This window comes from Candidatus Methylomirabilota bacterium (assembly GCA_036005065.1).
Lineage (GTDB): Bacteria > Methylomirabilota > Methylomirabilia > Rokubacteriales > DASRDR01 > DASYQW01.
In genome coordinates this window covers 1-55697 of sequence record DASYQW010000222.1, presented here as the reverse complement: position 1 = coordinate 55697, position 55697 = coordinate 1, and the positions used below count along the sequence as shown (strand labels likewise).

Annotated in this window: 59 protein-coding genes and 2 pseudogenes (1 of these 61 running past the window's edge); 16 read left to right on the top strand and 45 right to left on the bottom strand. The window is 71.3% G+C overall.

Annotated features, from left to right (window positions below; genetic code table 11):
- The 4 genes in view from VGW35_16630 to VGW35_16615 are tightly spaced (at most 46 nt apart) and all read right to left on the bottom strand, a layout consistent with a single transcriptional unit that may run on beyond the window.
- On the bottom strand, positions 1-566 hold the 5' portion of the coding sequence (locus VGW35_16630) for a xanthine dehydrogenase family protein subunit M (GenBank protein ID HEV8309286.1). It extends 307 nt beyond the left edge of the window; only the first 566 of its 873 coding nucleotides appear in the window; it begins with the start codon at positions 564-566; the stop codon falls past the left edge of the window.
- A gap of 10 nt (positions 567-576) precedes the next feature.
- Positions 577-2934, bottom strand: coding sequence for a molybdopterin cofactor-binding domain-containing protein (locus VGW35_16625; GenBank protein HEV8309285.1), 2358 nt, complete (start codon positions 2932-2934; stop codon positions 577-579).
- Between the two features lie 10 nt (positions 2935-2944).
- Entirely contained in the window at positions 2945-3406 is a 462-nt protein-coding gene (locus VGW35_16620; protein HEV8309284.1) for a (2Fe-2S)-binding protein, read from the bottom strand.
- Positions 3407-3452: 46 nt separating this feature from the next.
- On the bottom strand, positions 3453-3902 hold the full coding sequence (locus VGW35_16615) for a carbon monoxide dehydrogenase subunit G (GenBank protein ID HEV8309283.1): 450 nt from the start codon (positions 3900-3902) through the stop codon (positions 3453-3455).
- A 182-nt stretch (positions 3903-4084) separates the two neighbouring features.
- Here VGW35_16615 and VGW35_16610 point away from each other — a divergent pair, with 182 nt between their 5' ends.
- Positions 4085-4861: an LLM class flavin-dependent oxidoreductase gene (locus VGW35_16610; GenBank protein ID HEV8309282.1), complete on the top strand. Its 777-nt coding sequence runs from the start codon at positions 4085-4087 to the stop codon at positions 4859-4861.
- 293 nt (positions 4862-5154) lie between these two features.
- On the opposite strand, the gene VGW35_16605 is transcribed toward VGW35_16610, so the two are convergent.
- Positions 5155-5562, bottom strand: a complete 408-nt coding sequence (locus tag VGW35_16605) for a hypothetical protein (protein HEV8309281.1) — start codon at positions 5560-5562, stop codon at positions 5155-5157.
- A gap of 183 nt (positions 5563-5745) precedes the next feature.
- Between VGW35_16605 and VGW35_16600 the strand changes: the two genes are divergently transcribed.
- Both VGW35_16600 and VGW35_16595 read left to right on the top strand, forming a co-directional pair.
- Positions 5746-5982, top strand: coding sequence for a hypothetical protein (locus VGW35_16600; GenBank protein HEV8309280.1), 237 nt, complete (start codon positions 5746-5748; stop codon positions 5980-5982).
- A complete protein-coding gene (locus VGW35_16595) occupies positions 5976-6320 on the top strand; it encodes a type II toxin-antitoxin system PemK/MazF family toxin (protein HEV8309279.1) in 345 nt (114 codons plus the stop codon). The genes VGW35_16600 and VGW35_16595 overlap by 7 nt, the downstream gene beginning before the upstream one ends.
- 73 nt (positions 6321-6393) lie before the next feature.
- On the opposite strand, the gene VGW35_16590 is transcribed toward VGW35_16595, so the two are convergent.
- The 15 genes and pseudogenes from VGW35_16590 to thrC form a co-directional block, all read right to left on the bottom strand.
- On the bottom strand, positions 6394-6651 hold the full coding sequence (locus tag VGW35_16590; protein ID HEV8309278.1) for a hypothetical protein: 258 nt from the start codon (positions 6649-6651) through the stop codon (positions 6394-6396).
- Between the two features lie 18 nt (positions 6652-6669).
- The gene (larC, locus tag VGW35_16585) at positions 6670-7854 is read right to left on the bottom strand and encodes a nickel pincer cofactor biosynthesis protein LarC (GenBank protein HEV8309277.1); all 1185 of its coding nucleotides are present in this window, start codon (positions 7852-7854) and stop codon (positions 6670-6672) included.
- A 3-nt stretch (positions 7855-7857) separates the two neighbouring features.
- Positions 7858-8676 (bottom strand): methyltransferase domain-containing protein, encoded by an 819-nt coding sequence (locus VGW35_16580; protein ID HEV8309276.1) that lies wholly within the window; start codon positions 8674-8676, stop codon positions 7858-7860.
- A 23-nt stretch (positions 8677-8699) separates the two neighbouring features.
- On the bottom strand, positions 8700-10376 hold the full coding sequence (locus VGW35_16575) for a thiamine pyrophosphate-binding protein (GenBank protein ID HEV8309275.1): 1677 nt from the start codon (positions 10374-10376) through the stop codon (positions 8700-8702).
- A gap of 50 nt (positions 10377-10426) precedes the next feature.
- Complete coding sequence (larB, locus tag VGW35_16570; protein ID HEV8309274.1) at positions 10427-11185, bottom strand: nickel pincer cofactor biosynthesis protein LarB; 759 nt, start codon at positions 11183-11185, stop codon at positions 10427-10429.
- A gap of 5 nt (positions 11186-11190) precedes the next feature.
- Positions 11191-12063, bottom strand: a complete 873-nt coding sequence (larE, locus tag VGW35_16565; GenBank protein ID HEV8309273.1) for an ATP-dependent sacrificial sulfur transferase LarE — start codon at positions 12061-12063, stop codon at positions 11191-11193.
- Positions 12053-12961: a PfkB family carbohydrate kinase gene (locus VGW35_16560; GenBank protein ID HEV8309272.1), complete on the bottom strand. Its 909-nt coding sequence runs from the start codon at positions 12959-12961 to the stop codon at positions 12053-12055. Before VGW35_16560 ends, larE begins: the two co-directional genes overlap by 11 nt.
- Before the next feature lie 91 nt (positions 12962-13052).
- Positions 13053-13907 (bottom strand): annotated as a pseudogene (gene mtnP, locus VGW35_16555) (S-methyl-5'-thioadenosine phosphorylase).
- On the bottom strand, positions 13900-15276 hold the full coding sequence (mtaB, locus tag VGW35_16550; protein HEV8309271.1) for a tRNA (N(6)-L-threonylcarbamoyladenosine(37)-C(2))-methylthiotransferase MtaB: 1377 nt from the start codon (positions 15274-15276) through the stop codon (positions 13900-13902). Before mtaB ends, mtnP begins: the two are co-directional and overlap by 8 nt.
- A complete protein-coding gene (rlmN, locus tag VGW35_16545) occupies positions 15266-16339 on the bottom strand; it encodes a 23S rRNA (adenine(2503)-C(2))-methyltransferase RlmN (protein HEV8309270.1) in 1074 nt (357 codons plus the stop codon). The genes mtaB and rlmN overlap by 11 nt, the downstream gene beginning before the upstream one ends.
- 202 nt (positions 16340-16541) lie before the next feature.
- The gene (locus tag VGW35_16540) at positions 16542-17909 is read right to left on the bottom strand and encodes a glycerate kinase (GenBank protein ID HEV8309269.1); all 1368 of its coding nucleotides are present in this window, start codon (positions 17907-17909) and stop codon (positions 16542-16544) included.
- Positions 17910-17920: 11 nt separating this feature from the next.
- Entirely contained in the window at positions 17921-19096 is a 1176-nt protein-coding gene (locus VGW35_16535; protein ID HEV8309268.1) for an aminotransferase class I/II-fold pyridoxal phosphate-dependent enzyme, read from the bottom strand.
- Positions 19093-19857 (bottom strand): HesA/MoeB/ThiF family protein, encoded by a 765-nt coding sequence (locus tag VGW35_16530; GenBank protein ID HEV8309267.1) that lies wholly within the window; start codon positions 19855-19857, stop codon positions 19093-19095. Before VGW35_16530 ends, VGW35_16535 begins: the two co-directional genes overlap by 4 nt.
- 41 nt (positions 19858-19898) lie before the next feature.
- Positions 19899-20177 (bottom strand): MoaD/ThiS family protein, encoded by a 279-nt coding sequence (locus VGW35_16525; protein ID HEV8309266.1) that lies wholly within the window; start codon positions 20175-20177, stop codon positions 19899-19901.
- 49 nt (positions 20178-20226) lie between these two features.
- Entirely contained in the window at positions 20227-21474 is a 1248-nt protein-coding gene (gene thrC, locus VGW35_16520; protein HEV8309265.1) for a threonine synthase, read from the bottom strand.
- A 190-nt stretch (positions 21475-21664) separates the two neighbouring features.
- Here thrC and VGW35_16515 point away from each other — a divergent pair, with 190 nt between their 5' ends.
- Genes VGW35_16515 through VGW35_16505 form a run of 3 tightly spaced genes read left to right on the top strand, consistent with a single transcriptional unit; the run spans position 21665 to position 25327 of the window.
- Complete coding sequence (locus tag VGW35_16515; protein HEV8309264.1) at positions 21665-22576, top strand: radical SAM protein; 912 nt, start codon at positions 21665-21667, stop codon at positions 22574-22576.
- Positions 22577-22626: 50 nt separating this feature from the next.
- The gene (locus tag VGW35_16510; GenBank protein ID HEV8309263.1) at positions 22627-23316 is read left to right on the top strand and encodes a DUF2071 domain-containing protein; all 690 of its coding nucleotides are present in this window, start codon (positions 22627-22629) and stop codon (positions 23314-23316) included.
- A 4-nt stretch (positions 23317-23320) separates the two neighbouring features.
- On the top strand, positions 23321-25327 hold the full coding sequence (locus tag VGW35_16505; protein HEV8309262.1) for a hypothetical protein: 2007 nt from the start codon (positions 23321-23323) through the stop codon (positions 25325-25327).
- 135 nt (positions 25328-25462) lie between these two features.
- On the opposite strand, the gene VGW35_16500 is transcribed toward VGW35_16505, so the two are convergent.
- From VGW35_16500 to VGW35_16450, 11 genes are all read right to left on the bottom strand, one after another.
- The gene (locus tag VGW35_16500; protein HEV8309261.1) at positions 25463-26734 is read right to left on the bottom strand and encodes an alkaline phosphatase D family protein; all 1272 of its coding nucleotides are present in this window, start codon (positions 26732-26734) and stop codon (positions 25463-25465) included.
- Between the two features lie 184 nt (positions 26735-26918).
- Positions 26919-27830, bottom strand: coding sequence for an SDR family NAD(P)-dependent oxidoreductase (locus VGW35_16495; protein ID HEV8309260.1), 912 nt, complete (start codon positions 27828-27830; stop codon positions 26919-26921).
- A 46-nt stretch (positions 27831-27876) separates the two neighbouring features.
- On the bottom strand, positions 27877-28929 hold the full coding sequence (selD, locus tag VGW35_16490) for a selenide, water dikinase SelD (protein HEV8309259.1): 1053 nt from the start codon (positions 28927-28929) through the stop codon (positions 27877-27879).
- Between the two features lie 72 nt (positions 28930-29001).
- Positions 29002-29820: a YihY/virulence factor BrkB family protein gene (locus VGW35_16485; protein HEV8309258.1), complete on the bottom strand. Its 819-nt coding sequence runs from the start codon at positions 29818-29820 to the stop codon at positions 29002-29004.
- A 58-nt stretch (positions 29821-29878) separates the two neighbouring features.
- Positions 29879-30667 carry a TIM barrel protein gene (locus tag VGW35_16480; GenBank protein HEV8309257.1) on the bottom strand — a complete coding sequence of 263 codons (789 nt, stop codon included), beginning with the start codon at positions 30665-30667 and terminating at the stop codon, positions 29879-29881.
- A gap of 32 nt (positions 30668-30699) precedes the next feature.
- Positions 30700-31521: an amidohydrolase gene (locus VGW35_16475; GenBank protein HEV8309256.1), complete on the bottom strand. Its 822-nt coding sequence runs from the start codon at positions 31519-31521 to the stop codon at positions 30700-30702.
- 96 nt (positions 31522-31617) lie between these two features.
- Positions 31618-31902 carry an Hsp20/alpha crystallin family protein gene (locus tag VGW35_16470; GenBank protein HEV8309255.1) on the bottom strand — a complete coding sequence of 95 codons (285 nt, stop codon included), beginning with the start codon at positions 31900-31902 and terminating at the stop codon, positions 31618-31620.
- A gap of 84 nt (positions 31903-31986) precedes the next feature.
- Positions 31987-32880, bottom strand: a complete 894-nt coding sequence (locus tag VGW35_16465; GenBank protein HEV8309254.1) for a kelch repeat-containing protein — start codon at positions 32878-32880, stop codon at positions 31987-31989.
- Between the two features lie 49 nt (positions 32881-32929).
- Positions 32930-33721: an SDR family oxidoreductase gene (locus tag VGW35_16460; GenBank protein HEV8309253.1), complete on the bottom strand. Its 792-nt coding sequence runs from the start codon at positions 33719-33721 to the stop codon at positions 32930-32932.
- 16 nt (positions 33722-33737) lie between these two features.
- The gene (locus VGW35_16455) at positions 33738-34466 is read right to left on the bottom strand and encodes a 5-formyltetrahydrofolate cyclo-ligase (GenBank protein ID HEV8309252.1); all 729 of its coding nucleotides are present in this window, start codon (positions 34464-34466) and stop codon (positions 33738-33740) included.
- Between the two features lie 10 nt (positions 34467-34476).
- Positions 34477-34731 (bottom strand): hypothetical protein, encoded by a 255-nt coding sequence (locus tag VGW35_16450; protein ID HEV8309251.1) that lies wholly within the window; start codon positions 34729-34731, stop codon positions 34477-34479.
- Between the two features lie 140 nt (positions 34732-34871).
- On the opposite strand from VGW35_16450, the pseudogene VGW35_16445 reads away from it, so the two are divergent.
- Both VGW35_16445 and VGW35_16440 read left to right on the top strand, forming a co-directional pair.
- A pseudogene (locus VGW35_16445) lies at positions 34872-35423 on the top strand (DsbA family protein).
- A 9-nt stretch (positions 35424-35432) separates the two neighbouring features.
- A complete protein-coding gene (locus tag VGW35_16440; protein HEV8309250.1) occupies positions 35433-36155 on the top strand; it encodes a TIGR00730 family Rossman fold protein in 723 nt (240 codons plus the stop codon).
- A 44-nt stretch (positions 36156-36199) separates the two neighbouring features.
- Here VGW35_16440 and VGW35_16435 read toward each other — a convergent pair whose 3' ends face one another.
- From VGW35_16435 to VGW35_16415, 5 genes are all read right to left on the bottom strand, one after another.
- Positions 36200-36529, bottom strand: a complete 330-nt coding sequence (locus VGW35_16435) for an RNA-binding protein (protein HEV8309249.1) — start codon at positions 36527-36529, stop codon at positions 36200-36202.
- A gap of 152 nt (positions 36530-36681) precedes the next feature.
- Positions 36682-37473: an SDR family oxidoreductase gene (locus tag VGW35_16430; protein HEV8309248.1), complete on the bottom strand. Its 792-nt coding sequence runs from the start codon at positions 37471-37473 to the stop codon at positions 36682-36684.
- A 55-nt stretch (positions 37474-37528) separates the two neighbouring features.
- Positions 37529-38200 (bottom strand): DUF309 domain-containing protein, encoded by a 672-nt coding sequence (locus VGW35_16425; GenBank protein HEV8309247.1) that lies wholly within the window; start codon positions 38198-38200, stop codon positions 37529-37531.
- Positions 38201-38227: 27 nt separating this feature from the next.
- Complete coding sequence (locus VGW35_16420) at positions 38228-39352, bottom strand: XdhC family protein (protein HEV8309246.1); 1125 nt, start codon at positions 39350-39352, stop codon at positions 38228-38230.
- A complete protein-coding gene (locus tag VGW35_16415; GenBank protein HEV8309245.1) occupies positions 39349-39927 on the bottom strand; it encodes an RDD family protein in 579 nt (192 codons plus the stop codon). Before VGW35_16415 ends, VGW35_16420 begins: the two co-directional genes overlap by 4 nt.
- A gap of 73 nt (positions 39928-40000) precedes the next feature.
- Here VGW35_16415 and glp point away from each other — a divergent pair, with 73 nt between their 5' ends.
- On the top strand, positions 40001-41194 hold the full coding sequence (glp, locus tag VGW35_16410; GenBank protein HEV8309244.1) for a gephyrin-like molybdotransferase Glp: 1194 nt from the start codon (positions 40001-40003) through the stop codon (positions 41192-41194).
- A 42-nt stretch (positions 41195-41236) separates the two neighbouring features.
- Here the strand turns inward: glp and VGW35_16405 are convergent, their stop codons facing one another.
- The 4 genes from VGW35_16405 to VGW35_16390 form a co-directional block, all read right to left on the bottom strand.
- Entirely contained in the window at positions 41237-41668 is a 432-nt protein-coding gene (locus VGW35_16405; protein HEV8309243.1) for a hypothetical protein, read from the bottom strand.
- Positions 41656-42717, bottom strand: a complete 1062-nt coding sequence (locus tag VGW35_16400; GenBank protein ID HEV8309242.1) for a hypothetical protein — start codon at positions 42715-42717, stop codon at positions 41656-41658. The genes VGW35_16405 and VGW35_16400 overlap by 13 nt, the downstream gene beginning before the upstream one ends.
- A gap of 180 nt (positions 42718-42897) precedes the next feature.
- On the bottom strand, positions 42898-43707 hold the full coding sequence (locus tag VGW35_16395) for an ABC transporter permease (protein HEV8309241.1): 810 nt from the start codon (positions 43705-43707) through the stop codon (positions 42898-42900).
- Positions 43704-44651 (bottom strand): ABC transporter ATP-binding protein, encoded by a 948-nt coding sequence (locus VGW35_16390; GenBank protein HEV8309240.1) that lies wholly within the window; start codon positions 44649-44651, stop codon positions 43704-43706. The genes VGW35_16395 and VGW35_16390 overlap by 4 nt, the downstream gene beginning before the upstream one ends.
- A gap of 150 nt (positions 44652-44801) precedes the next feature.
- On the opposite strand from VGW35_16390, the gene VGW35_16385 reads away from it, so the two are divergent.
- From VGW35_16385 to VGW35_16375, 3 genes are all read left to right on the top strand, one after another.
- Positions 44802-45125 carry a hypothetical protein gene (locus tag VGW35_16385; protein ID HEV8309239.1) on the top strand — a complete coding sequence of 108 codons (324 nt, stop codon included), beginning with the start codon at positions 44802-44804 and terminating at the stop codon, positions 45123-45125.
- Positions 45126-45294: 169 nt separating this feature from the next.
- Positions 45295-45654 (top strand): Rieske (2Fe-2S) protein, encoded by a 360-nt coding sequence (locus VGW35_16380; protein ID HEV8309238.1) that lies wholly within the window; start codon positions 45295-45297, stop codon positions 45652-45654.
- On the top strand, positions 45647-46072 hold the full coding sequence (locus VGW35_16375; protein ID HEV8309237.1) for a nuclear transport factor 2 family protein: 426 nt from the start codon (positions 45647-45649) through the stop codon (positions 46070-46072). Before VGW35_16380 ends, VGW35_16375 begins: the two co-directional genes overlap by 8 nt.
- A 20-nt stretch (positions 46073-46092) precedes the next feature.
- Here the strand turns inward: VGW35_16375 and VGW35_16370 are convergent, their stop codons facing one another.
- The 4 genes from VGW35_16370 to VGW35_16355 form a co-directional block, all read right to left on the bottom strand.
- On the bottom strand, positions 46093-48024 hold the full coding sequence (locus VGW35_16370; GenBank protein ID HEV8309236.1) for a protein kinase: 1932 nt from the start codon (positions 48022-48024) through the stop codon (positions 46093-46095).
- A 47-nt stretch (positions 48025-48071) separates the two neighbouring features.
- A complete protein-coding gene (locus VGW35_16365; GenBank protein ID HEV8309235.1) occupies positions 48072-50024 on the bottom strand; it encodes a CsgG/HfaB family protein in 1953 nt (650 codons plus the stop codon).
- A gap of 38 nt (positions 50025-50062) precedes the next feature.
- A complete protein-coding gene (locus VGW35_16360) occupies positions 50063-51268 on the bottom strand; it encodes a tetratricopeptide repeat protein (protein ID HEV8309234.1) in 1206 nt (401 codons plus the stop codon).
- Positions 51269-51457: 189 nt separating this feature from the next.
- Positions 51458-51850, bottom strand: coding sequence for a hypothetical protein (locus VGW35_16355; GenBank protein HEV8309233.1), 393 nt, complete (start codon positions 51848-51850; stop codon positions 51458-51460).
- A 92-nt stretch (positions 51851-51942) separates the two neighbouring features.
- Between VGW35_16355 and VGW35_16350 the strand changes: the two genes are divergently transcribed.
- Positions 51943-52752, top strand: a complete 810-nt coding sequence (locus VGW35_16350; GenBank protein HEV8309232.1) for an alpha/beta hydrolase — start codon at positions 51943-51945, stop codon at positions 52750-52752.
- 142 nt (positions 52753-52894) lie between these two features.
- Here VGW35_16350 and VGW35_16345 read toward each other — a convergent pair whose 3' ends face one another.
- Positions 52895-53623 carry a molybdopterin-binding protein gene (locus tag VGW35_16345; GenBank protein HEV8309231.1) on the bottom strand — a complete coding sequence of 243 codons (729 nt, stop codon included), beginning with the start codon at positions 53621-53623 and terminating at the stop codon, positions 52895-52897.
- A 109-nt stretch (positions 53624-53732) separates the two neighbouring features.
- Between VGW35_16345 and VGW35_16340 the strand changes: the two genes are divergently transcribed.
- From VGW35_16340 to VGW35_16330, 3 genes are all read left to right on the top strand, one after another.
- Positions 53733-54431 (top strand): tetratricopeptide repeat protein, encoded by a 699-nt coding sequence (locus tag VGW35_16340; protein HEV8309230.1) that lies wholly within the window; start codon positions 53733-53735, stop codon positions 54429-54431.
- Positions 54428-54802 carry a hypothetical protein gene (locus VGW35_16335; GenBank protein ID HEV8309229.1) on the top strand — a complete coding sequence of 125 codons (375 nt, stop codon included), beginning with the start codon at positions 54428-54430 and terminating at the stop codon, positions 54800-54802. The genes VGW35_16340 and VGW35_16335 overlap by 4 nt, the downstream gene beginning before the upstream one ends.
- A gap of 76 nt (positions 54803-54878) precedes the next feature.
- On the top strand, positions 54879-55694 hold the full coding sequence (locus tag VGW35_16330) for an SDR family oxidoreductase (GenBank protein HEV8309228.1): 816 nt from the start codon (positions 54879-54881) through the stop codon (positions 55692-55694).
- Positions 55695-55697 lie beyond the last annotated feature (3 nt).

The following is a 55697-nucleotide window of genomic DNA, read 5'->3' as shown; positions in this document are numbered from 1 at the left end:
GGATGTGGATGCTTCACGTAGGCCATGCCGGTGCCGGCCGCGGGCGCCGCGATCCGAATCTCGGTCAGGATCTCGTCGGGACCGAGCGCCGTGGTCATCAGGTCCTTGAAGAAGTCGTCGGCCTTGATCGTCCGCGCCCCCTTGGGACCCGTGGCCCTGAGCTCGGCCCCCAGCGCCAGGATGACCGCCGGCCAGTCGGCAGCCGGGTCGGCGTGGGCGACGCTCCCGCCGATGGTACCCAGGTTGCGCACCTGGGGGTCGCCGATCATGGCGGCGGCCTGCGGGAGGATCGGGCACTTGGCCTTCAGCGTGGCGTTGGACTCTATCGCGTAGTGGGTGGTGAGCGCGCCGATGACGAGCGTGCCCCCCTCCTCGCGGACGCCCGAGAGCCCGCCGATCCGCCGGAGATCCACGACGTGCTTGGGGGTCGCGAGCCTCAGCTTCATCAGCGGGATCAAGCTGTGCCCGCCGGCCAGGAGCTTGGCGTCATCCTTGTGGGTGGCGAGGAGCTTGACCGCTTCGTCGACCGTGGTCGGACGGTGATATTCGAAGGTCGCTGGATACATGAGCCTCCCCCTACTTCTTCCGCGCGGCCTGGACGGCCGCCCAGATCCGGGCGGGCGTCAGAGGCAGGTCGATGTGCGTGATCCCCAGCGGAGCGAGCGCGTCGAGCACGGCATTCGCGATCGCTGCGGTGGAGGCGATGGTCCCCGTCTCGCCCGCCCCCTTGATCCCCATCGGATTCACCGGGGACGGCGTGACGGTCCGGTCGGTCTCGAACGATGGCAGGTCGCCGGCCTTCGGCAGGGCGTAGTCCATCATGCTCCCGGTCACGAGCTGGCCGTTGGCGTCGTAAGCGGCGTACTCCCAGAGGGCCTGAGCCACCCCCTGGGCGATCCCGCCGTGGACCATGCCGTCCACGATCATCGGGTTGATGACCCGCCCGACATCGTCGACGGCCACGTAGCGGAGCACCTTGACCTTGCCCGTCTCGGGATCGACCTCCACCTCCGCGATGTGTGAGCCGAACGGGAATACGAAGTTGGGCGGATCCCAGAACGAGGTCGCCTCCAGCCCGGGCTCCAGCCCCTTCGGGAGGTTGTGCGCGAGGTAGGCCATGAGCGCCACCTCCGCGAAGGTCTTGGCGCGTCCCGGCGAGCCCTTGACGAAGTACTTCCCCTCGCCGTAGTCGAGGTCGGCCTCGCTGGCCTCCAGGAGGTGGGCGGCGATCTTCTTCCCCTTTTCCTTGATCTTCTGGATCGACGTGTGGATGGCGGCGCCCCCGACGGCCGCCGAGCGGCTTCCATACGTGCCCATCCCGAACGGAACCGCCGCGGTGTCGCCGTGGACGATCTCGACGTCCTCGAAGGGCAGCCCGAGCTCGTCGGCGGCCAGCTGGGCGAAGGTCGTCTCGTGCCCCTGCCCGTGGGAGTGCGAGCCCGTGTAGACGGTGATCTTGCCGGTCGGGTGCACCCGCACGTGGGCGCTTTCCCACAAGCCGGCCTGGGCGCCCAGCGCCCCGGCCACCTGGGAGGGCGCCGGGCCGCACGCCTCGATGTAGGTGGCGAAGCCGATCCCGAGGTAGCGCCCTTGCTTGCGGGCCGCTTCCTGCTCGGCCCGGAGCTTTTTGTAGTCGACCATCTGGAGGGCTCGATCGAGCGCGGGGCCGTAGTTACCGCTGTCGTACTGGAACGCGACCGGCGTCTGGTACGGGAACTTCGACGCCGGAATGAAGTTCTTCCGACGGAACTCGGCGGGATCCGCACCCAGCGCCCGCGCCGCCAGGTCGCACACCCGCTCGAGCAGGTAGGTCGCCTCCGGGCGTCCGGCCCCCCGATAGGCGTCGACCGGCGTCGTGTTCGTGAAGGCCCCGACCACCTCGCAGTAGATGTTGGGGATCTCGTAAACCCCCGACAGGAGGGTGCCGTAGAGGTAGGTCGGGATCAGCGGCGCGAACGTCGAGAGGTAGGCGCCGAGGTTGGCGTTGGTCTTGACGCGCAGGGCCGTGATCTTGCCGTCCTTGTCGACGGCCATCTCGACCTCGGTGAGGTGGTCGCGGCCGTGGGCGTCGGTCACGTATGACTCGCGCCGCTCGGCCGTCCACTTCACGGGTCGCCCGAGGGCCTTGGACGCCCAGGAGACAGCGACCTCCTCCGGGTAGACGAAGATCTTGGAACCGAAGCCGCCGCCGACGTCCGGCGCGATCACCCGCATCTTGTGCTCCGGCATGCCGAGCACGAAGGCCGCCATGAGGAGCCGGTGCACGTGCGGGTTCTGCGAGGTGACCCAGAGCGTGAGGTCGCCGGTGGCCGAGTTGAAAGAGGCGCAGGAGGCCCGCGGCTCGATGGCGTTCGGGATCAGGCGCTGGTTGACGAGCCGCTGCTTCACGACCTTGGCCGCCGACTTGATGGCGGCGTCCGTCTTGTCCTTGTCGCCGATGGACCAGGCGAAGCCGACGTTCCCGGGGGCGTTCTCGTGGAGCTGCGGCGCTCCCTTGGCCACCGCCTTCTCGCCGTCGCTGACCGATGGCAGCTCTTCGTAGTCCACGGTCACCGCGTCGGCTCCGTCCCTGGCCGCGTACGGGGTTTCGGCGATCACCACCGCCACCGCGTGGCCGACGAAGTGGACCTTGCCGGTGGCGATCGCCCGGTACTCGGGGATCTTGATGTCCGGCAGAAGCCACCCGCACGGAAGCGGGTTCACCCCGCCGGCCGCCAGGTCCTTACCCGTGTAGACCGCCACCACGCCCGGCACCGCTTTGGCCTTGGCGACGTCGACCTGGCGGACCCGAGCGTGAGCGTGCGGGCTCCGCACGAAGACGGCGTGGGTCTGGCCGGGCAGCTTCACGTCATCGGTGTAGACGCCCTTACCGGTGATGAAGCGCGGATCCTCCCGGCGCTTGATGCTCGAGCCGAAGAGCTTCGCCTGGGCCATCCCCCACCCCCTACTTCATCTTCTCGGCCGCGTACTGGATGGCGCGGACGATGTTGTGGTAGCCGGTGCACCGGCACAGGTTGCCCTCCAGGGCATGCCGGATGTCGGCCTCGCTGGGACTCTTCTGCCGCTGCAGGATCTGGTAGGCCGCCATGATCATCCCGGGCGTGCAGAAGCCGCACTGGAGGCCGTGCTTCTCCCAGAACCCTTCCTGGATGGGATGAAGCTTTCCATCCTTGGCGAGTCCTTCGATCGTCAGGATCTCCGCCCCGTCGGCCTGAACGGCGAACATGGTACAGGCCTTGGCCGAGACCCCGTTCACCAGGATGGTGCAGGCGCCGCACTGACTGGTGTCACAGCCCACGTGCGTCCCGGTGAGGTTGAGGACGTCACGCAGGTAGTGCACCAGGAGCAGCCGCGGCTCCACGTCGGACGTGTGCGCCGTGCCGTTGACCTTGACCTGGATCTTCACCGCTCAACCCCCTTGTGTAGCTGGCTCCGTGTCTCTGGCTTCCCGCTCACTGGGCGGTGGCCTTGCCGACCTCCGCTTCCAGGGCCGAGAAGAACTGCTCCATGAGCATCCGGGCCGCCGCGCCGATGAGGCGCTGGCCCACCGCCGCGATCACGCCGCCCACCTGGGCCTCCGCCCGGATCGTCGCGAGGGTGCCGCCGTCCTGCTCGGTCAGGGTCAGCCGACCCTCACCCTTGACGAAGCCCGGACGGCCGCTCCCCTCGACGCGGAGCGTGTATCCCTCGGGCGGCTTCTTGTCGGTGATGGCGAGGCGACCCTGGTAGATCCCCTTCACCGCGGCCACGCCGACCGAGAGCGTCGCCTCGAACTCGTCGGGTCCGACGGGATCGAGCCGCTCGCAGCCGGGCGTCGCCCGCGCCAGGACGGCTGGGTCGTTGAACACGGCCCAAACGCGATCCCGGGGCGCGCTGAAGTGATGGGTCCCTTCCAGGGTCATGAGTCAGGGAGACAAGAAAGTAGCGCTACCGTACCGCCCGTGCCGGAAGGCTGTCAAGGCGGTGTTTTCCCGGCGGGCTTGACACGCCCGGCCCGCTGGTCGTAGCGTCGTTCTCACGGCCGCGCGTCTTTCGGCCGCGCGCTTCCCAGCCCCCACTCGGCGAGGACCCTGGACGGATCCAGATGGGAACCGGCTTCGCGCTGTTCGCCGGCACGGCGCCCGAGGTGATCCGCGCATCGGCGCGGGAGGCCGAGGCGCTCGGCTACGGCTCCTTCTGGGTGAACCATCCCGGCTCGCTCGATGGGCTGGCCGCCCTCGCCCATGCCGTCGGGGAAACGCGGCGCATCGAGCTCGGCATCGGCGTGATCCCTCTCCACACGCGCCAACCGGACAGCATCGTCCAGGGGGTACGCGCGAACGGGCTGCCCGTCGATCGCCTCCTCCTCGGGGTCGGGAGCCCGAACCCCGGGGCTCTCGAACGCGTGCGCGCCGGGGTCGCCGAGCTGCGCTCGCACCTTCGGGCGCGTCTGGTGGCGGCGGCGCTGGGCCCCCGGATGTGTCGCCTGGCAGGAGAGGTCGCCGACGGCGTCCTCTTCAACTGGCTGACCCCGGAGCACGCGCGGGTGTCGGCCGAGTGGGTGCGGGCCGGCGCGGCGGCCGTGGATCGGTCGGCGCCGCGGCTCTTCGCGTACGTCCGCGTGGCGCTCGGGGGGCCCGCCTCCGATCGGCTGGGGGAGGAAGCGGCCCGTTACGCGAGGATCCCGGCCTACGCCGCCCACTTCGCGCGCATGGGCGTCGATCCCGTCGAGACGGCGATCGGCGCCCCCACGCCCGACGCCATCGCCCCCGCGCTCGGTCGCTGGCAGTCGGTGGTCGACGAGGTCGTCATCCGCGCCATCACGGCCGGGGATAGCGTCGAGGAGACCCTCGCGCTCCTTCGGGCGGCGAAGCCGGCGTAACGGTCAGCCCCGGCGGGGAGGACCGGGCCGGCTCAGTCCTCGGCATCCCCAGGCTCGGCCATCGGACTGGGCATGGCCGATCCCTTGGGCGAGAGCGCTCGCCGCCAACCCGGGCCTGCTGTCACCCTGCTGGACCGGATCGCGGAGGAGGAGGTGGGGGTCGGCATCCACGTCGTCTGCGAACTGCTGGCGGGTGCGGAACTGGCCACCCGGCCGTCCGTCGAGCGCCAGCGTGTCGACGAACTGTGCGCCGACCTGCGGATCGTGTATCCAGACCAGCGGTTCCCGCCGACCTATGCGCGGCTACTGGCCGCGCCGAATCGGGCCCGCCAGCGTATCTCGACTATGGACCTCGTGATCGCCACCGCGGCGGTCGTCGATGAAGCAAGCCTGGTGAGGCGGGTCCCCCGCTCGCCGGTCTCCTCCACGGCGGCGTAACTCAGGTGGGCGAGGAGGCGTCGCAGACCTTCGGCCAGCGGCATCGCGGCGAGCCGGACCGTCACCTTTTCCTCGAGCTGCTCGGTGCCGCGGATCTCCAGACCTGTCCGGTGAGCGACCTCGCGGAGCACGGCCGACAGCGCCACCAGCTCCGCGGTCACGCTGAGGCGATCGTCCGCCCAGTCGACGGTGACCGGCGCCCCGGCCGTGGCCGGCGCGGTTCCGAGGAGCGCCAGACAGATGAGCGTCGCCCGTACGATCATGGAAGACACTACCCTACCCCCGGCTCCGAAGGCGGTCAAGTCACGGCCGAACATGCCGTTGCGTCACACAATGTCACCGCCCGCGCGATGACCGACCTGAGGAGTCCCGAGACCCGGGTCGCGAAGCAAGGACGCCTCGCGCGATCCTTGCCGTCGCGGCCGAAGGGGGGTTATACTCCGGGTATGAAAACCGCGATCTCCGTTCCTGATCCCATCTATGCTGAGGCCGAACGGCTCGCGCGCCGCTTGAAGAAATCACGCAGCCAGCTCTATGCCGAAGCCATGGCCGCGTACTTGCGCCGACACGACGCCGAGGCGCTCACCGAGGCCTTCGATCGTGTCTGCTCGGCCATCGACCCCCGCCCCGACCCCATGGTAGGGGCTGCGGCCCGGCGGGTGCTCGCCGGGACCGAGTGGTAATCGCCCAGGGCGATATCTGCTGGGCCGATCTGCCCGATCCTACGGGGTCCGGTCCGGGGTTTCGCCGCCCCGTGGTCGTCGTGCAGGGTGACGCCCTGAACCGGAGCCGCATCGGCACGGTGGTGTGCGTTCCGCTCACGAGCAACCTCCGCTGGGCCGAGGCGCCGGGAAACGTGGTGCTTCCCGCCCGCAGCACCCGGCTCCCCAAGGATTCGGTTGCGAACGTGTCACAGATCGTCGCGATCGATCGGACCCTGCTCGTGGATCGCGTGAGTCGGCTCAGCCGGCGACAGCTCGAGGTGATCCTGGACGGCATCGCGCTTGTCCTCGGCCGGTAGGCCCCTCGCCGCCAACCGCCTGGGCCACGTCCTCCCCCCGCCCCCGCGGAGCAAAAGGAGCGCGGAGGCCCGGCTAGTGCGTGAGCGCTCCCGGCCATCGGGCCACGCCCACCTGCGCGACGTAGCCGACGAGCTGGACGAAGATCCCTCCGATGAAGAGCGCCCAGCCGGCCATGGCCGCCGCCCGGATCGCCGCCGGCCAGCGCTCGCGCGGGACCTCGATCCCATCGCCCGCCCACGACCACCAGAACGCGACCATCAGCAGCAGCATCCCGCCGGCCAGGATCGCCGCGTAGCCCGCGTCCACGACCAACATGGTCGGAACTCCCATCGCCCCTCCCTTCCGGGTTCAGTCGCTCGGGTCGAGGAGACGGCGCCCTTCGGCGCGGACGAGCTCGAGCACCTCGCGGACCGGCCGCCCCTGCTCGCGCGCGATCCGCCGCACCTCCTCGAACTCCGGGGTGACCGTGACGGCGCGCCCGCCGAGGCGCGACACCTTGAACGTGACCGGACCGAAGGCCGTCTCCACCCGGACGAGCTCGCGCGGCAGGCGCGCCCGCTGCCATTCGTGCCAGCGGACCCCGATCGTCGTCGTCTCCCGGAAGAGGAGCGCCGCCAGCTCCGCGACGCGCCCCGGTGAGCCGAACGCGGTGAGGACGATCCCCGGCCGGCTCCGCTTCATGATGACCGGCGTCAGGTAGACGTCGAGCGCGCCGGCCTCGAGCAACCGCTCGATCAAGGGCTCGTAGAGCTGGGGCGACATGTCGTCGATCGTCGTCTCGACGGCCGATAGCGTCTCGGTCTCTGCTCCACCGGGGCCTTCGGTCGCCTCGCCGATCATCACGCGCAGGAGGTTCGGGATCGGAAGCTCCCGCGTCCCGGCCCCCCAGCCCAGGGCCTCGAGCGTCATCGTGGGCAGCCGACCGGGCGTGGCCAGGGTGGTCAGGATCGCGGCGCCGGTGGGGGTGACGAGCTCCGCGCGCACGCCGTTGTCGTACACGGGGAACCCGCGCAGCAGCTCGGCGGTCGCCGGGGCTGGCACCGGCAGGCGCCCGTGCGCCGACTCGACGGTGCCCCCGCCGAGCGGGAACGCCGAGACGTGGACGGCCTCGACGCCGAGCGCGTCCAGGCCGGCCAGCGCGCCCACCACGTCGACGAGCGTATCGAGGGCACCGACCTCGTGGAAGTGAACCGCCTCCACGGACACCCCGTGGACGCGCGCCTCCGCCTCCGCGAGCCGCGTGAGGATCCGGGTGGCGCGCGTCTTCACGGTCCCCGGCAGCGCGCTTCGCTTGATCGGCGTGAGGAGGTCGGCCAGATCGTGAAACCGGACCGCGGGGTCCGTCTCGACGGCCAGGTGGGTGCCGCGGAGACCTGCCCGCTCGACCGGCCGGGCGTCGAGGCGCCACCCCGTCACCGAGAGCGCGCCCAGGGTTGCTTCCAGCGCCCCGATCGGACAGCCCGCATCGACCAGCGCGCCGAGGATCATGTCGCCGCTTGCGCCGGCTGGACAATCGAAGTAGGCGGCCCGCATCGCTTACTTGCGCCCCACCGCCAGCAGGGCTTCCGCCGGCAGCGTCACGGAACCCCCGCCGAACCTGGCCTGGAGCTCCGCGACGAAGACGCGGCCGGCGGCGGCGACGCTCTCGGGGGCCAGGGACCCGAGCAGCTCCGAGAGAACGGGCGACACCCCCGTCATGTTCGACCAGAGCCAGTCGGCGGACGGGAAGGTCCCGGGTCTCGCCACCGCATGGACCGTCACCTCGCGGAAGCCGGCCGCCCTCGCCTCGGCCTCGAACGCGCCGGGCGCTCCCAGGTCGTGCCAGGACGGCCGGCGGGCCGGCGGCGCCCAGCCCGGGACGGCCGCCTGCACGGCACGGCGGACGAGGGGAAGGAAGGCCATGCGCTCGGGGCTGCTCCAGGCGGCGACCACCGCGCGGCTTCCCGGCTTCAGGATCCGCCACATCTCGCGAAGCCCGCGGACACGATCGGGAAAGAACATCAGGCCGAAGACCGAGTACGCGGCGTCGAAGGCCGCGTCGGGAAGCGCGAGCGCCTGGCCGTCCATGATGGCCGGCCGGACCCGTCCCTCCGTCTTCGCGAGGCGCACCCGGAGGCGGGCCAGCATCGCCGGCGCGAAGTCGATCGCGAGGACGTCGGCGCCTCGCCCGGCGGCGAGACATGCCAGGTTCCCGCACCCCGTGGCGACATCGAGGACCCGGGACCCGGGCTCCGGCGGTACGAGCCGGAGCGCTTCCTCGGCGTACAGGGCCGTGAACGGGTCGAGGACCTGCGCGTAGGTCGAGGCGACCGCGTCCCAGCCGTCCGGTCGCTGATCCGCGCTCGCGACGCCCATGGATGGCCGCCCGGACACGACTGTCAGGCCGACTTGAAGGAGCGTTCCAGCTCCACGTCGAGAAGGGTCGGGCCGCCGCGGCCGAGGGCGCGGCCGAGCGCGGGGGCGACCTCGGCGGTCTTCTCGACCCGCTCGGCCTCGACCCCGAGCGACTGGGCGAGGCCGACGAAGTCCACGCGCGGATCCTCGAGGTCCATTCCGACGTAGCGGTCCGCCTGGGCGGCCAGCCCCTTCATCGCGTGGATCCGCTGCTTGAGGATCCGGTACGAGGCGTTGTTCAGGATCACCAGCACCACCGGGACGCGGTAGCGCGCGGCGGTCCAGAGCGCCTGACAGGTGTACATGGCGCTCCCGTCTCCGATGAGTCCCACGACAGGCCGGCTCGGGAGCGCCAGCTTCACCCCGATGGCCGCCGGCAACCCCCAGCCGATTCCGCCGCCGCGCAGACCGAAGAAGCTCTTGGGATCGTCGCTCTTGAGGAACGTCCGGAGCCCGGCCCCCGACGAGATCGTCTCGTCCACCACCACGGCCTCCGGCGGCAGCGCCTCGGCGACGGCATGCATCAGCGCCAGCGGCGGCATGGGCAGCTTGTGGGCATCGGCGAGGGCCCGCGCGCGGAGCTCCCCGGCGTGCCGGGCCTTGGCCGCCCGGGCCGCCGCCAGGCGCTCGGCCGCGCGCGCCCGCCGCTCGGGTGACAGGCGCTCCTCGATCGCGGCCCACAGCTCCGGCAGGGTCGCCTTCGGGTCGCCGAGGATCGCGACGCGGGCCGGATAGTTCTTGCCGAGCTCCCACGGGTCCACGTCGAGGTGGACGATCGGCAACTCGGGCGGCATCGGGTCGAGGTCGGACGGGAGGGACATGGTCAGGAGGTCGCCGCCGACCGAGAAGAGCAGGTCACCCTGGGAGAGCGCCTGGCGGATGACCGGCGCCTGCCGGACCAGCGCCCCGCGGAAGAGCGGGTGCGAGGCCGGAAACGAGGCCGTGCTCGGGACGCCCTCCGCGTACACCGTGGCCCCCAGGAGCTCGGCGACGGCGACCAGCTCGGCGTGGGCGTCGCTCGCCGCCACGGCGTCGCCCGCCATGATCAGCGGGCGCTCCGCCCGCGCGAGCAGATCGGCCGCCGCCTCGACCGCGGCCCGGTCGCCACGGTGCCGCGGCGCCACCCGCGTCGGCCGGCCGAGCTCGATTTCGCCTTCCGCGTTGAGGACGTCGGCCGGAAGCGAGAGGAACACGGGGCCGGTCGGCGCGGCCAGCGCGGTCTTGGCCGCCCGGTGCACGGCGCGCGGCAGATCCGCGAGCCGCCGAACCTCGGCCGACCACTTCACGAACGGCCGGGCGATGGGCGGCAGATCGGCCCAGAGGATCGGCTCGGTGAAGTTGAAGCTCTGGTCGTGCTGGCCCGCCGTCACCAGGAGCGGCGCGCCCGCCTTCTGGGCATCGTAGAGCATCCCGAGCGCATTCCCGAGGCCGGGGGCCACGTGGACGTTGACGACGCCGAGCTTGCCCGAGGCCTGGGCGTAGCCGTCGGCCATGGCGACCACCGCCGCCTCCTGGAGGCCGAGGACGTAGCGGATCACGGGCTCCTCGACCAGGCCATCCATGAGGGGGAGCTCGGTGGTGCCGGGATTGCCGAAGAGGTACTCGACGCCTTCTTGCCGGAGCAACGCGAGGAAGGCCTGCTTGCCTGCCATGAACGGCATGACTCGTCTCCCGTGTCGAAGCGAACCCGCTGGCGCCTGGCGGCACCGCGCTAACGGATCTTGGCGGCGAGCTTGTTGATCCGATCAGCCAGGCAGGCGGCGCCGAAGCCGTTGTCGATGTTCACCACGGCGACTCCCGGAACGCAGGAGGCGAGCATCGTCAGGAGCGCCGCGAAGCCCCCGAGCGACACCCCGTATCCCACGCTCGTCGGCACCGCGATCACCGGGCGGTCGACCAGGCCTCCCACGACGCTGGGCAGGGCCCCCTCCATGCCGGCCACGACGACGATGGCGTTGGCCTCCAGGAGCAGCGGGTGATGCTCGAGCAGCCGGTGGAGGCCCGCGACGCCCGCGTCGTAGATGCGCTCCACGCGGTTTCCCCGCACCTCCGCCGTCAGCGCTGCCTCCTCCGCCACCGCCAGATCCGAGGTGCCGGCGCTCACCACCGCCACCAGCCCCACGCCGTCGACCGGCTCGGGCCGGGCGACCAGGAGTCGCGCCTCCGGGTGGTAGGCGCAGGGGAGCCCCGCCGCCCGGGCGGCCCCGTGCATGGCGGCCGAGGCCCGGGTGGCCAGCACGTTCCGGTGCTCCTGAATCAGCCGGCTCAAGATCCGGATCACCTGCTCCGACGTCTTGCCCTCGCAGAAGACCGTCTCCGGCATGCCGGATCGCATCGCGCGGTGCGTGTCGAGCTTCGCGAAGCCCAGGTCCTCGAACGGGAGACGCCGCAGGCGGCCCAGGGCTTCGTCGGGGGAGACGGTGCCGGCCTGCAGGGCGCCGAGTAGCTCGCGCAGCCGATCGACGTCCATGCGGGTCAGGAAGCCGGGGCGCCCGTCTTTGCCCGCAGGGCGACGAGCACCTCATTGAGGCTTCCCGAGCGGAAGCCCTGGAGGTCGACGGTGACGAAGAGGAACCCGAGCTCGCGGAGCCGCGCGGCAATGGCCTCCGCGCGCCCCTCGACCCAGAGCCGCTCCATCTCCGCCTTGTCCACCTCGAGCCGGGCGATCTCGCCGTGGTGGCGGACGCGGAAGGTCCGGAAGCCGAGGCTCCGGACGAAGGCCTCCGCCCGGTCCACCTGGCGGAGCTTCTCGGGCGTGATCCGGGTGCCGTAGGGGAAGCGGGAGGAGAGACAGGCCATGGCGGGCTTGTCCCAGGTCGGCAGCCCGAAGGCACGCGAGAGCTCCCGGATCTCCGACTTCCCCAACCCCGCTTCGATGAGGGGCGCCTTGACGCCGCGCTCCCGGGCGGACACCATCCCGGGCCGGTGGTCGCCGAGGTCGTCCACGGTCGCGCCGTAGACGAGGTGCCGGAGGCCCTCGGCGGCGGCCACGGGTAGAAGCCGCGTGAAGAGCTCCTCCTTGCAGAAGAAGCACCGGTTCGGCGGGTTCGCCGCGTAGGCCGGATTCTCCACCTCGCGCGTACGCACGACGACGTGGCGGAGCCCGATGAGGGCGGCCAGGCGTCGCGCCTCCTCGAGCTCACCCTCGGCATAGCTTTCCGAGTCGGCGGTGACGAGCAGGGCGCGGTCGCCGAGCGCCTCCCGCGCCGCCCAGCCGAGGAGCGTCGAGTCCACGCCGCCCGAGAAGGCCACCACCACGCTCCCCAGATCGTCCAGCACACCGAGGAGCCGCGCGTACTTCGCGCGGACCTCGGGGGCCAGCCCGGCGAGTGACGCCTCAGTGGTCAAGCCGCATCATCTCCCGGAACGTCCGATAGCGGTCCTCGATCTCGGCGTCGTGCAGGCGCACCAGGCGATTCAGCGAGAAGTCCTCCACGGTGAACGACGCCATGACGCTTCCGTACACGATAGCACGCCGGAGCGCGGCTTCGTCGACGGTCTCGGCCCGGGCGAGCGCGCCCATGAAGCCTCCGGCGAATGTATCCCCGGCCCCGGTCGGGTCGAAGACCGAGTCGAGCGGAAACGCCGGGGCGAAGAAGAAGCGTCCCTGGCCGGCCATGAGCGCGCCGTACTCGCCACGCTTGACCACGACGTTCCGCGGGCCATAGGTCAGGATCTTCCGCGCCGCCTTGATGAGATTCGGCTCCTCGGTCAGCATGCGCGCCTCGGCGTCGTTCAGCAGCACCGCATCCACTTCACCCAGCACCCGGCGCAGGGCCTCGCGCTTGCCCCGGATCCAGAAGTTCATCGTGTCCAGGGCGGCCAGGGTGGGCTGGGTCACCTTCCGGCGCACGTCGAGCTGGAGGTCGGGATCGATGTTGGCCAGGAAGAGGAACGGGCTCTGCCGGAAGTGATCCGGCAACGTCGGCCGAAAGTCCGCGAAGACGCCGAGTCGCGTGTCGAGGGTCTTCGCCTCGTTGAGGTCGTAGCCGTACTCCCCCGCCCAGCGGAAGGTCGGGCCGTCGGCAACCTGGAGCCCGCCGAGGTCGACACCGCGGCGCGTCAGGAGATCGAGGTGGGCTCTGGGGAAGTCGCGCCCCACGACGGCGACCAGCCGTACCTTGGTGAAGAAGGAGGCCGCGAACGCGAAATACGTCGCCGAGCCGCCGAGCACGTCGTCGGCCTTGCCGAACGGCGTCCGGACCGAATCGAGCGCGACCGAGCCGACGACCAGGAGCTCAGCCACGGCTCTTCGGTCCTCTCGCCGCCCGCCGGGGCGGCGGCGATCGTCGCGGCGCCACCGCTGGCGGCCGGGCCGGAGCACCGGTCGGCGGGAAGTATTTGCCGACCAGGAGGTCGAGCCGCTTCCGGGCCGCCGCCGGGAACGCGTGCGGCGCGGTGATGACCGCGTTCCGCAGGAGCTCGGGGCACGGGCAGGTCCGCGGGGAGCCGACCATCGGGATGAGCCGCCGCAGCACGTCCTTGGCGGTGGCCACGTTCTTCAAGAGGTTCGCGATCACCGCCTCCACCGTCACTGCCGCCTCGCTCTCGTGCCACACGTCGTAATCGGTCGCCAGGGCCAGCGTCGCGTAGCACAGCTCGGCCTCGCGCGCCAGCTTCGCCTCGGGCATGTTCGTCATGCCGATGACGTCGACACCCCACCCACGGTAGATCCGTGACTCGGCCTTCGTCGAGAACTGGGGTCCCTCGATGCACAGGTAGGTCCCGCGGGAGTGGACGCGGGCGCCGGTCTCGACGGCGGCCCGGTAGAGCCAGCTGGCCAGGTCCGGGCACACGGGCTCGGCCATCCCGACGTGAGCCCCGATGCCGTCTCCGAAGAACGAGGAGAGGCGGCGCTTGGTGTGGTCGAAGAACTGGTCGGGGACCACGAGGTCGAGCGGAGCGATCTCCTCTCGCATGCTGCCGACCGCGCTGACCGAGACGACCCACTCGACGCCGAGGGCCTTGAGCCCGTAGATGTTCGCCCGGTAGTTCAGCTCGAAGGGAAGCAGCCGGTGCCCCCGGCCGTGCCGGGGCAGAAAGACGACCTCCCGGTCGCCGAAGCGTCCCAGGCAGTACTCGTCCGACGGCTCGCCGAAGGGCGTCCGGACCCGAAGCCAGCGGACGTCGGTCAGACCCTCGAGCTCGTAGAGCCCGCTGCCGCCGATGACGCCGATGCGCCCCTCAAGCATGCGCGATGCCCTCGCCGCGCGCGCCCTCGACCTCCGAACCGACGATCTCCCCGCGAAGCGCCTCACGCGAGACTCCAGTGACCCGGACGCGGACGAGCCGGCGCCTGAGCGCATCCGGACCATCGAAGGTCACCTCGAGATAGTTCCCCGTCAGTCCGGCGAGTGCCCCGCCCTCCCGGTGCTCCAGCACGAGCACCTCGATCTCGCGACCCAGGTGGGCCTCGCGGAAGGCGAGGTGCTTGGCCGCCCCGAGCCGGCGGAGACGGGTCGTCCGCCGCCGGATCTCCGCGGGCGGCACGCGCGGGATCGACAGGCGCGCGGCCTCCGTGCCGCGCCGGTCCGAGTAGGAGAAGACGTGGAGATAGGTAAACGGCAGCGCCTCAGCCAGGGCGACCGTCTCCTCGAACTCGGCCGGCATCTCGCCCGGGAAGCCGGTGATGATGTCCGTGCCGAGCCCGAGCCCGGGCAGGGCCGTCGCCAGACGCTCCACCAGCGCGCGGTAGAGGCGCGCGTTGTAGGGGCGCCGCATCGCGCGGAGGATGCGGTCAGCCCCGGACTGGAGAGGAATGTGGAGGTGACGGCAGACCCGGGGCGCGCCGACGATCGCCTCGATCAGCTCCTCGGTGAAATAGGCCGGCAGGATCGACGACAGCCGGAGACGGGCGAGGCCGGGGACGTCGAGGAGCCGGCGCACCAGCGCGGCCAGACTCAGCCGCGGGACGAGGTCCCAGCCGTAGTGGCCGAGATCGACGCCGGTCAGCACCACCTCGGCGTAGCCCGCCGCCACGAGCTCGGCGACCTGCTCGACGATGACCGGGAGCGGCTGGCTCCGGCTCCCGCCTCGGGCGAACGGCACGATGCAGAACGCGCAGCGGTGCTGGCAGCCGTCCTGCACCTTGACGAAGGCGCGGGTGTAGCCCGGCGCGAACCTCCGAAGCGGGACGACCGGCATCGAGCGGGGCTGGAAGACGTCGGTCACCCGCACCAGCGGACGGACGCGCTTCCGGAGGCTCGCCAGGAGATCCGGCAGCTCGTACTTGTCCCGGGTGCCGAGCACCACGTCGACGCCGGGGATCCGCGCCACCGCCTCCGCGTTGGTCTGGGCATAGCAGCCAGTGACCACGACCACGGCGTGCGGATTGCGGGCCACCGCCCGGTGGATCGCCTGCCGGTCCGACTGGTCGGCCCGCGCGGTCACCGTGCAGGTGTTGATCACGTAGAGCTCGGCGGGTTCCTCGAAGGGCACGGTCCGGAAGCCCCGCGCCTCCAGGAGTGCCTGGATCTCCGTCGTGTCGTACTGGTTGAGCTTGCAGCCGAGAGTCGCGAACGCGACCGTGACGGGAGCGGCCGACGGGGCCTCAGGCACCACGGGCGACCATCACGGACGGCGCGGCCGCGGAGTCCGGCGGCCGCCGATCCTGCGTCCGGAGCTGTCCGCATGCCGCGCCCACGTCCTCGCCCTTCGACCAGCGCACGGTCGCCGTCAGCCCCGCGTCGAGGAGTACCCGCTGGAACGCCTCGATCCGCGCGAGCGGCGGCCGGCGAAAGTCGGCGCCCTCCCAGGCATTGAACGGAATCAGGTTCACCTTGGCCCGGAAGCCGGCCAGGCGGCGCGCCAGCCGGCGGGCGTCCTCGCGGCTGTCGTTCACGCCGTCCAGCAGGACGTACTCGAACGTGATTCGCTGGCGCAGGGGCAGCGGGAAGCGCCGGCAGGCGGCCAGCAGCTGGTCGAGCCCCCAGCCGCGATTCACGGGCATGAGGCGGTTCCTCACCTCGTCGGAGGCCGCGTGCAGCGAGATCGCCAGGTTGACGCGAAGGTTCTCCCGGGCGAGCCGCTCGATCGCCTGGACCAGTCCCACGGTCGAGACCGTGATCCGGCGCGGCGAGAAGCCGAAGCCGTCGGGCGCGACCAGGATCCGGAGCGCCTTCACGGTCGCCGCGTAGTTGGCGAGCGGCTCCCCCATGCCCATGAAGACGATGTGGGTCAGCCGCTCACCGGGAGCCAGGAGGCTGCGCGCCGCGAGGACCTGGCCCACGATCTCCCCGGCCGTCAGGTTCCGGACGAGGCCCATCGTCCCCGTGTAGCAGAAGCGGCAGGCGAAGCCGCAGCCCACCTGCGTCGAGAGACAGAGTGTCAGCCGGTCCTCATCCGGCATGAGGACGGCGTGGACGATCCGCCCGTCGCCGAGCCGCAGCACGAGCTTCCGGCTCCCATCGCGCGAGCCCAAGATGTCGGCGACTTCCGGAGGATGAACGGTCGCCTCGGCCTCGAGGCGATTGCGGAGCGACATCGGGAGGTTCGACATCGCGGCGAAGTCGCGCACCCCCTTCTGGTAGACCCAGATCGCCAGCTGGCGGCCGCGGTAGGCCAGCTCACCCCAGTCCACCACGAGCGACCCGAGCTCGTCCGGAGTCAATTCGAGCAGGTTCATCGCGGACATCGCGGCCCTAGGATACCGGATGGGTTCCACCCGGTCAAACCGCGGACCCCGCGCGCTCGCCCGGTCTGTCCGTTTCCACCGTTTCGGTGCGCCGACCGTGGATAAGTTGGTGGGAAACGCCGGCAAGCACGCGAAGGACAAGGGGCAAACACCTCCCCGCCTATGCGCTGGGCAGCGTCGGGAATGCCGAAGCTCATGCGAGATGCCTCGCCTGGCGCGAATCCGTGGGGTCGCCGACGAGCCCCAGGTAGAGATCCAGGAGATTGGTCCCCGTCGGTCCGGTGACGACGAGGTCGCCGAGGCCCGAGAAGAAGGTGTAGGCGTCGTTCGCGGCGAGCGCCGGACGCGGGTCGAGTCCCAGAGCGCGCGCCCGGGCGACCGTCGTCGGATCCACGACTGCCCCCGCGGCGTCCGTCGGCCCGTCGCTGCCATCGGTCCCGGCCGCCAGCACGACCACTCCGGGCAGCTCCGCCAGCATCGGGGCCAGCGCGAGGCAGAACTCCTGGCACCGCCCTCCCTTCCCCGGACCGCGCACGGTGACGGTCGTCTCCCCGGCGGCGAGGAGGCAGCCGGGCCGGCCGACCGGAGCGCCCGCCGCCGCCGCGTCGCGCAGCACCGCGGCGAAGACGCGAGCGACCTCCCGGGCTTCGCCCTGAATCTGGCGTGTCAGGAAGAGCGGCGGGTAGCCGAGCCGCGCCGCCTCCTCTGTTGCCGCCGTGGCGACGAGGCGGTTGTTGCCGATGACGACGTTGGTCACCCTCGCGAACGCCGGATCGTCGGGCTTCGGCGTGTCGGGGACGTCGCCTCGCGCGCCCGCCTCGAGGTGCGCCCGCACCGAGTCGGGAACCCGGGCGCGCAGACCGAACCGCTCGAGCACGGCGAGGGCATCGGCGAACGTCGTCGGGTCGGGCGCCGTCGGCCCCGAGGCGATGACGTCGACGGGGTCGCCGATCACATCGGAGAGAAGGAGCGCGACGACGGAGGCCGGGGAGGCCGCCCGGGCGAGCTGGCCTCCCTTCAGGAAGGAGAGGTGCTTGCGAACCGTGTTCAGCTCGTTGATGGTCGCCCCGGTCTCCAGCAAGAGGCGCGTCACCGTCTGCTTGTCCGCCAGACCGATGCCGGGGACCGGGGCCGGCGCCAGGGCCGAGCCGCCACCGGAGATCAGGCACACCACGAGGTCGTCGGGCCCCGCGCCACGCACCAGTTGCAGGATCTCCGCGGCCGCCGCCCGGCCCCGCTCGTCGGGGAGTGGGTGGCCGGCTTCCACGACACGGATGCGCCCCGAGCGCGCCCCGCGCGCCTCCTTGACGACGACCAGCCCGTCGGCGATGCGCGTGCCCAGCACGTCCTCGATCGCGTCAGCCATCGCCTCCGAGGCCTTCCCCACCCCGACCACCACGATCCGGCGGACCCGCCCGAGCTCGAAGCTCCGGCTGGCCACCAAGAGGCGGCCGTCCTCGAGCCGGAGCGCGTGCTCGGTCAGGCGGCGGGCATCGCCGGCGGCGATGGCGACGTCGAGGATCTGGCGGGCCGCGCGGCGCAGCGCGGCGAGGTCGGTCACGGGCGCTCGCCTCAGCGGGCGAGCGCCTGCAGGCGGCGTCCGGCGTCCAGGAGGACGTCGTCGGTCTTCGGAAAGCAGAAGCGGATCTTGGTCCGGCCGAGCTCCGGGTGGGCGTAGAAGGAGGATCCCGGAACCGTCGCGACTCCGACCTCCTTCACGAGGTACATGGCGAAGGCCGTGTCATCGGGCAGGCCGTAGCGCTGGAGGAAGTGCCGGCACTCCGTCAACACGTAATAGGCCCCGGACGGCCTGAAGATGGGGAACCCGGCCTTCTCGAGCAGCGGGCAGAGGAGATCCCGACGGGCCTGATACGCCTCACGGAGGCTCAGATAGTAGCTGTCCGGCAGGTGAAGGGCGGTCACCGCCGCCTCCTGCAGGGGAGCCGGCGCGCCCACGGTCACGAAGTCGTGGGCGCGGCGGATCCCGACGGCGATCTCGGGAGAGCTGATCGTGTAGCCGATCCGCCAGCCCGTCACCGAGTACGACTTGGAGACACCCGAGATGGTGATCGTCCGGTCCCACATCCCGGGAAGCGTCGCGATCGGGATGTGCCGGTGGCCGTCGAACACGATGTGCTCGTAGATCTCGTCGGTAATGGCGAGGACGTCGTGCTTCTGGCAGAGCTCGGCGATCGACTCGAGCTCCCGCAGGTTGAAGACCTTTCCGGTGGGGTTGTTCGGGCTGTTGAAGATGATGGCCTTCGTGCGGGGAGTGAAGGCCCGGGCGAGCCGGTCGGGGTCGAACGAGAACGCCGGCGGCTCGAGCGGGACGTACACCGGTCGGGCTCCGGAGATGATCGCTCCGGGTCCGTAGTTCTCGTAGAACGGCTCGAAGATGATGATCTCGTCGCCGGGGTCGAGGACGGCCAGGAGGCTCGAGAGCATCGCCTCCGTCGAGCCGCAGCAGACCGTCACCTGCCGTTCGGGATCCACCGGCTTGCCGTAGAAATGCTCGAACTTGGCGGCGATCGCCTCGCGCAGGTTCCGCGCTCCCCAGGTGATCGCGTACTGGTGGAAGTCGCCATCGATCGCCCGGTGCGCCGCCTCAGCCAGCTCCTTGGGCGGCGGGAAGTTCGGGAACCCCTGGGCCAGGTTCACGCCCCCGTGCTCGGCGTTCACCCGGGTCATCTCTCGGATCACCGACTCGGTGAACCCCTGGACGCGCTTCGAGATCCGCGGCGTCGTCATCGATCACAACTCCCGCATGCCGGACAGGTCGGGTCCCGGCGTACCGACACCCACGACGTCTCCCCCGAGCGGCCATCGAAGAAGAGGAGGTGACCGGCCATGGGGCTGTCGAGCCCGAGGCAGAGCTTCAACGCCTCCGTCGCCTGGAGGCTTCCCACGATGCCCGCGATCGGCCCCAGAATGCCGGCCTCCTGGCACGACGGCACCGCTCCCGCCGGCGGCGCGGTGCGGACGACGCATCGGTAGCAAGCGGTGGCGCCCGGGCGCACCACCAGGAGCTGGCCGTCCCAGCCCACGACCCCGGCCACGACGAGGGGCACCCCGAGGGCCACGCAGGCGTCGTTGACCAGGAGCTTGGTGGTCAGGCTGTCCGAGCCCTCGACGACGACCTGGTAGTCCTCGATGAGGGCCCGCGCGGTGTCGGCCGCGAGTCGCACGTGGTGCGGCACGACTCGCACCTCCGGGTTCAGCTCCTCGAGCCGCGCCTGAGCCGAGTCTACCTTCGGGCGCTCGAGATCCTTGGTGCCGTGGAGGATCTGTCGCGGGAGGTTCGAGAGCTCGACCGCGTCGGAGTCCACGAGCCCGAGCGTGCCGATCCCCGCTCCCGCCAGGTAGAGCGCGGCCGGCGAGCCGAGACCGCCGGCCCCGACCACCAGGACGCGGGAGGCGAAGAGACGGGCTTGCCCGGCCCCGCCGACCTCCGGCAGGATGACCTGGCGGCTGTACCGCCGCAGTCTTTCCTCCGTCAGTTCAACGTACATCGAGCGCCTCGGGTCACGGCCGCCCGTCGGATGTTCGCGCCTCACCACCCTCCCGCGATGGCCGGCACGATGGAGACTTCGTCCCCGTCCTTGAGCGCGGTCCCCTTCCCCGAGAGGAAACGGATGTCTTCCTCGTTCACGTAGATGTTGATGAACCGCCTGAGCTCGCCGGATTCCTCGACCAGTCGATCGCGGAGCCCGGGATACTGGCGTTCCAGATCGTCGATCAGCGCCGCGACATCCTTGCCCCCCCCCTTGACCTCGCCGATGCCGTTGGTGACGCGGCGAAGAGGGGTCGGAATACGCACCAGGACAGGCATCTCTCGCTCCTCCTTTGAGGACGGGCTGCGACCGCCATCGGCACGGCCGTCAGGATTGGGTAAGGGTCTTCAGATCCGCCAGGGCCCGATCGAAGGCCGCCACGTTCGGGCGGATCCGCACGGGCTCGGAGAGCCGCGACCCGAGCGCCTCGACCGTCTTGAGCCCGTTGCCGGTGATACAGACGACGATCGACTCGTCGCGGGGAATCACGCCCCGATCGATGAGCTTCCGGGCGGCCGCCAGCGTCACGCCCCCGGCGGTCTCCGTGAAGATCCCCTCGGTGCGCGCCAGGAGCCCCATCGCCTCCAGGATCTCCTCGTCGGTCGCGTGCTCGCCGGCGCCGCCGGAGTCCTTCACGACGCGGTACGCGTAGTAGCCGTCGGCCGGATTCCCGATGGCCAGCGACTTGGCGATGGTGTTGGGACGGACGGGGACGAGCGTGTCCGAGTCCTGCTTGATCATCGTCACGATAGGGCCGCATCCGGCCGCCTGGGCCGCGTACATCCGCGTCCGGACGTCCCCGATGAGGTCGAGCGCGTGGAGCTCCTGGAAGGCCTTCCAGATCTTGGTGAGGAGCGACCCGCCGGCGCAGGGCACCACGACGTGGGCCGGGGCGTGCCAGCCGAGCTGCTCGGCGATCTCGTAGCCGTAGGTCTTGGACCCTTCGGCGTAAAAGGGCCGGAGATTGATGTTGGCGAACGCCCAGGGGTACTGGTCGGCCACTTCGGAGCAGAGGCGGTTCACCTCGTCGTACGTTCCCTCGACTGCAACCAGCACCGGACCATAGACGAGCGTGCCGAGCACCTTCCCCGGCTCGAGGTCGGCCGGGATGAAGACGAAAGAGCGCAGCCGGGCCTGGGCCGCGTGAGCAGCCACCGAGTTGGCCAGGTTTCCGGTAGACGCGCAGGCGACCGTGTCGAAGCCGAATTCCTTGGCCTTGGTGACCGCGACGCTGACCACCCGGTCCTTGAACGAGCAGGTCGGATGGCAGACCGCGTCGTTCTTGACGTACAGCTCGCGGACGCCCAGTTCCTCACCCAGGTTCCAGGCGCGGACGAGAGGGGTGTACCCCGCGTGGCGGCCGATGGCGACCTCCCCCTCGACCGGCAGCAGGTCCTTGTAGCGCCAGATGCTGGGAGGACCGGCGGCGATGCGGTCCCGAGTCACCAGCCCCCGCAGCGCCTCGTAACGGTAGTCCACCTCCAGCGGGCCGAAGCAGAAGTCGCAAACGTGAAGTGGGGCCAGAGGATAGCCGCGGGCGCACTCCCGGCACTTGAGCCCCTTCACCCTTTCCATTCGGCCGGGTCCTCCCGGGGATTCGAGCCCCGACGATATCTGACACATCTAACACGCGCGACGGGCACGCGTCAAGGAAGCGCGGCCATTTCCCGGCCCCTGGCAGGGACGCCCACCTCGCGGGCATCGCGGCGGCATCCGGTCGAGACCCACCCTTGTGTGGCTTAACAGGTGTTGATATAGTGACCTCGTGCCCGTCGAGTACCGCGAGGAGCCCTGCCGGGCAGCCCTGAACCGGGTCACGGGGATGGACTTCAAGTGGTCCTTGAACCCGTACATGGGCTGCACCCACCGCTGCACGTTCTGCTACGTGCGCGCCTTCGAACAGCGCGCCGATCGCCCGGCCGATGACCGCTACGGGCGGTCGATCCGCGTCAAGGTCAACATCGCCCAGGTGCTTCGCCGGGAGGTCACCCGGCCGTCCTGGCGGCGCGAGGATGTCGCAATCGGCGCGGCGACGGATCCCTACCAGCCGGCCGAGGGCCGCTATCGCCTCACGCGCGGCTGTCTCGAGGTCCTCGGATCGGTGGGCAACCCATTCAGTCTGATCACGCGCGGGCCCCTGATCGTCCGTGACATCGACGTCCTCCAGGAGGCGGCGCGCCGGGCCGAGGTCTCCGTGAACTTCTCGGTGCCGACTCTCGATGCCGACGTGTGGCGAACGACCGAGCCGGGGACCGCGCCTCCCCGCCAGCGGCTGCGGGCCCTCCGAGCCCTCGTGGACGCCGGCATCAAGGCCGGCGTGGGGATCGCGCCGATCCTTCCCGGGCTCTCCGATCGTCCCGAGCAGCTCGCCGAGGTGGTCCGGGCGGCCCGCGAGGCGGGCGCGACCCATCTGTGGGCGAATCTCCTGTATCTCCGGCCGGGGACGCGCGAGCACTTCCTCGCGCACCTCGCGCGCGACTGGCCCGACGAGCTTCGCCGCTACGAGCGGCTCTACGGCGGGCGCGCCTCCCTCCCCCGCCGCGAGTCGGTGCCGGTCCTCCGGCAGGTCGGGGAGCTCAGGCAGCAGTACGAGATCGCCGACCGCCGGCGGGCACCGCGTGTGCCCCCACCGGAGCCGGCTCAGCTCGCTCTGGCCATCCAGTCCTCGCCCCCATGATCCCACCCGCCGAGCACCGGCCATGGCCTCTCCCCGACCGACCGTGGGTGATGACCCAGACCTGGTACGACCTGCTCTTCGCTCACTGGCCGGTTCCGGTCGCGCTGCTGCGCGCGCTGGTGCCGCCCACCCTCGCCATCGACACCTTCGACGGCGAGGCCTGGCTCGGCATCATCCCCTTCCACATGACGGTCCGCCTCCGCGGGTTGCCGGCCGTACCCGGGCTCTCGGCCTTCCCCGAGCTGAACGTGCGCACCTACGTCACGGTCGAGGGGAAGCCCGGCGTCTTCTTCTTCAGCCTCGATGCCGGGAACCGCCTGATCGTCGCCATCGCCCGGCAGTGGTACCGGCTCCCGTACTTCCGTGCCCGCATGACGGTGGACGGCGCCGGCGACGCCGTCCGATACGCGAGCCGGCGGATCCACCAGGATGCGCCGCCGGCCGAGTTCGCCGCGCAGTATCGCCCCGTCGGCGACGTGTTCCGCGCTCCGACCGGCTCGCTCGCCCACTGGCTCACGGAGCGCTACTGTCTCTACACGCCGGGGTCCCGTGGGCGGCTGCGCCGCGGCGAGATCCACCACGAGCCCTGGCCGCTCCAGCCGGCGGCGGCCCGGCTCGATCGGAACACGATGACGCTCGGCCACGACATCCCGCTGCCGGCGACCGCGCCGCTTCTCCACTTCGCCCGGCGCCTGCGGGTCATCTTCTGGCCGCTGGAGACGCTGCCTCTGCTACCATGACGCCGTGCGGCGTGTCGGGCCCGCCCTGCTCCTCGTGGCGTACGCCGGCGCGTTCGCCCTCGCCGCGTTCGGCGGCGGCCTCCCCGCCTTCGACGATCATCCCGGGCAGTTCTTCCGTCTCTGGCATGCGCTCGAGCGGACGGTGCCGGACGGCCGCTGGACCGCCGACTGGAACCCGGACTGGTGGGGCGGTTATCCCGAGTTGCAGTTCTACCCGCCCGGCTTCGTGGTGGCCGGCGCGCTCATCCGGCTGGTCGGCCTCTGGTCGATCTCGGTGGAAGTGGTCTACCAGGCGCTCTGCGGCGTCGTGCTGCTCCTCCCGGCCCTCACCACCTATGTCCTGCTGGTCGCGGTGCTCGGCGATGGCTGGCTCGCGCTCCCGCCGGCGTTCGTCGCCCTCACGCTCTCCGCCGGGCTCCAGAGCGGGGTCGAGGAGAGCCTTCGCTGGGGCATCCTGACGAGCCGGCTCTCGCTCGGCTTCCTCCCGCTCCTCGCGCTGGCGCTTCGGCGCTGGATCGAGACCGGGCAGCCACCCCGCTGGGCCCCGCCGGCGGCGGCCGCCGTCGTCCTGTGCCACCCCGCGAACGCGCCCGCCGCGGCAACGCTCATGATCCTGGCCGCCGGCCTCACCCTGGTCCTCCGCCCGGGGCGTCCGACGCTCCTCGCCGCCGGGGCGGTCGCCAGCTTCACGCTCGCCCTCACCGCCTTCTGGACGCTGCCGTTCGCCGTCCGCCACGCCTGGGTCGTTCCGCTCGCCTGGAGCCACCTGGGACCCTGGGCGCTTCTCGCTCAGCTCGGGTCGCGCCCGCTCCTCGTCCTCATCGGCATCGGGGCCCTGCTGGCCTGGGTGGCCATCCTCCTGCGCCGCCGGCCGTTCGACGCGGTTCTCGCGCTCTTCCCGATCGCCCTCCTCGGCGTTCTGCTGCTCGACGCCCCGCTCTTCCGGCGCGGCTGGTCGGCCATCGAGCCCGATCGCCTCGCGGACGGCGTCGTGCTCGCCGCGCTCTGGGCCGCCGGCCTCGGCGTCGGAGCGCTGGTGGCCGCGGCCACGGCCAAGCAGGCCCGCGGCCGCGCGCGGCCGGTGGCGGCCCTCGCCCTCGTCGCCCTCCTCGCCCTCCTGCCGAGCCCGGCCCGCAGCGAGCCGACGCTCACGCTGTGGCCCCGAGAGCGGCCGGCGCGGTGGCCCCACCTCGACGAGGTGAGCCGCGCCCACGATCTCGACCGCCTCTGGGCGGTGTTGCGCGGCGGCACTGACCGTGTCCTCTTCCTCACCTCGGCGCTGCGCCTCGCTCACGATCCGGCGTGGTACGCGGCCCACAGTCACGTCCTCGGCCTCGCTCCACTTTTCGCGGCCCGCGAGATCGTCCATGGCACCTTCACCCATCCGGCCCCGCTGGCGGCGCGCTTCTACGCGGGCAGCCCGAGTCGACCTCGACGCATCGAGACCCTCACCGAGGAGCTCGACGGCCAGCGGGTGCTCGGCCAGCCCCCCGAGCGGCTCTCGGCAGACGCCTTCGAAGCGTTCGCGCGCCGGCTGCGGGTCGCGACGGTGGTCGCCCCGACCGGCGATGCCCCCCGGGCGCGCTTCCTCGACGCCCACTACACGCCCGCGCACACGGTCGCGGGCTTCACGGTCTTCGAGCGGCGTGACCGGCCGTGGCCGCAGCTCGAACGCATCACCCACCGCCGCTATCGGCTCCTGGTGCCGCCCACCGGGGGCGTGTGGGTCGCGACCGGGATCGCGGCCTACCCGCTCTGGCAGGCGAAGAGCGGCCAGGGCCGCCTGGAAACCCGAGCGGACGCCTGGGGGCTCCTCGAGGTCCGCATGCCTCTCGACGTCTTCGAGGCAGAGCTGACGTACTCGGAAGGACTCCTCGAGTGGAGCGCGCTTGCCGTCACCTTGCTGGGTGGTCTCGCCTGGGCCGTCTGGGCCGGGCGCCGCCGCCGAGGCCCGGCGCCGGCTCGCGGGAAACCGGCCTCGGCCCTGGAGCGTCGCCGGCGCCGCCGCTAGACAATGGGAGGGGGCCTCCGCGGCCCCCTCCCAGGCCCACCCCCAAGAGTCGGTTGCGCGGGCGAAGCCCGCGCTCAGAGCACTCCTCGCTGGACCACGCGATCGGTGGTCGGCGCCGGGTTACTCCGATCCGCTCTAGTTGTTCGGGCGCTCCGGCGAGAGCGTCGTCGCGAAGCGGACCCGGCCGTCGCCGTCGACGATACGGACGGTGAGGCCGGCGTCGTCGGCCACCAGCTCACCGAAGCTCGTGAAGCCGCCCTCGGCGTAGAGCCGGGTCGGGCGCAGCGTGTGGTCGAGAATGCCCGGCCGGCCCGCGCTCCCGCTCAGGGGCCCGGCCACCAGCTCGTGGAAGATGAGGCCGGGAAGCGGGGCATGGCGGATCACTTCCGGACGGTGGGCATCCGCCACCAGCCAGACCACGTTGCAGATCCGGCGAGCCCCGAGCTCGTGGACGATCCCGAGGAGCTCGTGCTCGAAGCCGGTGGGGCTGCCCTCGGGGGTCAGGTGGGTGCTCCCGTTCGCCCAGCTGTCCCGCACCACCCGCCCGGTCGGGATCGAGAGCGATACGCTCGAGACCACGAGTTTCCAGACTGCGGCGGACCCGGCCAGGCCGGTCAGCAGCCAGCTCCTCTGGGCGGCGCCCAGCATGGTCTTGCCGGGGCCGTCGGACATGGTGTTCGGACTCCGATACTGGCGCGTGTCCAGGATGAACAGCTCGGCGACGCGACCCCAGCGCATCCGGCGATAGAGACGGTGGGGGTCGTCCGCTGGCGGCTGGATCGGCCAGTACTCGAGGAACGCGCGCCGGCCGACGGGCATGAGGGGCTCACTCGGTCCCGCGAAGTCGTTGCGCACCTCGTGGTCGTCCCAGATGGCGTAGACCGAGGTGCTCCGGAAGAAGGCTTGCACGGCCGCGTCGGCCCGGTTGTACCGGTGCTTGGCGCGGAACCCGCCGAGGTCGCTGGCCCGGAAGTCGGCGCCCGGGAGGTTCTCGGGAACCCGGCACCGGTGGTCGGCGTAAATGGTGTCGCCGACGAACACGAAGAAGTCCGGCTGCCGTGCCGCCAGCACCCGGAAGATCGGGTATCCCGCGGCCGGCGTGCGGCAGCGGCCGCCGCCGCCGAGGTCTCCGCTCCAGGCGAGGCGCACCGGGCCCGAGACGCCGGGCGCCGGCGCGGTCACGAACTCGCCGCGAGCCTCCTCACGCCGCCACGCCACCCGATAGGCATGCCGCGTCCCCGGGACCAGATCGTCGGCGTGAAGCTTGACCGTGAAGTCCGAATCGGCCGTCGCCTCGGCGGCCAGTCGTCGGCGAGCGCCACCCGCCGCCTCCACGTCGACCGTGATCGCGCCCGGGGCGTCGGCCCGCGCCCACACCACAGCGCTTCGACCGGTGACCTCGCCCACCGTGACGAGGAGGCCGGGATCGGCGGCCGGCGACGTCGGCGCCAGGATCCCGGCCAGCAGGGCGAGGGCACCCGTCCCGCCGGCAAGACGGCGCGCGGTCGGCGTCTGTCCGGGTAACCGCGCACGGCGGGACGCTGACCCGCCGCGCGATGGTGATCCGCTCCGAGGGGCTCCGGTGGCGTCCCTAAACCAGGGGATCGTAGCTGAAGAACTGGCCCGAAGTCTCGAGCGGCGTCAGGTGATGGGCCAGCGTGCCCGGGAACGTCTCGGCGATCCGCTCCGGTGTCCAGCCCTCTGCGTGATGGATCGACCGAACCGGGCGGGGCTGGGAGAAGACGAAGATCTCTTTGCCGCGAACGCCGAAGAGCTGGCCCGAGACGTGCTGAGCCTCCTCGGAGGCGAGATAGACGGCGAGCGGCGCGATGTCGCGCGGGGACATCCTCTCGAGCTTGGCGACGCGCGCCTGCTGCTCCGGCGTCTCGGTCGGAATGGTGCCGATCAGGCGGGTCCAGGCGAACGGCGAGATGCAGTTGGCGGTGACGTTGTAGCGCGCCATGTCGAGCGCGGTGACCCGGGTGAGGCCCACGATCCCGAGCTTGGCCGCGGCATAGTTGGCCTGCCCGACGTTCCCGATCAGCCCCGAGGTGGAGGTCATGTTGATGAAGCGCCCCCAGCGCTGCTCCTTGAAGCGTGGTGCCGCCGCCCGGGTGACCGCGAAGCTGCCCTTGAGATGGACGGCGATCACCGAGTCCCACTCCTCCTCGGTCATGTTGAAGATCATGCGGTCGCGGAGGATGCCGGCGTTGTTCACGACGATGTCGAGACGGTTCCAGCTGTCGAGCGCCGTCTGAACGATCCGCTGGCCGCCGGCCATGGTGGCGACCGACTCGTAGCTCGGCACGGCCTGCCCGCCACCCTGCCGGATCTCCCCCACCACCTGGTCGGCCGCCGACGCCGCCCCGCCCGTCCCGTCCTCGCGGCCGCCGAAGTCGTTGACCACCACCCGCGCGCCGGCCTGGGCCATCATGAGGGCGATCTCCCGGCCGATGCCGCGGCCGCCCCCGGTGACCACGGCAACCTTGTCCTTGAGCAGCATGCCCTCCCTCCGAGCCGGCGGCGGCGACGGGTCCGGTGGGTCTGCGTTAGGAGCCGACCTCGATGGTGCCAGCCGGGTCCTCGCCGATGACGGTGCCGATCTGCCGCGCCTCCAACACGCCGGCCCGGTCGAGCGCGCGAAGGAACGCCTCGCCCTCGGGAGTCGCCACCAGGAGGCCGCCCGAGGTCTGGGCATCCCCGATGACGGCGCGGAGGGCCTCCGGAATCGCGGGGGCCCAGCGCACCACGCTCGCGGTGGCGCGGAGGTTGCGCTTGGTGCCGCCCGGCACCATCCCGGCCTCGGCCAGGGCCACGACATCCGGCAACAGGGGAATCCGTCCCGCCTCCAGCCGGACCGCCACCCCGGACCCGCACGTCATCTCGCGCAGGTGCCCGAGGAGGCCGAAACCCGTGACGTCGGTGACGGCGTGCACCCGGACCTCGCCGGCCGCCTCGGCGGCCGCCCGGTTCAGCGCCGCCATCGTCCGGGTGGCCGCCTCGATGGCGGCCGGTCGGGCCTTGGCGTTCTTGATCGCCGTCGAGATGATGCCGGTGCCGAGCGGCTTGGTCAGCACCAGCGCGTCGCCCGGGCGCGCGCCCACGTTCTTCCAGATCCGGCCGGGGTGGACGAGCCCGGTCACCGCGTACCCGATCTTCGGCTCCGCGTCGTCGATGCTGTGGCCGCCGACCACGCTGACTCCCGCCTCGCGCCCCTTTTCAGCCCCGCCCTTGAGAATCTCGCCGAGGACCCCGAACGGCAGGCGGTCTTTGGGGAAGCCCACGATGGAGAGCATGGCGATCGGCCGCCCCCCCATGGCATAGACGTCGGAGAGCGAGTTGGCGGCCGCGATCTGGCCGAAGGCGTAGGGGTCATCGACGATGGGCGTGAAGTAGTCCACGGTCAGGACGAGGGCGAGGTCGTCGCTCAACCGGTAGACCGCCGCGTCGTCGCACGTCTCGGGCCCCACCAGCACATTGGGATCGGTAATCGGCGGGAGCAGCCGCAGCACCTGGGCCAGATCCTCCGGCCCGAGCTTGCAGGCTCAGCCGGCCCCGTGCGAGAGCGTCGTCAGCCGAACAGGCTCTTCCGTCGCGGCCACCCCCTCTCACGCGCTCCGACGCGGCCCCGGCGCGATCGGATGCGGCATTATAGTCAGGGCTCGCGCGCCGCGTCAAACCGGCGCGAGGTGTGACCGCCGATCCTCCAGCACCCGGATGAAGGCGGCGCCCAGGACGAACACGATCGCCGAGTAGTACACCCACATGATCAGCGCGATGGTGACGCCCAGCGAGCCGTACATGGTGCTGTACACTCCGATGCCCTCGATGTAGAAGCGGAAGAGCTGCTTGGCGATTTCCCATAGAACCGCCGTGGCCGCGCTGGCCTGCAGCACGCTCGACCACGGGATCCGCCGGACCGGCACGAAGCGGTAGAGCACGACGAACAGGGCGGTGTCGAAGGCGATGGCCAGGAAGAGCCCGGCCCACGCAAACAGATGGGCGAAGAACAGCCCGTGGCGGAACAGCAGGAGGAGGCTCCGCATCCACACGAACGCCGCGGTGATGCCCATGGTGACGAAGAAGAGCAGCGTCAGGAGGAGAAGCATGCCGAGGTCGAACAGAAGCCCGTGAACGAACCCGCGCCCCTTGGTACCGAGGATCCGGTTGAGCACGAACCGGGTGGCCGCGAAGAGTTGAACGGCGAAGAGCAGCAGGATGCCCACGCCGACCAGGCCGGACACGCCCCGGCGGCTGGCCACGCCGATGAGCATCTGTTCCATCTCGGAGCGGTAAACCGGAAGGATCTCCGACAGCTGGTTGACGACCTCCTCCACCACCGTTTCGTCCGAGAGGAGGAAGCCGCCGCCGGCGACGAGGAGCAGGCTGAACGGGACCACGCAGATGATCACGTAGAAGGAGAGCCCTGCCGCGAGAAAGAAGCCATCGTTCCGCCAGAAGCAGCGAAGGGTGTCCCCGAAGAGCGGGGTCACTGGGGTAGCTTCGGACTGATGGAGCGGCCGGATCCGCGGCGGCTGAGCACGTCCGCGGCTACCGGCGAGCGCGGGCCTCGCGCGGTAACCAGGCCAGCGAGTCTTCGGTCTTCGCGGAAGGTCGGTATTCCAGCCCGACGTAACCGTCGTACCCCGCCCCCTCCAGGGCGCCCAGCACGTTCGTGTAGTTGATCTCGCCGGTGCCTGGTTCGTGGCGTCCCGGGACGTCGGCGATCTGGACGTGTCCGATCCACTCGAGGTTCGCGGTCAGCGTCTCGATCAGCTGCCCTTCCATGCGCTGCATGTGGTAGCAGTCGTACTGGAACCGTACGTTCGGCTCGCCGACTTCCCGGACGATCTCGAGGCCGAGCCGCGAACGGTCGAGGAAGTACCGCGGGCTCTCCCAGGTGTTCAGCGCCTCGATCAGGAGGGTGATCCCGGCGGCCCGCGCCCGGGGGGCGGCCGCCCGGAGGTTCTCCACCACCGTTCGCCGGAGCTCGGCGTCCCCGACACCCTCCACCCGGTTCCCGGCCAGCACGTTCAGCCGTCGGCAGCCGAGCCGCCGGGCGGTGGCGATGGCGTCGTCGACGGTCTTCATCAGGCGCTCCCGCCGCCCGGGATCGCAGAGGTAACCGCGGTCACCCGCCGGAAAGTCTCCGCCTTCCGGGTCGAAGAGCACCAGCTCGAGCCCGTGGCGCTCGAGCTCCCGCGCGACCCCACCCTGGTCCACGTTGTGGGCGAACAGGAACTCTACCGCGTGGAAGCCGGCCGCGATCGCGCGCTCGAAGCGCTCCAGGAATGGGACCTCGTTGAAGAGCATCGTGAGGTTCGCCGAGTACCGGACCATGTGGAGTCTCTCCGAGGTGTGGAGGTTCCGAGTCAGCGCCCGACGCCGGCCAGGCGCTCGGCATTTTCCCGGGCGATGCGCCGTGCCACCTCGGGGGGGAGCTGCCGCAGCCAGCCTCGGGTGGCCTCGGTGATCGCGGCGAGGTCGCTCCAGCGTGACGGCGCCCAGGTGTCGGCCCCCACCATGAAGCGGTCGGGGTGCCGGAGGAACAGGGCGCGCCAGGCCGCGTCGAGGGTGCCGCCCGTCGCGACGTCCGACCGCAAGGCGAGCTCGACGGTCAGCCCGGCGTGGCGGTCGATGAGCGGTCCCACCACCTCGGGTCCCGACGACATGCCGGCATGCGCCCACAGCACACGGACACCGGGGACCAGGCCCAGCACGATCTCGAGCGCCTCCACGTCGCAGTGGCAGTGCAGGAACAACCCGTTCCTCGCCGCCAGCTCCGCCACCTGTCGAACCACCTCGGCCTGCGCGTCCCGCCCGTACAGGTGGAACTCGCCGATTCCACGATAGATGCCGCGCCTGATGCGACCCTCGAGGTAGGCGACGACACCCGGATCGCGGTGCCAGGCTCCCTGGTCCCCCGGCCCCCGGTATGGCCGGAGGACCGGGACCACCCGATCGGGGGCCGCTTCGTAGAGGCGCACGGTTCCGTCGTCCGGCGTGCTCGAGACGAATGCCCGGATGATGCCGGCTCGGGTCAGCAGCGTCAGGATGCTCGGCGTCGGGTAGGCAGTCCAGGCGTCCTGACTGTAATGGAGGTGGGTGTCGACGATCGGAAGCTCCTCGGCCGCGCGCGCGCCGGAGGCGCCGACCACGAGGCCGAGGAGGGTGAAGACGAGCCAGGGACGCATGGCCCCAACTATACTCCAAAAGAGCTGCGGCCCCCGGAGCCCGGGGGCCGCAGGGAGCGGGGCGCGCGGATGCCCCGCCCGGAACGACCTCGGCGATCAGGCGGCCTTGATGGCCTTCTGCGCGCCCTGCTGGCCCTCGACCCGGATCTCGACCTTCTTGGGGGCGACAGCCAGCGGCGCCGGCATGCTGATCTCGAGCATCCCCTTCGAATACCGGGCGCTCACCTTGGCGGGGTCCACCCCCTCCGGCAGGACGAGCGAGCGCTCGAAGGACCCGTAGCTGCACTGGGGGACGTTCGACCTGACGGACGAGCCATTCGGCGAGCCGGCCGAGCGCGTCCGGGCCGAGGGCCGGCGGCTCGGCCTCGACCCGGACCGGATCTGGCTCCTCCGCCACGGCGAGACCCGCGGCTGGTGAGCTCCGCCGTCGCCCCGCCTGGCGGCCGCGCACGTTCGGCGGGGACCTTACGGTGTGAAGACCTCGTTCACGCTGCTGGAAGAGCCGCCGGGGCGGGGACCGCCCGAGATGACGTGGATCCGGCCCCCGTAGGCGAGGGCGGTGAGCCCGTGGCGCGGAGTCGGCATCGGGGCAAACGCGGTCCAGCGATCGGCGGCGGCCTCGTACGCCTCGACCTCCCGGAAGGTCCCGCCCGGGGCCTCGCCGCCGAAGACGAAGAGGCGCTGGCCGAGGACGGCGGCCGCGATGCCGCTCCGGGCCGTGGGGAGCGGAGCCCGTGTGACCCAGGCGTTCCGGGCGGGGTCGTACATCTCGTGGCGGTCCAGGTTCTGCGAATAGCTCCCGCCGAGGCGCCCACCTACCACGTAGAGTTTCCCTTCGAGCACGCCGGCCGCATGGTGATCCCGCGGCGTGGGCATCGCTGGCCGTGTCTCCCAGTGGTTGGCGGCCGGATCGAAGACCTCGAGCGCACCCGTGTTCTGCCGGTCCCTGCCGACGCCGCCCACCGCGTAGAGCTTCCCGTCGATGGCGGCAGCCGCCAGCGCTCCGCGGGGCGTCGGCAGCGGCGCGCGCTCGCGCCAGCGATCCGTCGCCGGATCGTACTCATACACCCCGTCGAGCACGCCCCACAGCACGCCGGAGTAGCCGCCGAGGACGTAGAGCCGGCCGCCGATGCCCACCGCCGCCGCGTGATGTACCGAGGCGGGAAGCGAGGCCCGTCGCTCCCAGCGATCGCCCTTCGGGTCGTAGGCCTCGACGTGGTCGCCGCCCCCGAATCCCCCCACGACGTAGAGCCTGCCCGCGACCTCGGCCCCGGTCACCTCGGTCCGGCTCGACGGAAGCGGCGCGGCGTTCTGCCAGGACCCGCCGCCCTGCGCGAGCGCGGACGCGCCGAGCGCCACGACCGCGACGATCGTGGCCGGACCGCGCAGCCGTCGGACCCGCCGCGGGTCAGGCGAGGTTGCGGACGAGCCCGCCATCGACCTGCACCGTCACCCCGGTCACGTAGGAGGCGCACTCCGAAGCGAGGAACACCACCATGCTGGCGACCTCCTCCGGCTGCCCCATCCGCCCCATCGGGATCGTGGCGGCGTCTTGCCTGATGAACTCCTCGAGGGGAACGCCGACGACCCTCGCCCGGCTTTCGAGGAAGCCCCGCGCGCGGTCGGTCATGATGCGACCCGGGCAGATGGTGTTCACGGTAATCCTGTCCCCGCTCACCTCGTCCACCAGCGAGCGCGTCAGACCGGCCACGCCCGGGCGGATCGAGTTCGACAGAAGCAGACCGTTGATCGGCTGCTTGATCGAGGTCGACTGGATGTTGATGATCCGTCCCCACCGGCGGCGGCGCATGTGGGGGAGCACCTCCCGGATCATCCGCACGGTCGAGAGGAGATTCAGCTCGAAGGCCGCCTGAAAGTCGGCGTCCGTCATCTGATCGAACCGCCCGAACGGCGGGCCGCCGGCGTTGGTCACCAGGATGTCCACGCTGCCGAAGGCCTCGACCGTGCGGGCCACCAGCGCCCGCACCGCCTCCGGGTCCTGCACGTCGGTCGGAATCGGGAGCACCTCGGCGCCGGTCTCGCCGCGGATCTTTTCGGCCGTTCTGGCCAGCTCGTCGCCCGAGCGAGCGCAGATCGCCACGCGGGCGCCCTCCGCCGCCAGACCGCGCGCGGAGGCCCGGCCCAGCCCCTTCGAGGCCGCCGCGACGAGCGCCGCCTTCCCCTTGAGTCCGAGATCCATTCGGCAGCCTCCTCCCTCACGCCCGCCCCAGCACCCGCTGGAGCACGGGCACCTCCGCGATCTTCTCGGGCGTCAGCGCCTCGGCATAGATTCCCCGGGGGCGCGGGTAGGCCGGGGTGATCCGGATCGGCCCGTCCGGCGTCACCACCACGTCGACCGGGATGTCATGGGCGCGCATCTCGAGCGCCTGCGGAACCATCTGCAGCGGATGGATGGTGGTCACGATGAGCGTCTGGGCGTCGACCTTGCCGGCCTGGGCGAGGAGGCCGTATTCGAGGTCGGAGAATCCGCCCCCTTTTCCGACCCGGGCGCCCTTCCCGTTCACGGCCACCGACCCGCACACGATCAGGTCGATCGGCGGCACCGCGTCGAGCCGCACCGGCCGACCGAGGCGTTCCGCCCCCTTGATGGAGGCAGCCTGGAGCGCGCGGCGGGCCAGCCGGGCGGGGTCCAGCTCCAGGAAGCACTCGAGGGTGCGGAGGCGCGGGACCGCCATGTAGAGGAGCTTGCCTTCCCGGAGAGCCAGGCGCCGCACGGGGAGCTGCGGCGCATCCGGGTTGATCTTGATGACCCGGGCCCCGCGCCACGCCGGCAGGCTCTGGAGGCAGAGCGCCGCCCGCTCGGCGCCGACGAAGTTCGGGATCCGGCCCTTCGCCCCCGGGAATCGCGCGACCCCGCGGACCTCCATCGCCCGCCAGATCATCTCGCGGACCTCGGCCTTCGAGGTCGGTAACGTGCGAGTCATCCCGGGCGGCTCACGCCATCTCCTCGGGGGTTTCAATGACGACGAGGAACCCAAACGTCTCCCAGGTCGAGGGCTGCGCGCCCCGACGGTCGACGCGGCGCTGATCGCGGCCGACCGGGCGGCGGGCCTTTCGGCGGTCGCCCGCCCGGCGGTCCCACACGACCCGCACGTCCGGGTCTTCGGCGAACCGTTCCTTGAGCATCTTGTACACGTCGCTCTGAGAGCGGCGGACGACGAAGACGTAGCGGAGCCCCTCGCTCGTCATGTCCGCGCGGTCTCTTCACGTCTCGGCACCGCCATCTTCCCGCAGTTGGCTTGCCGCCGTGCCGGCCAGCGGCTAGAATCGAGCCGAGGAACCCCGTGGAGATCCTCGAGTACGCCGACTACCTCTGACCCTGGTGCTACCCGGCGGCCGTGCGCCTCCGGCAGCTCCGTGCGGAGCTGGGAGACCGCCTCACGCTCCGCTGGCGTGCCTTTCCCCTCCGCCCCACGCCCGACCCGACCGCCACCTTCGCCGGCACCTATCGCGAGGAAGCCTGGCGGCGCTGCCGGGAGCTGGCCCGCGACACCGGCGTCAGCTTCCGGATGTGGGAGCGACCGGACTTCCCCGCCTGGAGCCTTCCCGCCCTGGAAGCCGCCAAGTGTGTGGGGCTGCAGGGTGACGCCGCGTTCGAGGCGGTGCACATCAGGCTCTACGCCGCCTTCTTCGGCGACGGCGTCAACATCGGCATCCCCGACGAGGTCGCAGCGGTCGTGCGGGCCGTGCCCGAGGTCGACGGCGCACGCTTCATGGCCGATTATACGGCCGGGAAGGGCCGGCAGGCCGTCCTCGACGACTACGAGGCGGCCGTGCGAGAGCACGGCGTGCGGGCCATCCCGACCGTCGTGCTCGCGGATGGCCGCCGCATCGTGGGGGCTGTCCCCCTCACCGAGTACCGCCGGACCATCGCGGCCTAGTTCCCGCTCGTGGCCGAGCTCCAGCCGACTCCGATTCATCTCGATACCGAGGATCCCTGGCGGGTCTTCAAGATCATGGACGAGTTCGTCGCCGGGTTCGAGGGGCTCGCGAACATCCCTCCAGCGGTCGCCTTTTTCGGCTCCTCGCGGGCCACACCGGACGACCCCGCCTATGCCCTCGCGGAGAAGACGGCCCGGCTGCTCGCCGCGCACGGGTTCACGATCCTGACCGGCGGCGGCCCCGGGATCATGGAGGCTGCCAACAAGGGCGCCATGGAGGTGGGCGGGCTCTCCGTCGGTCTCAACATCGACTTGCCCCAGGAGCAGGCGCCGAACCCCTACCTCGTCCGGCTCCTCAACTTTCGCTATTTCTTCGTGCGCAAGGTGATGTTCGTCAAGTATTCCATCGGCTTCGTCATCGCTCCCGGAGGCTTCGGTACTCTCGACGAGCTCTTCGAGGCCACCACCCTGGTTCAGACGCGGCGCATCCGGCGCTTCCCGGTGATCTTACTCGGCGCGGCCTACTGGCAGGGGCTGCTGGATTGGCTCCGCGCCGTCGTGGTGCGCGACCGCCGGGTCAACGACGACGAGCTCGCCATCCTGCGCCTCGCCGACACCCCCGAGGAAGTTCTCGCCTACCTGAGGGCTGACAGCCCCGCCCTTCCCGCCACGGACCCTTCGGCGGCCAGCGAAACGAAAGCCGGGGGCTCTGGAAACCCCCGGCTCGGCTGAATGTCGCGCGGCCGTCTGTCGGCGACGTACCGCGTCGGCCGCCGCTAGCGCCGGCCCCAGCCGCCTCCACCGCCACCGGGACCGCCCTCCCGGCGCCCGCGCCCGCCGCCGCCCGGTGACCGGTTCGGCTGCGGACGGGCCTCGTTGACCACCAGGTTCCGGTCGCGGAAGAGGCGACCGTTGAGCTGCTCGATCGCCCGCTCGGCCTCTTCCTTGGTGGACATCTCCACGAAACCGAAACCGCGGGGCCGACCCGTGAACTGGTCCGTGATGATCCGGACGGACTCGACGGTCCCGGCCTGCTGGAACAGCTCACGCAGGTCTTCCTCCGTCGCTTGGTACGAAAGGTTCCCCACGAAGAGCTTGGCCGACATCCCCCACCTCCTGGACTGGCCGAGACAACAACGCCCCCAAAGAGTCGGGCCTCTTTGAGGGCACTCTACGCGAATGCGCCAAAGGTGACCCTTGGCCGCTACACCCTACTCGGGCGCCCGAGCGGTGTCAAGGCCCATTTTCGGACAAACACTTAAAGGTAGACCCCTCGGCTGGCGCCGCCGTCCACGGTGATGCTGAGACCGGTGAGGAAGCTCGCACGCTCCGAGGCCAGGAAGACCACGAGATCCGCCACGTCCTCCGGTCGCCCGATCCGCCCGAGCGGCTGGGCCCGCTCGACCTCGGCCCGGAGGTCTTCCGGGGATCGTCCCTGGGCCTGCGCCTGCCGGGCGACCAGGCTGTCCCACCGCTCGGTGGCCGTGGCGCCCGGGCTGACCGCCGCCACCAGGATCTGGTCCCGGGCGGCCAGATCGGCCAGGGCCCGCGTGAAGTTGATCAGCCCGGCGTTCGCGATGCCGCCCGCCATGTAGGTGGGAGTCGGGTTCCGGGCGGCGGCGCCGATCACGTTGATGATGCGCCCCCAGCGGCGCGCCCGCATGTGGGGGAGGACGGCCTGGGCCATCCGCACGTAGCCGAGGACCTTCAGTCGCCAGTCATCGGCCCACTGCTCGGCGGGCGTCGTCAGGAAGTCGCCACCTCGGATGGCGCCCGCGTTGTTGACCAGGATGTCCAGGCGCCCGAATCGGCCTATCGCAGCCGCCACCACGCGGCGCGCCGCGTCGGCCTCGGTCAGATCGGCCGCCACCGTCAGGACCTCCGCTCCCTTGGCCTGAAGCTCGGCCGCCGCTCGCTCGAGCCCTTCGGCGCCCCGCGCGCAGAGCGCCAGCCGGCATCCCTCGGCCGCCAGGCCGGCCGCGCAGGCGCGGCCGATGCCCTTGGATCCCCCGGTCACCAGCGCCACCCGTCCGTTCAGTCCGAGCTCCACGCCGCCCTCCGTTCTGGTTCGGTGATACCGAGCTCCCCTGCTCCAGCAGGTCTCGTCAGGAGCAGCGCCATGCCGACTCCGTCGGCGATGTCGTCCGCGGGCGCGGCCAGGGTGAGGCGGGGGGTGGAGGCTGACCGGCCTCGAGCGCGTCGCGGACGCCGCCAAGGGACTGCTCCCAGGCCTCCGTGTCCAGCGGGAGGGCGCCCCGGGCGGCGGTGAGCTTGGCGAGACCCTCCGCCAGCAGCGAGCGTGCGCCAGGATGGTTCCCCTGCTGGGCGTGGTGGAAGGCGACCGCGACCTGGATGAGTCCCTGCAACGCCACTCGCGCGAGGCCCTCCGCGCGCATCCAGGCGGGCTCCAGCAGCTCGTGCACCTCGAAGTAGAGCCCCGCGTCGGCAAGCCGCGCAGCCCGGCCGAGCAGGCCCGCCTGGCTCCCGCCCGCCTCACCGCCGGCGCCCTCGGCGACCATCGACGTGGCGGCCGCCACCCGTCCGCACAGCGCCGGCCGGTACATCTGGTGAGCGCCCCGAAGCCGCAGGCGATCCGGGCCCGCTCTCTCGAACCAGCCGAGCGTCAGGAGCCGGGTCGCGTCCTCGGGCCGAAGCCGCCCCTCCTCGCTGCCGCAGAACCGCACCAGGGCCCCGAGCGTCTCGCGGGCCGAGACGTCGTCGAAAGCGTCGAGGATCAGCTCGGCCAGGCGATTACGGAGTCCGAGGGGAAGTGCCACGCGACGGCGTCCGGCGCGCGGGGGCGCTCAGCGATCGCCGCCGCCCGTCGCGCTCGGCGTGGCCACCGTCGTCCGGCCCGCCGCCTTGGCGAAGAGTTCCTCGCCGAGCTGAAGCGGCGTGCCACGCCCGCCCTGCCGGAGCATGATCCACTCCCCCAGGATCGACAGGGCGATCTCCTGGGGCGTGCGGGCGCCGATGTCGAGACCGATGGGACTCCGGAGCGCCCGCACCCGATCAGGCGGAACACCGTCGGCCAGCAGCCGCTCCGCGACGAGGATCGCCTTGCGCCGGGAGCCCATGAGGCCCACGTACCGGGCCGGGGTCCGGACCGCGGCCGCCGTCGCTTCGAAATCGAGGTCGTGGTTGCGCATGGCGACGACGATAGCCGTCCGCGCGCTCACCGCGATGGTGCCGAGTGTCTCGCCGACGGGCCCGGCGAGCACCTCGTCCGCCTCCGGGAAGCGCCCGCGGCTCGCGTACTCCGCGCGATCGTCCACGACCGTGACCCGGAGGCCAAGAAACTTTCCGAGGGTCGCCAGGGCCTTGCCGACGTGTCCGGCTCCCACGATCACGAGAGCCGGATCGGGGGCGAAGGCCTCCGCGTAGAGACGCACGCTCTCGATCGACATCAGCTCGGCGCGCTCTTCCCCCAGAACACGCCGCCCGAGCTCCGCCGCCGCTCGCTCGAGGCCCGGCTCGCCGGGCGCTTCCGGCGGGTCCCCTTCCCGGACCAGCAGGCGCCGGCCGGCCTGCGGCCCCTCGACCACCGTCACCAGCGCGAGCGGCTCACCGCCGCTCCCGCTCGCCTCGGTCACCGCCCGAAGCCACCCGAGAGCCTCCTCGGCGAGCGACTCGATGAAGACCACCATCGTCCCGCCGCAGGCGAGTCCCCACTCGTCGGTGCCCGTGGAGAGCGCGTATTCCCGCAAGACGGGTTCGCCCCAGCCCAGCTGCGCCGCCGCCTCGCGCACCGCCTCCGCCTCGACGGCGCCACCCCCCAGCGTGCCGAGCGAGCCTCCGTCGCCCCGCACGAGGATCCGCGCTCCGACCTTCTGCGGCGTCGAGCCCCGGGTTGCCACGAGCGTGGCCAGCGCCACCCGTTCTCCGATCGAGACCCGCTGCCATGCTTCCCGCAGGATGTCTACGCTCATGGTGCTCTCATCATAGCAGCATCGTCGGTTCGACTCGGGGCAAGGGTCTGCTCTCGGGGGCCCCGGATCACGCGCGTGCCCGCGACCAGATCGTGAAGGGCGCGCTTGTCCCGGCGCACCGCAACGGCCAGGTGGCCGACGAGGAAGAGAATCGTCGAGAGAACCCACGCCGCCTGACGCGCGAGCGCGCGGGGGTAGCCGATCGCCTCACCGCTCTCGGCGACGACGCGGACGCCGGCGAGCATCTTGCCCAGGGTCCGTCCGCCGGTGCCGTGCATGAGGATGAAGTACGCGGCGGGTACCACCAGGATGTAGGCGGCCTCGAAAGCCCGCTCGAGGAGCGGCCACCTTGCGAGCGGCACCGCCAGGAAGTCGCCGACCACGAGCAGCCCCCACACGACGACGACGTCCGCGGCCAGCGCAAACGTGCGCCGCCAGAAGCCGGCCGGTCGTGGCCCGGCCGCCTCCGTCCGGGACCGCAGCCCGACCGGCCCGGTCGTTGCCGCGTCCGGCGGCCGCTCCCGGGCGGATGGTGGTGGCGTCTCGCCGACATCCAGAAGCCCGCCGGCGCCCATCGCCCCGCCACTATAACAGAGCCGACCGGAGGCGTCTCGGGCCCTGCCCGGCCGGTATAATACCGTCTGCACCATGATCTCCGTCGCCGAGGCTCTGGCCCACATCCTTGCCCAGGTCGTCCGCCCTCTCGGGCCCGAGGCGGTCCCACTCCAGCAGGCCCTCGGACGGGTGCTGGCCCGCGACGTCGCAGCCCCCTTCGACGTGCCGCCCGCGGACAACTCGGCAGTCGATGGCTACGCCGTCCGAGCGGGGGACCTCCGGCCCGGCGGACGCGCGCGACTCCGGGTGGTGGGTGACCTGCCCGCCGGCTCGGCGTTCGCCGGGACCGTGGGTCCGGGTGAGGCGCTCCGCATCATGACCGGCGCCCCGATGCCGGCCGGCACCGACACCGTGGTGCCGCAGGAGGTTGCCGAGCGGGATGGCGATGCCGTGCTCCCGGAGGCCGTCGAGCCGGGGGCCAACGTCCGCGCGCGCGGCGAGGACGTCCGGACGGGCGCCGTGGTCATCGCCGGTGGCGCGGTGCTCCGGCCCCAGGAGCTCGGCCTCCTCGCTTCGCTTGGTCTTCCGGAGACCTGGGTCCACGACCGGCCCCGCGTCGCCCTGCTCTCCACCGGCGACGAGGTGGTGGAGCCCGGGCTGCCCCGCAAGCCCGGCCAGATCTACGACGCCAACCGCTTCTCGCTACACGGACTCGTGGAGGCGGCCGGCGGCGTTTCCATCGACCTCGGCATCGTGCCGGACGTTCGGGACATCCTGCGCGCGCGCCTCCTCGAGGCGGCGGAGGCGGCCCACGTCGTCCTCACCTCGGGTGGCGTGTCGGTCGGAGTCTACGATCTCGTCAAGGACGTCCTGGCCGAGATCGGCGGCGTCGAGTTCTGGCAGGTGGCGATGCAGCCGGGCCGACCCCTGGCGGTGGGGAAGATCGGCGAGAGCCACTTCTTCGGGCTGCCGGGCAACCCCGTGGCATCCATGCTGTGCTTTCTCCTGTTCGTCCGCCCGGCCCTCTGGAAGCTCGCGGGACGCCGGGAGCTCGAGCCGCGCCAGTTCACGGCGGTGGCCGCCGAGTCGATGCGAAAGAGGGTGGGGCGGCGCGAGTTCAAACGCGGCATCCTGACCTACACCGGGAGGGGCTGGGAGGTCTCGACCACGGGGCCCCAGGGCTCGGGCATTCTCTCCTCGATGGTGGCGGCGAGCTGCCTCGTCATCCTCGAGGAGTCGCGCGGAGACGTCAAGCCAGGCGAGTCGGTGCTCGTCGAGCCCTTGTGAGCCTCGAGCCACCCTGAGGCGACCGCGTGGCGTCGCCGACGATCAGGGCCTCGGGCGCCGGACGCTCTCCACGATCGTGATGCGTCGAGCCACGGGGCGATCCCCCTCCTCCGTTGACTCCACGACGACGAAGTCGCCCGCCAGGAGATCAGCCAGCGTCACCGGCACCTCGTCGTACGCTCCCCGCCCCCGCATTTCCCAGGCACGGAGGCGCACCGCGCTCACGATCGGGGTGTCGCGATCGACGTAGACCTCGTGGCGGCGCCGCTGTCCCTTTTCCGCCAGCTCTTCCACGACGACCCGGCCATCACCCAAGTCGACTCGCTCGACCTTGCCGGAGTAGCGCAGGGCCCGCTGCGCGAGCCCGGGGGCGGGCAGCAGGGCCAGGATCGCCGCCAGGGCGAGGATCCGAAGGACGCCGTACCGGCAGGCTGAGGGCGGCTGGCGGCGCCGACGCCGCCTCAGGCCGCCCACCGGGCTTCGCGTCTGACCAGGACGGGAGGGATCCGGAAACGCCCCGGCGCCTCGGCAGTCCGCGGCAATCCCATCGCTCCGAGAATCTCGCCAGCGATGGTCTGTCGGAAAAGGAACGCGGTGATGTGCCCGGCCGACAGCCAGCGGATCGGCGGCTCGCCCAGCGCGCGCCAGAGCTCCAGGGTGAAGTGGAGCGGGACGAGGCGATCGTAGCGCGCGTTCAGCATCAGCAGGCGGGCGGCCTGGACCCGTGTGGCATAGAGCGTGGCGTTCCCGGTCGCCCAGAGGGCCGCGAGGCGCGCCAGCGTGATCCCGCGAGCCTCCATCGCGCGGCGATAGGCTTGCGTCAGCATGCTTTCCCAGACGATGCCCGCCGTGTCGCCGCCGGCGAGCGCCGATACCCCGAGGTCGAACGGCTCGACCGCCATGAGGATGTGGGCGATGATCCCCCCCAGGCTGAACCCGATGACGCCGACCGGAACCCCGCGGCCCCGGAGCAGACCGACTACGCCCCGCGCATCGATGATCGCCTGGCGGAAGGCGGCTGACGTCCACAGGGGGTCGCTGGAGAGGAAGTAGGCGCCGCTCGGGGCTTTGTTCGGGGCACGCTCCCAGTGAAACGGCAGCGACATCAACGCGCTCGCGACCCCGTGGCGCGCGAGATCCCGACAGAGGCGGTCCTCGAACTCCTGGTCCTGGCGCCAGATCCCGTGGAGAACCAGGAGCGCCCACCGGATGGGCTGATGGGCAGGACGATAGAACCGGACGACCACGCGATCGTTGGCCGAGATCCCGAAGGGTGCGGAGCTCTGGAAGGCCAGAGACTCGACCTCCACCCCCTCCGCCTCGTCGACCGTCTCCCAGACGTCGGGGTTGATGGGGCCCGGGGCCGGGTAGAACCACTCGGGGTCGGTAGCCGACCGCGGGTCGAGGCAGAGATCCTCTCCGAGGGGACTCGTCCCGCACGACACCAGGGTGGGAGGGGGAACCTGGCGGACTCGAGCTCGATCGGCCAGACCGCAGAAGACTCGCCAGAGGGTCCCATCCATGTCAGCTTTTCTCCCTTGCCCACGGCTTCTGCTAAATCAGTGCCAACCCATAAGGTTGGCTAAACCCCCTTGCCTTCAGCGTAACTCTAGGGACCCCAGCGCTTCGGTGTCAAGAAATTTGCCACGGACCCCTGCGGGAAACCCTGTAGCCGTGGCGAGGTAGCGACGTCGAGTGCGGCCTCAGTCTGACAGCTTGAGCAGCATCCCGGTCCGCCGAGACCGCGTCACGGCCCATCGAAAGGCTCCGTAGCCCACGACGATGTAGGCGAGGGCGAGCCCGAAGCCCCGGCTCCAGGCATTCGGGAAGACCGGCGGAAAGCCGTAGTAGGCCCGGAATCCCTCCAGGAAGTACGTGAGCGGGATGCCTGCCGCGATGCCGGCGAGCGGCCCCGGCAGCATCGAGACCGGGTAGTAGATGCCGCAGAGGAGGAGCACCAGGCTCACCCCGGACCAGGCGGTGACCTCCGCGTGGACGCCGAAGAGCAGGAGCACGGTCACCACCAGGAGCCCCACTCCCGCGGCCGAAAGGAGGAGGCCGAGGACGAACCCGGCAGCCGGTGCCCACCCGGGGGCGAGGAGGCTCACGCCGAAGGCCCAGTGGCTCACGCTTCCCATCAGGGCGAACACGACGAGCCCCCGTACCACGCCCATCAGCCAGGCCCCCACCGCCATGTGCCAGGGCTCGACCGGCGCGAGGAACTGGTGCTTGACGCTCTTGGCCCAGATGTCGAACATGACCGCGTACGCGACATCCAGCTGACAGACCTGGACGATGGAGAAGGCTAGCGTTCCCACCAGGACGAACACGGTCGCGTCCGGCCCCACTCTGAGGAATGTGGTCATGAACCCCACCGAGAGCAGGGTCACCACCGGCCAGAAGACCACTTCGAAGACGGTCATGACGTTCCGGCGGCTCATCAGCCAGTTCTTCCGGAAGAACGCCGAGGTCTTGGTGAGCTCGCGCTGCCAGGCCACGCGCCGGCGATTCATCGGGCGAGCTCGATGAAAACCGACTCCAGGCTGGGCTCGGCCACGCTCACGTCGGTGACCGGCACTCCCTGCTCCATGAGGTGCCGGAGGATCTCGGGGAGCCGCTTCCGGGCGTCGTCCACCAGGGCCTCGACCCGGCTCACCTCGCTCCGCACCGCCAGGACGCCCGGCAGTCGCCCGATGCCCGTCCACCCCTCACCCTCGACGCTCAGCAGGATGCGGTCGCCCATGAAGATCTGCCGCTTGAGGCTCTGGGCGTCGCCGCGGGCCAGAATCGCCCCGTTCCGGAGGAAGGCGATGTCGTCGCAGAGCTGCTCGGCCTCGCGCATGTAATGGGTCGACAGCAGGATCGTCATTCCCCGAACGCGCCGGAGGGCGGCGATCTCCTCGCGGACTCGCACCGCGACGTCGGGGTCGAGCCCGACGGTGGGCTCGTCGAGGATCAGGAGCTCGGGATCGTTGACGAATGCCTTGGCGAGGGCCAGGCGCTGCCTGAGGCCGGTGGACAGCTCGTTGTAGGGCACGTCGGCGAACGCCGCCAGCTCGAACTGCTCGAGGAGGGCCGCCACGCGACGCGCCCGCGCCGCCCGGGCGAGGCCATAGGTGCGTCCCGTCACGTCGAGCACCTCGCGCGGGGTGAGGCTCCAGAGGAAGGACGTGCTGCCGGAGGCCATGTTGATCCGTTCCCGTAGCCGGCGGGCGTCGCGAACGACGTCGAGACCGAGCACCCGGGCTTCACCCCGATCGGGCAGGAGGAGGGTGGCCAGGATCGACAGGAGGGTCGTCTTGCCGGCCCCATTCGGCCCCAGGATCCCGAAGATGGCCCCCTCCGGCACCGCGAATGACACGCCCCGAAGGGCGACCTGGCGATGGCGGCGCGGCCACGGCGCCCGAAAGATCTTCTCCAGTTCCCGGACCTCGACGGTGTGCCGCGGGGTCCCCACGGGGCCACTCTACCACACGCGATTTGGCCGCCCCCGGGCCGGTGCGGTAGGACCTGCCGGGCGCCGGAAAAAGCTTCGCACGCCCCAGCCGGCTCGGTGGCGCTGGCGCGGCAATGCCGTCGGCATTCTTCTTGCTGCACCCTGTCCCGGATGAAGCCGACACGCCCGCGACGCCCCGAGGGATCGAGCCGGCGCTCTCGCCTCACCCGGCGGCAGCGCCGCCAGCTGGTCCACGCCGCGGGGGCGCTGGTCGGGACAGCCATCGCGGCGGCGGGCGGCTGGCTTTATGCCAGTGCCCGACCCGCGGAACCGCCGCCGCCGACGGTCAGCCGCCCCGCGATGCCGGCCGCCGCTTCCCCCGGAGCCGGGCTGAGCCTTGGCCTGCCGGCCCCCGGAGACCTGGCGGTCCAGGGCGGCATCCTGGAAGTCCCGACCGTCGACTTCACCGAGCTCCTCCCCGGCTGCCACCGCTAGGCAAAATGCGAGGGGGCCTCGACGGCCCCCTCCCACGCCCACCCCCAGGATAGGTGGCGCGGGCCAAGCCCGCGCTCGGAGGTGGAAGCGCAACCGGCCGGCCCCCGTTGGCCGGGCGCGCGGGTTGTGCCTCCCCTTCCCACCCTGTTAGGATGATCGGACGCACGCCATGACCGAGCCTACCGAGTGGTCCGCGGCGACGCATGAGATTCCGCCGGGCGCCTCCGCCAAGTTCCCGCTGGTCTGGCGCGGGCGGCGCGTCGAGGGGTTCGTCGTCAACTTCGAAGGGCGCTTCTACGCCTACGTCAACCATTGTATCCACGCGGGCACGCCGCTGGATTGGTGGCCCAACGAGTTCTTCACCGACGACGGCCGTCTGCTCATCTGCGCGACCCACGGCGCGCTGTACGCGCCCGAAACGGGACACTGCGCGGGCGGACCGTGCGGAGGCGGGAGCCTCTACACCCTCGCCGTCCGCGTCGTCGAGGATCGCGTCATCGTCTCGGCAGACCCGTCGGGCGATGGCTGAGGAAGTCGACGCCGTCCGGACGGCGAACGAGCGCTTCTACCGCGCCTTCGAGAGCCTGAGCCTGGCCGAGATGGAGCCCCTCTGGGCCCACGGGGCGCACGTGGCCTGCGTCCACCCGGGGTGGCCGCGCCTGGTGGGCTGGGAGGCAGTCCGTGACTCCTGGGACGCGATCTTCCGGAATACCCTGGAGATGCGCTTCACCGTGACAGACGTGCAAGTGGAGGTCCGCGGCGACGTCGCGTGGGTCATCTGCACCGAGAACATCCTGTCCGAGGCCCGCGGGAACCTTTCAGTGACCGCCATCCTCGCCACCAACGTCTTCGAGCGCCACGGCGACGACTGGCTCATGGTTCACCACCACGCCTCGCACATCCTGTCGGCGCCCGGCGCGTCGGAGACGGAGACCGATACCTCCTGACCCGGGTGTCACGTGCAGGATCAGCGCCTGGCCTTCAACGCCTGCTCGACCTCGGCCCTGCCCTTTCGCGCCTGGACGTTCTCCGGATCGATCTCGAGCGCTCGCTGGTACTCGCTCAGCGCCCGCTGGTTGTCGCCCCGCTCCCGGTGGAACTGGGCCAGCTCGAGGTAGTCGGCCACCGCTTGTCGCTGGTCCGCCGTGAGCCGGCTCTCGGCCGGCCTGGCCGGCGACCCCTGGCCGGGCGCCGGCGCTGCGGCGGCGGGCTTCCCGGCCGGCGCCGGCTGCGGCTTGGATGCGGCCGGCGGCGGTGTCGGCCGCGGAGCCTGAGGGGCGGGCGCCGGCGCCGGCCGGCTTTCGGCGGGTGCCGCGGGCGCGGGGGCAGCCGGCGCGGGCGGGGAGGGCGGAGACGCCACGACGGGGGGCTGAACGGGCGCCGCCGGCGCCGAGGGCGCGCTCCCGCCCTGGGGGCTCGGGAAGCGGTAGAGAAAGGCCCCGCCTCCGAGGATTGCCACCAGCGCCACTCCCGCCAGGACGAGGCGCCCCCGCCGGTCGGAGACCGAGCGGGTCGCGTCGGCGATCGACGGAGTGGTGTCGCTCCGCGGCCCCCCCTCGGTGAGCGGGCGCGGGGGCGGCGTCGCCACGGCGATGGCGCCGGCCGGTTCGCGCGGGGTGAGCCGGGGCCCCGCCACCACCGTCGGTCGCTCGGACCCTGGCTGCGGGGCGCCCCGCGTCGGCCCCAGGGTTCTGACCGTGCGCTCGCGGAACTCTTCGAGCCGCGCCCGGTCGCGGTAATCGCGGGCGCGCTGGTGCTGGGGGACCTCCCGGAGGACAGCGTCCAGCTCCGCGACCGCCTCGTCGAACGCGCCGCGCTCGAACGCCGCGATCCCGCGGGCCACCTTCGGCTCCAGGCTCTCGACAGTGCGCGCGAAGCCGCGCAGCCGCTCGGCCTGACTCTCCAGATCCCGCAGGATCGTCGTGAGGCCCGCGTCCGAGAGGTGGGGCTCGGCCAGCGGGAGCGTCTCCTCGCCCAGCGCGGCCGCCCCGACCGCCGCCACCAGCACTCGGTGGAGCCGCATGACCTCCGCGAACTTCCGGTCGACCTCCTCGCGCAGGTCGGTGGGGGTCTCGGCCGGGACGAGATCCAGCACCACCTCCAGGTCCGCGCGGAGCGCGTCGAGGCTCTGATAGCGGGCCGCGGGATCCTTGGCGAGGGCGCGGCTCACCGCGCGAACCAGGGCCGGCGGCAGGCTCGGCGCCAGCTCCTCGAGCGGAGGCGGCGGCTCCGAGCGCACCTTCTCCATCGTCTCGAAGTAGTCCTCGCCCCCGAACGGCTTCTGCCCGGACAGGAGCTCATAGAACACGACCCCTACCGAGAAGATGTCCGACCGGGCATCCGTCCGCCGGCCCCGTGCCTGCTCGGGGGACATGTAGTTGGGAGTACCCATCACCAGGCCCGTGCGGGTGAGCTCGGAGGTTTGCAGGCGCGCGATCCCGAAGTCGAGGATCTTCACCTGACCGCTCCGCAGCACGAAGATGTTCGCCGGCTTGATGTCGCGGTGGACCACTCCACGCTGATGGGCGAAGGCCAGCCCCGAGCAGATCTGAATCATCAGGTTGAGCTTCTGTCGCAGCGGCAGCGGGGGCGTGCGGTCGACGACTCGCGAGAGGGGCTCACCCTCCAGGAGTTCCATGACGATGAAGATCTGTCCCTGGTCCTCCCCGAGCTCGTAGACCGTGATGATGTGCGGATGATTGAGGCGGGCCGCCGACTGGGCTTCGCGGAGAAAGCGCTCGCGGGCCTCGACCCCGACGTCCGCGCCCTCCGCCATGACCTTGATCGCGACCAGTCGGTCCAGCTGCGGGTCGTGGGCTTTGTAGACGGCGCCCATCCCCCCGCGGCCGAGGGGCTCGAGGACGCGGTACTTGCCGATGCGCTCGGGGGCGCCGCTCACCGGAACCTCGTGCTCGCGGGGCTCACCTGGCGGTCCGCCCCGGGCCCCTACTGGCGCAGGAGGTCCTCGATGTGATTCTTGGCGAGAGCGGCGAATTGCTCCCCGGTCCGCTCCAGCTCCGCGCTCGCGGTGCAGTTCATGTATTCCTCGACCGCCCGGGTGAACTGCCGTCGCCGCTGAAGCTCGCGGCCCGCGTTCAGGTAGTACTCCTGCCGGCTGCCGTAGTGCCTGGCGATCAGCCGGACGATGTTGACCACGACCTTCTCGGTGACCCGGTTGAGCACTTCGGTCGGAATGGGCGCGTTCTTCGCCACCGCCTGGATGCCGGCCGCCTCGACGCCCTCGGAGAAGTCCTGCTTGAAGGTCTCCTGCTCGTCGATCTTCTCGGCCAGGAGGATCTCGCCGCGCTCGACTCCGACCAGCCGGAAGGACACGCTCACGTAGCCGACCGCCGTCACCGTGCCCACGCGATAGGTGAACAGCTGGTGGACCGGCTCCTGGATGGTCTGGGGCGGCACCCCGTCCGCAGCCTTCTTCCGCCCTTCGCGGACCTGGGCGAGGTGGATCTCGTAGGCGGGGTTGGGGACCGTCCGCGACCCCACCTGGACCGTGACCGTCTTCCGCCCTTCGGCTTCGTTCTGGTCCACCTTGTACTGCAGCACGCGTCCGACGAGGATGACGTCGATGCCGGCGATCTTCCCGATCTCCTTGGCCGTCTCCACGTCGAGGACGCCGGCCTGGCCGATCGAGATCTCCTTGATGATCGACTGGAGCGCCTCCCGCTCGATCACCCGGAAATCCTTCCGCCCGAGCTTGAAGAGATTGGTCACGATGCTGCCCGAGACGATCGACCCCGCGTCGGGCGCCGCCTTGGGCGCCTCCAGCTCGAGCACGGCGATCTTCAAGGATGCCCGATCCAGGAGCTTCTCGCGCGTCTGCTCGACCTTGTTCGCGACGTCGCGATAGAGCGGATCGACCTGCTGGAGGGTCTGGAACCAGAGAAACGTGTTGCCCCACATCTTCTGGTTCTCGAATTCGAGGGCCCGCTCGTAGAGCTTGGCCGTCAGCTCCCGGGTCACCCCGCGGAGCTGGGAGTCGACGCCGGCGGCGGGGCCGAAGGCTTGCAGCGACTGCCCGAGGGCCGCGTAGACTTTACCCCAGTCGTCGTTCTCCGCGCGCCGGAGGGCCTCCGCGTAGTACCGTCGGCGTCCCTCTCGGGCCACCCGTTCCATGCTGTCGCGGAGACGCACGTCGTTGGGCCAGTACTTGGCCGCGGCCCGCAGGAACCAGAAGGCCTTCTCGGGCTGGCCTTCCGCCTCCAGCCGGCTGGCGCGACCCATGTAGTAGGCGAGGCTGTCGCGCTCGCGAGCCGTCTTCAGGCGCGACTGGATCCCCTCGTTCGACGGATCGCGCCCGAGCGCTTCCTCCAGGTGCCGCGCCGCCTCACGCCACTCCTCGGCGGCCTCCGCCTGGGTCGCCAGCCGGAGGCTTCGGTCGATCGCCCCCCGGATCGCCTCCGCCCGCTGGCGGGTGGCGACCGCATTGCCGGGGTCGATGGCGAGCGCCCGGACGGCGGCCTGCTCGGCCTCCGCCCATTCCTCGCGCTGCGCGTTCCCGCGCCCCTCGGCGAGAAGCTGCTCGACCTGGCGAGCCAGCGCCGTTCGACGCTCGCGCAGCGTCGCCTGGAACTGGAGGGACGGAGCGTGTCCCGGATCGTACTTGAGCGCGCGCTCCACCGCCGCCAGTCCTTGGTCGATCTCGGGGAGCCGATTCATCGCGCCGGCCACCGCGGTGGCGCCCCGAAGCTGCTCCTGAGCGGCGCCCGCGCGCGTCTGGGCCAGCGCGGTCTTGTACTGGGCGTTGTCGGGCTCCTTCTGCAGGGCCTGCTCGTAGGCGCGGATCGCCTCATCCCACTTCTGCTGGCCCGATAACTTCTGCCCCAGCTCGAAGTCCGCTCCCCCGGCGGCACATCCCGCCAGCCAGAGCGCCACTATCGCCACGAGCCCGACTCGGCTGTGTGTCCGCCACCTCGCCATCGTCAGGGTCCTTTCTTCTTCCCGGGTTGGTCGCCGAGCATCTCCTTCAGGTTCTCCTGCCCGGTCCGCTCGAGCGCCTTGGAGGCCCTCTGCAGGCTTCGCGCCCGCGTCAGCGCCTGCCGATACCGGGCGTTCGCGGAGTCGAGGGAGAGCGCTCGCTCGAAGGCCGCCACCGCCTCGTCGTAGTTCTTGAGCTGCAAGAGGGCGAGGCCGACACCGTTGTGCCCGAGGGCGGACTCCGGGTTGGCCCGGATCACGAACTGGAACTCGCGGAGGGCGCGGGGAAGCTGGCCGTCGGCCAGGAACGTCTCCGCGCGGGCGAGGAGGTCGGCTTCGATCCCCTTGAAGGCCTTCCAGACCTGCGGCTCGCCGGGGTCGATTTCCATGGCCCTGACGACGAGCGTCTGGGCGCCACGAATGTCGCCCTCGGTGGCGAGCGTCTGGGCCTTCTCGAGGAGCGGGCGCACCAGCTCCCACCGGCTGGGAGCCTCGGCCGCCGGCGGGGCTTCGGGAGCCGGGGCTGTGGGCGCGGGCGCCGGGATGCCCGCCGGTGGCAGGGCCGTGGTCATCACGGGCACCCGGGCCGGTGACGCAATGGGCGGCGGCGGCGGTGGCGGCGGTCCCAGAATCAGGGCGGCCATGGTCTCGGCCGCCCCCTTGGGCAAGGCGGCGGCAGGCGGCGGCTCCAGAGGGTGCCCCGGCTTCGTCTCTTCCCGCGGCTCCTCGGCCTCGCTGGACACCGGTCGGGTGGCAGTCGCGGGCGGGGTCGGCGCCGGAGGAGGCGCGGCGGCCGGAGCGGGAGCCGGCACGGGGGCGGCGGCGACCGAGGGGACCGAGGCTGTGGCCGCGGCGGGAGCGGGCGCCGGGGGAGAGGGGGCCACGGCGACCGAGGAGGCCGGAGGCGCGGCGCCGGCAGGAGCCGGGGCCGAGGGCAGGAGGCCCGGGGGACTCCCGCCGGGCGCGACGGTCCCCTCCCCCCAGGCGAGGGCCTGAAGCGCCTGAACCAGCGTCGGCGTGGCGCCGGCGGCCCGGAGCTCGTCCGTGATCTCCGCGGTCATCTTGAAGTCGATTCCGAGCTCTCGCACGACGGCCAGCAGCCGTCGCTCCTGGACGTTCTTCCGGATGAGCTTGACGACCTCGGGCTTGCTGAGGGGGGTCGCGTCGGCCGCGGAGACAAACCCGGAGCCGATCAGCAGCGCCCCGGCCACGAGGGATCGCCAGGCGGCCGCGACGCCGTATCGCGGGGCAAGGGCCCCCCTCTCGCCGGGCGCGTCCCGGCGGAGGATGACCCTCCAGGATCTCGGCCGAGCGCCCACGGAAGCCCTCCCGGGTCTCACTGCAGACCGGTTAGTTTACGGAGAGCATCCGGGGGATGTCAAGAAATGCATCACAGCGGCTCAGCGGTACTTGACGAACACCCGGAGGAGACGCCCCGAGTAGGCCGCCTTGTTGTCGGCCCTGGCTCGCTCGACCTCCGCGGCGTCGGGACAGGACGCGGCATCGCCCACAGCCAGAATCGTCGCCTTGTCAGGATTCGCCAGGTTCAGGAGCTGGATGAGCACGGGGATGTCGCCCAGCCCGCCGTTAGGCGTCCGCTCGACGTGGAAGGCATTCGGCACCACGCCCCGCGGCTGCCGGACGTGCACGACGAAGGCGAGTGTCTCGTCGAGGTTCAGCCGGACCATCTCGAGCTTGCCCTCGATGGCGCAGAGGGCCGACGCCGGGCTGGGAGTCAGCGCGGCGATGGCGACGAGGAGCCAGAGCACCGTCCACCTCATAGTGTGCGTCACGACGACCTCCTGTCGGCCTCCCGGTGTCCCGGGCCCCCGTGCGCCCGCGGGCGGGCTGCCCCTTTCCGGGTCGGCTCGGCTACAATGACCGCGTGCGGGCTGCCGTCGTCACGACCCTGGCTCTGCTCACGGGGTGCGGGAGCGCCGTCGAGCGATCCTTTATCTACTACCCCACACGTCGCCTCGAGGCAACCCCGGGAGATTACGGACTCGCCTTCGAGGAGATCCGGCTGGTCGCGGAGGACGGCGTCGGCCTCCACGGCTGGTACGTCCCGGGCCGGCGGCCGGTGACCGTGTTGTGGTGCCACGGCAATGGGGGCAACATCTCCCACCGGGTGGAGAACCTCCGGCTTCTCCATGACCGCCTCGGGGCGGGCACCCTCCTCTTCGACTACCGGGGCTACGGCGAGAGCCAGGGCGTTCCCTCGGAAGCCGGGACCTATCGCGACGCCCGGGCCTTCCGAGCCTGGCTCCGCCGTCACGCGCTCCGGCGCGACGAACCCGTCGTCTATTTCGGCCGCTCCCTCGGCGCCGCCGTCGCCGCGGTCCTCGCCGTCGAGGATCCGCCGGCGGCCCTCATTCTGGAAACGCCTTTCACCTCGGTCCAGGCGATGGCCAATCTGACCCTGCCCGGCGCGGGCTACCTCTTCCGCACCCGCTACGACACCCTCGGCCGGATGGGCCAGGTGCGCGCCCCCATTCTAGTCCTCCACGGCGACGCCGACGAAGTTGTGCCGTTCCGGCACGGGCGGGCCGTCTTCGAGGCTGCCCCCGATCCCAAGGCCTTCCACCGGATCGCGGGGGCCCGCCACAACGACACGTTCCTGGTCGGCGGTGAGGCGTACTGGGAAGTCTGGGAGCGCTTCCTGGCAACCCACGTCCCGGGCTGGGACGCACGCTGACCCCGGACCGAGAGCCTCTCGGACAACCCACGCGCCCGGGCTCGGCCAGCCGCGCGGGTTGGTGTCCGCTCCGAGCGGCGGCTCTGCCGCCGCAACGGTCCTGGGGGAGGCTTCGGAGGCCGCAGAGGCCCCCTCTGATGATCTACTGGATGCGGACGACGACCTCGCCAGGCAGCCGGCCGAGGAGATAGGCGAGGGCCTGCTCGAGGTAGTCCGGCTCCTTCGATTCCAACGTCACCCGGACCTTGTACTCGGGGTTCGAGAACTCGGGATAGGAGCCACACAAGAGCTGGGGGAACTCCCGCAGCATCGCGTTCAGGTGCTCGGCCAGTGTGCCCTCGCCAATCCGGACGTAGACGCTCCGGAGGATGAACGGGCGCTCGCGGAAGCGCTCCTTGATCGCGTCGAACTTCTGGCGGAAGATTTCGGGCACGCCGGGGAAAATGAACACGTTCTCGATGGCGAGCACCGGCACGATCAAGGCGTCCTCGGCCAGCAGCTCGGCGCCCTCGGGGATCTCAGCCATCTTGAGGCGCGCCTCGTTGACCCTACCCTGGTAGAGCTGGCCGAGGCGTGCAACCAGAGCCGGGTGCCGGACCACTCCGACTCCGAGCCCCCGGGCGATTCCCTCGATCGTGACGTCGTCATGGGTCGGGCCCACGCCCCCCGACGTGAAGACCCAGGTGTAGACCTGGTGGAACTCGCGGACCTCGCGGGCGATGAGCTCCACCTCGTCGGGGATCACCGAGACCTTGCGGACGTCTACCCCGAGATCCCGGAACTGACGACAGAGGTAGGTCGCATTCGCGTCCACGACCTTGCCCGAGAGAAGCTCGTTACCGATCAGGATGATGCCGGCGGTGTTCGCCATGCTGCGACCCGTCAGGCGTGATTGTACTCAGAGCGCGACGGGCGGGGCAAGGCGACGCGTCGCCAGCGTGCGCTTGCAGCACCCGGGGGTCGATCGGTATCGTCAGGTCGTGGAAAAGCTGCTCCTCCTGGCGGTCCTGTCCTGGCTCACGGGGCAACCCCTTCTCTCCCTCCTGGTGGTGCTCCTGCTCACCGGCGGCACCTACGGGTACCTGACCGGGCGACTCTTCCGCATCCCAGAAGCCTTCGAGCGGTGGCGAACGATCCGGGAGCTCGACCGGACCGTACGCACGAACCCCCACGACGCGGCGGCCCAGAGTGACCTCGGTCGCCTCCTGGTCGAGGCGGGCCGGCCGGCCCGAGCCCTGCCACACCTGGAGGCGGCCGCCGCCCGCGTGCCGGACGCCCCCGAAGTCCTCTACTACCTCGGCGCCGCTCGACTGGGCCTCGGCGACCTCGCGGGTGGCCGCCCCCTCATCGAGCAGGCGCTCGCCCTCGATCCCAAGCTCCGCTACGGGGAGCCGCATCTGGCGCTCGCCAATTACCACCTCCGGCGGGGCGAGGCCGCCCGGGCCGTCCCTCACCTCGAGGAGTTCACCGCTCTGCATGCTTCCAGCGTGGAGGGTCGCTACAAACTCGCCCGCGCCTACCGCGCGACCGACCAGGTGAGCCGGGCCCGGGCCGCGCTCGACGAGGCCATCCGGGTCTACCGGGACGCGCCACGGTTCAGGCGGCGCCAGGAGCGGCTGTGGCGCCTGCGAGCCGGCTGGCTCCGGCGGCGGCTGGCCGCGCGAAGCCTCTGGCCGTGATCCGGCCCGGGACTCTCCTCACCTTTCTGGTGGCGCTCTCGACCGACGCCTTTCCGCCGCGCCCGTGGCTCGATCGGCTCGCCTGGCTCCTCCCGGGCCCGACCGCCACGCGGTGGCTGCTCCTCGCCGACCTCTTCTGCCTCGTCGCCCTCGGCCTGGGCGCCCGATCGCCCCTGCTCGGCGTCCCGGTGGCTCTCGGCGTGGGCTTCGTGGCGTTGAACCTGGCCGGTATGGCGCTCACCGACTTCTACCTGGGGCTCGCCCTCTTCCACGTCACCCTCGGCGTGATCGCCGCCGTCGCGCTTCGTCGGCGACGGTGGATCGGGATCGGCCTCGTGGCTCTCGCGTTGCTGCTCGGTATCCTCACCTGATCCTCCACGCCGGCGCCTCTGCGTTGTCAGCACGCGCGGGCCTGATGTAGAATGGCGCGACTGAGCGGCGAGCACGATGACCCCCGACTCCCCGATCCACCTGTCCGGCTGGGCTCTGGTCCTGGGCGCGTCGTCCGGCTTTGGCGAAGCGACCGCCCTGGCCCTGGCCGAGGCCGGCATGTCGGTGGCCGGTGTCCACCTCGACCGCAAGGCGACGCTCCCGAACGCCGAGCGGATCGCCGGGGAGATCAGGCGGCGCGGCCGCGAGGCGCTGTTCTTCAACGTCAACGCCGCCGACCCCGACCGCCGGACCGAGGTGCTCGACGCTCTCCAGCGCCATCTCGAGACCCGCGGTGAGCCGGGACAGCTCCGGGTCCTGCTCCACTCGCTCGCCTTCGGCACGCTCAAGCCGTTCCTGGCCGAACCCATCAAGGAAGCCGTGTCCAAGGACCAGATGGACATGACCCTCGACGTGATGGCCCACACCCTCGTCTACTGGACGCAGGACATCGTCGTCCGCGGGCTCATGGGGTCGGGAGGTCGCGTCTTCGCCATGACGAGTGGCGGCGGCGCCCGCGTCCTCCCGAACTACGGCGCGGTCTCCGGCGCCAAGGCTGCCCTCGAGTCCCACGTTCGGCAGCTCGCCATGGAGCTGGCCCCTCGGGGGATCACGGTCAACGCCGTGCGGGCCGGCGTGACCGACACACCGGCGCTCCAGAAGATCCCGGGCGCCGACAAGATCAAGGCCGCCGCCCTGGCCCGGAACCCCGGTGGCCGCCTGACGACACCCGTGGATGTCGCCCGCGCCCTCGTCGCCTTCGCGCATTCCAGCACCTACTGGATGACCGGGAACGTGCTGGGCGTGGATGGCGGCGAAGACATCGTCGGCTAGGGC

Bases quoted from the DNA above. Each gene is read 5' to 3' on its own strand.
- VGW35_16535 (HEV8309268.1), bottom strand. From the start codon at position 19,096: ATGACGACGCCGCGGATCTCGAAGCGCGTCCAGGGGTTCACCGAGTCG.
- VGW35_16510 (HEV8309263.1), top strand. From the start codon at position 22,627: ATGACCCAGACCTGGTACGACCTGCTCTTCGCTCACTGGCCGGTTCCG.
- VGW35_16415 (HEV8309245.1), bottom strand. From the start codon at position 39,927: ATGGGCGCCGGCGGGCTTCTGGATGTCGGCGAGACGCCACCACCATCC.
- VGW35_16460 (HEV8309253.1), bottom strand. From the start codon at position 33,721: ATGGATCTCGGACTCAAGGGGAAGGCGGCGCTCGTCGCGGCGGCCTCG.
- VGW35_16395 (HEV8309241.1), bottom strand. From the start codon at position 43,707: ATGAATCGCCGGCGCGTGGCCTGGCAGCGCGAGCTCACCAAGACCTCG.
- VGW35_16480 (HEV8309257.1), bottom strand. From the start codon at position 30,667: ATGGTCCGGTACTCGGCGAACCTCACGATGCTCTTCAACGAGGTCCCA.
- VGW35_16435 (HEV8309249.1), bottom strand. From the start codon at position 36,529: ATGTCGGCCAAGCTCTTCGTGGGGAACCTTTCGTACCAAGCGACGGAG.
- VGW35_16345 (HEV8309231.1), bottom strand. From the start codon at position 53,623: ATGGCGAACACCGCCGGCATCATCCTGATCGGTAACGAGCTTCTCTCG.
- thrC (HEV8309265.1), bottom strand. From the start codon at position 21,474: ATGGAAAGGGTGAAGGGGCTCAAGTGCCGGGAGTGCGCCCGCGGCTAT.
- glp (HEV8309244.1), top strand. From the start codon at position 40,001: ATGATCTCCGTCGCCGAGGCTCTGGCCCACATCCTTGCCCAGGTCGTC.
- VGW35_16380 (HEV8309238.1), top strand. From the start codon at position 45,295: ATGACCGAGCCTACCGAGTGGTCCGCGGCGACGCATGAGATTCCGCCG.
- VGW35_16525 (HEV8309266.1), bottom strand. From the start codon at position 20,177: ATGCCTGTCCTGGTGCGTATTCCGACCCCTCTTCGCCGCGTCACCAAC.
- VGW35_16615 (HEV8309283.1), bottom strand. From the start codon at position 3,902: ATGACCCTGGAAGGGACCCATCACTTCAGCGCGCCCCGGGATCGCGTT.
- VGW35_16400 (HEV8309242.1), bottom strand. From the start codon at position 42,717: ATGGATGGGACCCTCTGGCGAGTCTTCTGCGGTCTGGCCGATCGAGCT.
- VGW35_16625 (HEV8309285.1), bottom strand. From the start codon at position 2,934: ATGGCCCAGGCGAAGCTCTTCGGCTCGAGCATCAAGCGCCGGGAGGAT.
- VGW35_16455 (HEV8309252.1), bottom strand. From the start codon at position 34,466: ATGACTCGCACGTTACCGACCTCGAAGGCCGAGGTCCGCGAGATGATC.
- VGW35_16495 (HEV8309260.1), bottom strand. From the start codon at position 27,830: ATGCTGCTCAAGGACAAGGTTGCCGTGGTCACCGGGGGCGGCCGCGGC.
- larC (HEV8309277.1), bottom strand. From the start codon at position 7,854: ATGCGGGCCGCCTACTTCGATTGTCCAGCCGGCGCAAGCGGCGACATG.
- VGW35_16385 (HEV8309239.1), top strand. From the start codon at position 44,802: ATGAAGCCGACACGCCCGCGACGCCCCGAGGGATCGAGCCGGCGCTCT.
- larB (HEV8309274.1), bottom strand. From the start codon at position 11,185: ATGGACGTCGATCGGCTGCGCGAGCTACTCGGCGCCCTGCAGGCCGGC.
- VGW35_16530 (HEV8309267.1), bottom strand. From the start codon at position 19,857: ATGTACGTTGAACTGACGGAGGAAAGACTGCGGCGGTACAGCCGCCAG.
- VGW35_16375 (HEV8309237.1), top strand. From the start codon at position 45,647: ATGGCTGAGGAAGTCGACGCCGTCCGGACGGCGAACGAGCGCTTCTAC.
- VGW35_16450 (HEV8309251.1), bottom strand. From the start codon at position 34,731: ATGACGAGCGAGGGGCTCCGCTACGTCTTCGTCGTCCGCCGCTCTCAG.
- VGW35_16475 (HEV8309256.1), bottom strand. From the start codon at position 31,521: ATGCGTCCCTGGCTCGTCTTCACCCTCCTCGGCCTCGTGGTCGGCGCC.
- VGW35_16420 (HEV8309246.1), bottom strand. From the start codon at position 39,352: ATGAGCGTAGACATCCTGCGGGAAGCATGGCAGCGGGTCTCGATCGGA.
- rlmN (HEV8309270.1), bottom strand. From the start codon at position 16,339: ATGAACCTGCTCGAATTGACTCCGGACGAGCTCGGGTCGCTCGTGGTG.
- VGW35_16610 (HEV8309282.1), top strand. From the start codon at position 4,085: ATGGGAACCGGCTTCGCGCTGTTCGCCGGCACGGCGCCCGAGGTGATC.
- VGW35_16575 (HEV8309275.1), bottom strand. From the start codon at position 10,376: ATGCCGTTCATGGCAGGCAAGCAGGCCTTCCTCGCGTTGCTCCGGCAA.
- VGW35_16580 (HEV8309276.1), bottom strand. From the start codon at position 8,676: ATGGGCGTCGCGAGCGCGGATCAGCGACCGGACGGCTGGGACGCGGTC.
- VGW35_16590 (HEV8309278.1), bottom strand. From the start codon at position 6,651: ATGGGAGTTCCGACCATGTTGGTCGTGGACGCGGGCTACGCGGCGATC.
- VGW35_16330 (HEV8309228.1), top strand. From the start codon at position 54,879: ATGACCCCCGACTCCCCGATCCACCTGTCCGGCTGGGCTCTGGTCCTG.
- VGW35_16605 (HEV8309281.1), bottom strand. From the start codon at position 5,562: ATGATCGTACGGGCGACGCTCATCTGTCTGGCGCTCCTCGGAACCGCG.
- VGW35_16600 (HEV8309280.1), top strand. From the start codon at position 5,746: ATGAAAACCGCGATCTCCGTTCCTGATCCCATCTATGCTGAGGCCGAA.